This is a genomic window from Thalassospira sp. A3_1 (assembly GCF_017744215.1).
GTDB classification, from domain to species: Bacteria; Pseudomonadota; Alphaproteobacteria; order Rhodospirillales; family Thalassospiraceae; genus Thalassospira; species Thalassospira lucentensis_A.
The window spans coordinates 57672-113285 of record NZ_JAGHQQ010000006.1 but is presented as its reverse complement, the minus strand read 5'-3'; the positions used below and the strand labels follow the sequence as shown (position 1 = coordinate 113285).

Genomic DNA, 55614 nt, shown 5'->3' with positions numbered 1-55614 from the left:
AATTCGCCGCGCCCGCGCAGAATATCAAGGAAATCCGCATCGCTCAGAAGTTCAACATATTCCCCAAGCGACACCCGGCCAATCGCCGCAATATCCTGACGCAGACGCATCGCGGCCTGGCGGGTCATATAGGGGGTGTGGCTCAGTTCCTGCTCGATCAGGGCGATGACCTGCGGGCGATAACAATCTGCCATATTGCCGATTGCGGTAACAAACTCCTCGACCATGTCGAGGCGCTCGGACGGGCTAAGCTCGCTCAGATGGCGCCGCAGGCGGCGCGCCACATCCATGCGGACATCGCTGTCAAAATCAGGCTGGCCGTCCTGATCCTCGTCATCATCGACAAGATCGGCAGACATGCGCGCGGCATAATCGATGCCGCTTTGGGCTGCCTGATCATCAGAATCTTTTTTACGCGGGATTCGGGCTGCACGCGAATTTGCCTGCTCCGCCGCGCCAAACTCGTCTGGCGCGATGCTCCGGACCGTTTCCGCCAGATCACGAAGCTTGGCCGCCGACTTGTCGTCAAGCGCACCGTCATCCTTCGATTTCTGCCGATTGAACATCCAGTTCAGCATTATCGCAGCAATTCCCCTGATCCCCTGCCTTGCGGCATATCGGCGCCAACCCCTTGCAACACCGACGTTTTTTATCTGGCCTTGGATTGCTTATAGCAAAGCAATCCTCCCCAAACAACAATACAAGAGCCAAAAACCTTTTAAACTCATGGTCATGGCTCAATCCCCGCAAAACACGGAGATATATCCCATAACACTCTGACTATTACGGCAAACACTCAAAAAAGCATTAACAATACAGTCCACTATCCGGCGATATAACGGGCTTCCCGGTTTTATTCATGCATCGGCATAAAAAACGGGCGGCATATTGCCGCCCGTCCCGTTTTATCGCGCAATGGCCTGATCAGTTTTTCGATGTCAGCCACGCAATGCGCAGAATATTGGTAGCCCCCGGCGTACCGAATGGCACGCCAGCCGTAATCACCAGCGAATCACCGGTGCCCGCAAATTCCTCGCGCTTGGCGACTTCGCAGGCAATGCCGACCATTTCGGCAAAGTTGGTGGCATCACGGGTAAAGACCGCATGCACGCCCCAGCAAAGCGTCATGCGACGGGCTGTCTGAATTTTCGGTGTCAGACCAAGGATCGGAACTTCCGGCCGTTCACGCGCCGCACGAAGCGATGTCGATCCCGACGTGGTATAGGTCACCACCGCCTTGGCACCAATCGTACCGGCCACCTGACGGGCCGCCGCACTGATCGCGTCCGGTGCGTTATGTTCGGGGTCCGGACGGTTGGCATCGCGCAGACGATAATAAAGTTCGTCCTGTTCGACCCGGATCATGATCCGGTCCATGATGCTGACGGTTTCGATCGGATATTTGCCAACCGCACTTTCCGCCGAAAGCATTACCGCATCGGCACCATCATAAATGGCGGTTGCAACGTCGGATGCCTCGGCACGGGTCGGTGCCGGGTTGCTGACCATCGAGTCCAGCATCTGGGTCGCGACAATCACCGGCTTGCCGGCTTCGCGGCAGGCCTTGATGATGCGTTTCTGCAGGATCGGAACATCTTCCGGCGGGCATTCAACGCCAAGATCGCCACGTGCGACCATGATGATGTCCGAAAGGGCGACGATTTCGTCAAGATGTTCAATCGCCTGCGGCTTTTCCAGTTTGGAAACAATCGCCGCACGACCATTGATGATCTTGCGTGCTTCGGCAACGTCTTCGGGACGCTGGACGAAGGACAGTGCGACGAAATCAACACCCATCTCAAGACCGTAATCCAGATCGATGCGATCCTTATCAGTCAGGGGGGACATCGGCAACATCACGTCAGGCAGGTTAACGCCCTTGCGGTTCGAAAGCGGACCACCGGTAATCACCGTGCATTCGGCCGACTTGCTATCACATTTTTCCACCCGCATGCGCAGCTTGCCATCGTCAAGCAACAGGTTCGCACCAGGCTTGAGTGCTGCGAAAACTTCGGGATGGGGCAACGAAACGCGGTTTTTGTCACCCGGCTTTTTGTCCATGTCAAAATGGAAGGTGGCACCGGCTTCAAGTTCGATCTTCTCGTCGGCAAAAGTACCGCACCTGATCTTCGGGCCCTGCAAATCCATCAGCACGCCAATCGGACGGCCAAGCTTGGCCTCGACTTCGCGGATTGTTTCAAAACGCGCCTGATGCTCCGCATGCTCACCATGCGAGAAATTCAGCCGGAATACATCAACACCCGCCTTGACGATCTTTTCCAGAGTTTCCGGATGCGAGCTCGCTGGCCCCAGGGTTGCGATGATCTTCGCCTTACGTTGTCGGCGCATCGGCTATTACCTCTTGTTTTTCGGTTTCCATTGGGTCTCTCCGCTTCGGCCATAGCTTCCCGGCGAGGCGTCGAGACGTCCTGATTTTTTTCTGGGGGTAACCCCTTAATAGTCAATCAAGCCCTGTTTGAATAGGGACTTTTCGCCAAATGCCTTTACAAAAATGTGATTTTTCGCTGGACAATTACAAGCAGGCACTCCTTTAAAGAAGCAGTGCAGCATTTCAAAGCTGGCCGCCGGCCCTGCCCGGCAATCGCATTGGCACCCACGCGATAGAAACAGCGCGCAGACAGATCGGGGACCGGACAAATGAGCAAATGGCATCATCGTTTTCTGGGACTGGCATCCCATATTGCCGAATGGTCAAAGGACCGCAGCACCCAGGTCGGCGCCGTTGTCATCGGCCCCAAAAAGGAAATTCGCGCCGTCGGTTATAACGGTTTTCCGCGCGGCGTTGACGACAATATCGAAAGCCGCCATCAGCGCCCGGAAAAATACGCCTATACCGAACATGCCGAACGCAATGCGATTTATAATGCCAGCTACACCGGTACATCGCTTGACGGGTGCGCGCTTTATGTCACCCACTTCCCGTGCTGCGACTGCGCACGCGCCATCATTCAGGCGGGCATCGCCGAGGTCTTTGTCGATAAAAGCAAACTCACACCTGATTTTCTGGAACGCTGGCAACAGGACATGATCATCTCGACCGAAATGTTTGGCGAGGCAGGTGTCGCCGTTAAGGTCATTGACGAAGAAGGCACAACCGAACCCCTTCCCGATGCCGTTCCGGATCATTCGTGAACGCCCCCTTTTAATTTTGTCCGCTCGCCCAATATACGGTGATCCGTGGGATTACGAGCACGAGCAAAAAGAACGTAAACGTCGTTTGTTCAATACCTGCACAAGGTTAGGCGTCAGTATTTGTCAGATTTTACTGCTGATAAAACACCGCTTTGGCCTTGCCGCTAATCAGACAAAGGTATAAGCATTTAGTACCACGGTAGTACGATCATCACGCAAAAAAGGTCCTGACCGGAACAAGGACCGGGATCGTGACGACGCACAGGATAGAAGGCCGGATGAGCGCAAAGATCGATTTCAGTAAAATCAGTTTTCTGGTCGTCGACGGCGACAAGATTTCGGCCCAGGTAGTCTTCGATACCCTTTCGTATCTTGGTGCGACAGCCGTACAGCGTGTGCGATCCCCGAACGATGCGTTCGAGGTTCTCCGAACCCAGCAGATTGATATCATCGTTACGGAATGGCGCCTGCGCGGGATGGATGGTCTTGAATTCCTTGATGTTCTCAGGAATTCCGTCAATTCGCCCAACCGCTTTATTCCGGTAATCATGTTGACGGCACATTCGGAGCAACGATACGTCACAACTGCGCGTGATCTCGGCATTACGGAATTTCTTGCCAAACCGTTCAATGCCAAGGCACTTTACAGCAGACTGGTATCGGTCATTACCCGTCCGCGGCATTTCGTGAATACCGGCACCTATTTTGGTCCGGATCGCCGCCGCAGACAGGTCGCCTTCGATGGGCCCGACAGACGGAGCCCTGATGATTAATGACCCATTATGATTGGGGGACCGGAGCAATCGTGACGCCCGAAAAGAAAAAGAAAAAAGCCCAGATCATTCCGCCTCAGACGGATCTGAAGCGGCGTGCGGTCAATTTCGTCAAGGGCTTTGACATCAATCTGTCCCCTGAACAGCTCGAAGAACTCGAAAAAGTCGTTCAGCGCAGCACCGAGACTTTCGTTCGCGATATCGGCAAGGAACTTGCCGATTGCCGGAAACTCGTTGTCGAGGCTGTCAGCAACAATTCAAAGGCACCGGCCGCACTGGAAAACAGTGCCGACCTCGCCTATTCGGTCAAGGCACTTGGCGGCACGTTCCAGTATCCGCTGATGACGCAAATTGCAAAATCGCTTGAGATCTTTGTTGCGGACCGGACGACTGCCAACATGAAGCAGCTTCTGGTCATTCAGCTTCACATTGATTCTCTTTATGTCATTCTGGCAAGTCGCGTCACTGGGTTTGGCACCACCGTCGAACAGGCAACTGTCGCCGCCCTGACAAAGCTTGCCGAACGCTACGAATTGCCGCGCGAATAACCGGATTTTCGGGATGCGGTGACAGCCCGCCATCGGCAGCACATTTCAATTTCACTGCGCATCCCTGCCCCCGTTTATTACCGGGAAAATCATCTGCCTGGCCGCATTCCGGTCGTCGTCAATGGCGCGGTCGATATGCGCATCAATCCGTTCCAGCCGCTCGGTAATATCGGGCAGACGATCCATGATCCATTGCCGGACATCATCATTGTCCCCGGTCAATGCCGCATTCTGCCCGCTCCACAACAGCACCAGACTGCGCACGATCCGCAGATCGCACATCGCCATCTCGCCCGGACGGGTCGAATACGCCGCCTTTGATGGCTTCGTCGCAAGATGGGTCGCCAAACCGGCGTCTATGTCGTCAAGCACGGCAAGGATCGTATCGGTCATCAGGCCCCCGCGTCGGTTATCCACCATCAGGGCCCCCGCCCCGTTTTTGAATCATCCCAAACTTTTACATCTGCTTGCCCGCCTGTACTTTGATCAGCATCAAACAGGCCGCAACACAATCTGCCACCACCCAAGGGATACATTTTACACGACACAAAACGCGCCATGGTGTCGACATCCAAAAAAGTGTCGAACACGATCAAAAAAGGTCTTGCGCCCCCTCGGAGCTGCTGTTAGAAACCGCGCCACACACCGAGCGGGTGTAGCTCAGTTGGTTAGAGCGCCGGCCTGTCACGCCGGAGGCCGCGGGTTCAAGTCCCGTCACTCGCGCCACTTTCCTCCTGATGGAAAGTTCAAAAAAGACGCCACGGTTCGCCGTTGGCGTTTTTTTGTTTCTCATCCCCTTTTTCGTATTGAACTGACATGCCTACGAGCGACTTGGCGTTCATCGCTCATGCGCGACATGTTGCAAAAACAGGCAAGTCGATTTCCCAATCCTGTGCCGCGCGAAAACGGCATCTCCACCCCACCGCCCAAGCACTCCGGCACCCGGTTTTCAACGCATTTGCAAAGCCCCCTTTACCCTGACCAATCAGGGCTTCATTTTTTTGAAAAAAGCCCTTGCCAGACCGAACCACCCCTTATATAAACCGCGCCACACCAAGCGGGTGTAGCTCAGTTGGTTAGAGCGCCGGCCTGTCACGCCGGAGGCCGCGGGTTCAAGTCCCGTCACTCGCGCCACTCTTTTTAAAGAGTACGGAAAGTCGCTTTAACAGCGGCTTTTTTTTGTGCCTGAAATCTGGCACCTTCTCATCCCAAACTGCTCTCCGAGCCATCCCCGATCCAGTCGTCACAACCGACACGAGAACAGGCAAGATACCACATAATATCTTGCGTGCTTTTTAGGCATTCCTGACCGTCTGGTCATTGATTAATCGTATAATTTATGCTTCGCTCTGCAGGTTCTAGTCGAAGATCACGCAGGTCGCCCCACTTAGAATGGCCTGCTGACCCAACAAACAACAAAACGGGAGGCGCAAAATGCGCAGACTGATCGCAGGGCTGGTTCTGGGAACCGCACTGGCTACCACGCCAATGGCCGCACAGGCCGAAACACCGAAAAATGCACTCGTCATGGCGTTTGCCATCGACGATCTCATCACGCTTGATCCGGCCGGGATGTTCGAATTTTCCGCTCTGGAATATGCTGGCAACACATATGATCGTTTGATCGGCTTCGATAATGACGACGTCTCGAAAATTTACGGTGTCGTCGCCGAAAGCTGGGACGTCTCCGAAGACGGCCTGACCTTTACCTTCAAGATTCGCGACGGCATCAAATTCGCGTCGGGCAATGACCTGACCGCCGAAGACGCTGCCTTCTCGCTGCAACGTGTCGTCCTGCTTGATCAGTCCCCGGCCTTCATTCTTGGCCAGTTCGGTTTTACCGCCGATAACGTCAAGGACAGGATCCGCGCAACTGACGAAAACACGCTGGTCATGGAAGTCGATCAGCCCTACGCACCAAGCTTCGTGTTGTACTGCCTGACCGCAGGCGTCGGTGCCGTTGTCGACAAGAAAGTCGTTCTTGAACATGAAAAGGACGGCGACCTTGGCGCAGAATGGATGAAAACCAACTATGCCGGTTCTGGTCCGTTCGCCCTGAACAAATGGACCCCGGGTGAAAGCCTCAGCCTGACGGCAAACGAAGATTACTGGGACGGCGCACCGGCCATGAAGCGCGTCATCATTCGCAACGTCAAAGAAGCCGCATCCCAGCAGCTCCTGTTGCAGAAAGGCGATATCGATATCGCGCGTAACCTCGAAGCCGATCAGCTTGCCTCGGTCAAGGGTGACGAAAACATCAAACTGCTGTCCAAAGGCAAAGGCGCGCTCTGGTATCTTGGCCTGTCGCAGAAAAACGAATTCCTGTCCAAACCGGAAGTTCGCGAAGCACTGAAATATCTCGTCGACTATGAGGGGATCACCCAGACCATCATGGCGGGCCGCGCTCAGACCCATCAGGCATTCCTGCCCGAGGGTTTCCTTGGCGCCTACAACGAAAACCCCTACTCGCTTGACGTCGAAAAAGCCAAGTCGCTGCTTGCTGACGCAGGCCTTGCCGATGGCTTCAAGGTGACCATGGATACGCGTAACACCACGGCAGTGATGTCGATGGCACAGTCGATCCAGGCGACCTGGGCACAGGCAGGTATCAATCTGGAAATCATTCCGGGTGATAACAAACAGACCCTGACCAAATACCGCGCCCGTCAGCACGATATCTATATCGGTCGCTGGGGCCCGGATTATCAGGATCCGCACACCAACGCCTCCACCTTCGCCTGGAACCCGGACAATTCCGACGATGCATCGGCCAAGCCACTTGCATGGCGCAACTCCTGGAATCCGGGTGACATGACCGCCGAGGTCGATAAGGCCATTCTTGAACGTGATGGCGAAAAACGTGCTGCAATGTATGTGGACCTTCAGAAGAGGGTTCTCGAAAGCGGTCCGTTCGTGATCATGTTCCAGGAAACCGAAATCGCCGCGATGCGGGGCAATGTGAACAATCTCGTCCTCGGTCCGTCGTTCGATAACAACTATTATCGCTTTGTAACCAAGGACTAAGGAGACAACGGTCGAATGTTCGCCGTTACTCGAAAGGCATCGGACGGGCGCAAACGCGCCCGTCTCTTTTCCCGCACCGGCGCAAGCCTTGTGCGGATCGTCTTCTCGCTGCTGATCACATTTATCGGCCTGCTGCTGGTCACCTTCCTGATCGGGCGCGTTCTGCCCATTGACCCGGTTCTGGCCGCCGTTGGCGATCATGCTTCCGAACAGGTCTATCAGCGCGTCAAGGAAGAAATGGGCCTGAACCTGCCACTTTGGCAGCAGTTCTTTGTCTATATCAGCAATGTGGTTCAGGGTGATTTCGGAACGTCGGTCCTGACGTCAAACCCGGTCCTCGAAGACATCAAGCGCGTCTTCCCCGCCACACTGGAACTGGCCACCCTTGCCACCATTATTGGTGTTTTCCTTGGGGTTCCGGCCGGTGTTTTTGCCGCGATCAACAAGGGCAAATGGCCCGACCATATCGTGCGCATTATCGGGCTTGCAGGGTATTCAATGCCGATCTTCTGGCTGGGCCTGATGGGGCTTCTGGTATTTTACCTGAAACTCGACTGGGTTGCCGGCCCGGGCCGTCTGGATGCCTTCTATGTCGATTTCATTGAACCGACCACGGGGCTTATGCTGATCGATACCCTGATCGAAGGCGATATGGATCTGTTCTGGAACGCCGTTTCGCATATCATCCTGCCGGCCTCGATCCTCGCCTATTTCTCGCTGGCTTATATCGCGCGCATGACACGTTCCTTCATGCTCGAACAGCTCAGTCAGGAATACATCCTGACTGCGCGGGTCAAGGGTATCTCTGAAACCCGGATCATCTGGCGTCATGCCCTTGGCAACGTCATGGTGCCGCTGGTTACCGTGATTGCGCTGTCTTATGCCAACCTGCTCGAAGGATCGGTTCTGACCGAAATCATCTTTGCCTGGCCGGGACTGGGTCTTTACATCACCAATTCGCTGCTCAATGCCGATATGAATGCGGTTCTGGGCGGTACCGTCGTCGTGGGTGCGGTGTTCATCGGGGTCAATATGCTGTCCGATGTGCTCTATCGCCTGCTTGACCCGCGCGCACGGAGATAGGTCACCATGAATATCTCAAGCACCACTGCAAAACCCGGCCTGAAACAATGGCTGACATCCGATACCCCGCAATCGCGCTGGCAGGCAAAATGCGGTCGCGCATGGCTGGGCTGGCTTAAATTCACGGAAAACAGGCTCGCCATGATCGGCCTGTCGATCGTGCTGGCCCTGATCCTTGTCACCATCTTCGCTCCGCTTCTGGCCCCCTATGACCCGCTGGCAGCCGATCTTACCAACCGTATTCAGTCCCCCAGTGCCGAACACTGGTTTGGCACCGATCAATTGGGTCGTGATATCCTGTCGCGTCTGATTTACGGCGCGCAATACACCCTGATGATCGTGGCTCTTGTGGTGATTACCGCGGCCCCCGTCGGGCTTCTGGTCGGAACAGCCGCCGGGTTCTTTGGCGGCTGGATTGATGCGACATTGATGCGCATCACCGATATCTTTCTGGCCTTCCCGAAACTGATCCTGGCGCTGGCCTTTGTTTCCGCATTGGGACCAGGGATCGAAAATGCGGTTCTGGCCATAGCACTGACCGCATGGCCACCCTATGCCCGCATTGCGCGCGCCGAAACCATCACGGTCCGCAAATCCGACTATATCGAAGCCGCCCGTTTGCAGGGTGTCTCGAATATGGGTCTGATCCTCGGCCATATTACCCCGATGTGCATAAGCTCGCTTGTGGTGCGCGTCACCCTTGATATGGCAGGCATGATCCTGATTGCGGCGGGTCTTGGCTTCCTTGGCCTTGGCGCACAGCCGCCGATGCCTGAATGGGGGGCAATGGTGTCCGAAGGCCGCCAGTTCCTTCTGGAACAATGGTGGGTATCGACCGTACCGGGGCTCGCGATCTTTATCGTCAGCCTTGGATTCAACCTGCTGGGCGATGGCCTGCGCGATGTTCTTGACCCACGCGGAGGTGACTGATCATGACCACCGACACCCTTCTGTCTGTCAAAAACCTCGCCATTACCTTTTCGACCTCCAAGGGACCGGTCCATGCCGTGCGCGGTGTATCGTTCGATCTTGGGCGTGAACGGCTTGGGATTGTTGGCGAATCCGGCTCGGGCAAGTCCCAGACCGGGCGCGCCATTCTGGGCCTGACGGCGGCGAATGGCAAAATCACCGCCGATCAGATGCAATTCCATGATCTGGACCTGCGCAACCTGTCCAAACGCGAATGGCGCAAGGTCCGCGGTGCCCGAATCTCCATGATCATGCAGGACCCGAAATATTCACTAAACCCTGTGATGACCATTGGTGATCAGATCATCGAAGCCTACCGCGAACATCACAAGGTCAATGCGATTGAAGCCAAACGCCGTGCCCTTGATATGCTGGCCGCGGTTAAAATCCGCGATCCGGAACGCGTGTTCAATTCCTACCCGCACGAAGTCTCGGGCGGGATGGGCCAACGCGTCATGATCGCCATGATGCTGATCCCCGATCCGGAAATCCTGATTGCCGATGAACCGACATCAGCCCTTGATGTCACGGTACAGCTTCAGGTGATGGCGATCCTTGATGATCTGGTGCGCGAACGCGGCATGGCGCTGGTTTTCATCAGCCACGACCTGCATCTGGTCTCAAGCTTCTGCGACCGGGTTCTGGTCATGTATCAGGGCCATGTCGTCGAAGAAATCCGCGCATCCGAACTGGATCAGGCCAAACACCCCTATACGCAGGGCCTTCTGAACTGTCTGCCTAAAATGGATGGCAATCATGCCGAACTACCCGTCCTGACCCGCGAAGCCAGTTGGGCGGAGGCCTGAGATAAAAATGACTGCCATGATTGAAATCACCAAACTCAATGCCTGGTTTGATGACAACCACGTCCTCAAGGACATCGATATTTCGATCCGCGCCAACGGATCATTTGGTCTGGTGGGCGAGTCAGGATCGGGCAAATCAACCGTCCTTCGCACCATCACCGGCCTTGTTGATGACTGGGAAGGCAACATCCTTGTGAATAACAAGGAACTGACCAAAAAGCGCGACAAAACCTTTTACCGTCTGGCGCAAATGGTCTTTCAGGACCCGTTCGGATCGCTTCATCCGCGCCACACGATTGACCGCATCCTGACCGAACCGGTCAATATCCACAAACTCGGCAATTCGGATGCCCGCGTGGTCGAGGCGCTAAAACAGGTCGGGCTCGATAATTCCTTCCGCTTCCGCTACCCCCATCAGCTTTCCGGCGGGCAGCGCCAGCGTGTCGCGATTGCCCGTGCGCTTATTCTCGAACCGAAAATTCTGCTGCTCGATGAACCGACCTCGGCTCTTGATGTCTCGATCCAGGCCGAAGTGCTGAACCTGCTAACCCGATTGCGCAATGATCTGGGCCTTACCTATATCATGGTCAGTCACGATCTCGCCGTGGTCGCCCATATGTGCGACGATATCGCGATCATGAACCACGGCCGTATCGTCGAACGCGCCACCGCGGGCCAGCTTGCCGACGGCAAACTGGAAAACCCCTATTCGCAGCAGCTTTTCAAGGCCGCCGGGGGATATGACCGCGCCGTCATCGACAGTTTCGTGGATTGGGACTGAACACCGGCCCCGCACGCGCCAGAAGAACCACGCGCCAGAAGAACAAGGGACATCATGAACGTCACCACCGCCCCGCATACCCCCGCCACCCCGTCACGCCATCGCCCCGCCTTCACGTGGGATGCGCATGCCTGTCTGCCGCTCGATCCCAAAACACCGATCAGCCTGCTTGATAACTATGTCGCGGGCGATGTTGACTATGTCTGTGTCAATGTCGGCATGGATATGAATTCCGTTGCCCATATCCTGCGCGTGATTGCCGCCTTCCGGGCCAAAATCGCCGCCCACCCTGACAAATACATGCAGATCGAATGCTTTGATGATCTGGCAATCGCCAAATCAAAGGGCTTGCTGGGGGTTGGTTTCGACCTCGAAGGCTCGGTCATGTTGCAGGACATGCCCGAAATGGTCCCGGTCTTTGCCAAACTGGGCGTAAAGCAGATCCACTTTGCCTACAACCGCAACAATTCGGTGGCCGGTGGCTGTCATGATGACGATATCCCGCTGACCGCGCTGGGTCATGCCATGGTCCGGGCTGTTAATAACGGCGGCATGATCATGGATTGCTCGCACACCGGTCGTCAAAGCAGCCTTGATATCATGAAGGCATCGACCAAACCGGTCGTCTTCAGCCACGCCAACCCCAAGGTGCTTGGCGGGCATGAACGCTGCATCGATGATGAACAGATCAAGGCCTGTGCCGATACCGGCGGGGTGATCGGCATTTGCGGCTTCCAGCGCTTCATCAAATCACCCAACGCCCCCGAAGTCCCCGACATGATCCGCCATATCGACTATGCGGTAAAACTGGTCGGCGTGGACCATGTTGGCATCGGCCTTGATACGATGCCCAGTGTCGCGGGCACCAACGACTTTCCCGATGGTGTTGACCGCGCCTATTACTGGCCCGCCGAACGCGGCTATGGCCCCAATGCAGGCGGTGCCGCCGTATTCGATCCGAAAAAGCTCCCCGCCCTTGCCGACGCCCTGATCGCCGGGGGCTACAAACCCGACGACGTCGACAAGATCATGGGTGAAAACTTTATCCGCGTGGCAAAGGAATGCTGGACGGCCTGACCCGCCCAGCCCATTGCCCTGCCCCGTTGCCTTGTCGTTTTCTATACGGCAAATGTTTGCGTCGGCCAGGTTGCTAATGGTAGGATAAAGTAGGATCAAAAGACGAAAGATCACCTTATGATCAAAAAAAGCATCACGGTCACCGAAACGCAGGAAGCCTGGATTCAGGCGCAGCTTTCGACCGGTCAATACGCATCCGACAGCGAGGTCGTGCGCGAAGCATTGCGTGAAAAACAGATGCGCATGGCAGAAATCGAACGCATCCGCAATGCCTTGAACGCCGCCGAGGAAAGCGGTTTTTCCTCAATGGATAAAGAAGATATACGCGCGAGCGTCAAGGCGGACATGAAGCTCAAATGACCGCGTATCGTCTTAGCAAACTTGCAGAAGACGATATCAGACGCTTGTATCGATACAGCATTGAAACTTTCGGGCAGCAACACGCAGACATTTATTTTGACGCCCTGTTTGAACAGTTCGACAAAATCGCGCGGTCGCCCGCCATTTATCAGGCTGTCGATGATATCCACCCCGGATATCGTCGCTGTGTTTTTGCAGCACACACCATTTATTACCGTATGGACGGCAATATCCCTTTGATTATGCGCATTCTGGGTCGTGAAAACCCAGATTTATCGGCGGTATAACGACGCCCCATTTCCACGCGTCATTCCCGCGAAAGCGGGAATCCAGACTTGACGCAACGACGGTTTCCGGCTCGGCACCTCGCACCGTCCGGAAACCCTAATTTGCCTCTTTAAACCGCAACCTCATCCTTGCGCACCGGGCGCGGACGGCCTTCGGCGTCAATCGCGACAAAGGTAAAGGTTGCCTCTGTCACCTTGATGCGCGGCGGCTGGTTTTTGCGCAGCACCCAGCTTTCAAGATGCAGCACCATCGATGTATTGCCAATCCGTTCGATATCGCCATACACGCACACCACATCGCCGACATAGACCGGGCGATGGAATGTCATACCGTCAACCGCGACCGTGGCAACGCGTCCCTCGGCGATCTGGCTTGCCATCACCCCGCCCGCGATATCCATCTGCGACATCAGCCAGCCGCCGAAAATATCGCCGCTCGGGTTGGTGTCGGCGGGCATGGCAAGGGTTCGGGTGCACATGTCGCCGCGCGGCATGGTGTTGTCGGTACCATGTGTGGTCTCACTCTCATTTGCCATCGGGCTTACTCCTGTCTGGGCGCGCCATTCACGCGGGCCGATATTTTTATTGGACCTGACGGTCTCGGTTTTCGCGACAAGTCTGGCACCGTTTTCTGCGCTGCCACAACGAAATTATGATCTCTGGCAAGACCACTGCTTGCATTCACGCCCAAAAAACATTTTTATGGGTCGCATCTGAAAACATATGATACTCGTTAAGCCTAAAGGCATCCAACCCCGTAAAATCAATCAACAGATATGCGTCGTTGGACCTTGTTTTAACATAATAAAGAAGTTGCGTTCCGGGGCATGACCGACCTTTTCGAAGATTCAAACCAATCGACCACAAACGCCTATTCCGCCAAGGATATCGAAGTTCTCGAAGGCCTGGAGCCTGTGCGCCGCCGTCCCGGTATGTATATCGGAGGCACGGACGATGCCGCACTGCATCACCTGGTTGCCGAAATCCTCGATAACTCGATGGACGAGGCCGTCGCCGGCCATGCCGACTGGATCGAGCTGGAACTCAGAACCGACAACACCGTCATGGTGCGCGATAACGGGCGTGGTATTCCGACCGATCCGCATCCGAAATTCCCCGATAAATCAGCCCTTGAAGTCATCCTGACCACGCTTCATTCCGGCGGCAAGTTTTCGGGCAAGGCCTATGAAACATCCGGCGGTCTGCATGGTGTGGGTATGTCTGTGGTGAACGCGTTGACCGACAAATTCCGGGTCGAAGTCGCACGTGATCGCAAACTGGTGTTTCAGGAATATTCCAAAGGCACCCCGCTCGGTCCGCTTCAGGACGGCGGTGCGGTCAATAACCGCCGCGGCACCACGGTCATCTTCCGCCCCGATCCCGAAATTTTCGGCAACCGGGCAAAGCTGAAACCCGCCACGATCTTCCGTATGGCGCGCTCCAAGGCCTATCTGTTCAAGGGTGTTGAAATCCGCTGGTCGGTCGATCCGGAATTGCTGACAAGTGACGATCCGACCCCGCAGCAGGAAGTCCTGAAATTCCCCAACGGGATTCTCGATTACCTGAACATGACCATCGAAGGGCGTGATCTGATCACCGAACGTCCGTTCGCAGGCGAAGCCAAGTTTTCCGAAAGTGCCGGTCGCGTTGAATGGGCTATTGCATGGCCGGATGGCGGCGAAGGCTACTTCCATTCCTATTGTAACACCGTCCCGACCCCGCTTGGCGGCACGCACGAAGCCGGTTTCCGCTATGCCCTGACCAAGGCGATCAAGACCTATGGCGACATGGTCGGTCAGAAAAAGGCCGCGGCCATCACCGCCGAAGACGTCTTTGGCGGCGGTTGTATCATGCTCTCGGTCTTTATTCCCGATCCGCAGTTCCAGGGCCAGACCAAGGAAAAGCTTGGCACCGCATCGGCCACCAAGCTGGTTGAAACCGCGGTTCGCGACCATTTCGATCACTGGCTGACCGGTGATACCGAAAATGCCAAGCGCCTGCTTGAACGCATCATCCTGCGCGCCGAAGAACGTCAGCGCCGCAAGGAAAAGAAAGAAACCAAACGCCAGTCGGCAACCCGTCGCCTGCGCCTTCCGGGCAAGCTTGCCGATTGCTCACGTTCCATCGCCGCCGGAACCGAAATCTTCCTTGTCGAAGGTGACTCGGCAGGTGGTTCCGCCAAACAGGCACGTGACCGTGAAACACAGGCCGTTCTGCCGCTGCGCGGTAAAATCCTTAACGTGGCGTCCGCGACCCGTGAAAAGATGATGGCCAACCAGGAAATCAAGGACATGATCGAAGCCTTTGGCTGCGGTTCCGGTTCCGATTTCCGGCTTTCCGACCTGCGCTATGAACGCATCATCATCATGACCGATGCGGACGTCGATGGCGCGCATATCGCATCGCTTCTGATGACCTTCTTCTATCAGGAAATGGCTGGCCTGATTGAAAACGGCAATCTGTATCTTGCCATGCCGCCGCTTTACCGCCTGACACAGGGCGGCAAATCCATCTATGCGATGGATGATGCGGAAAAAGAGGTTCTGCTCGATACCGAATTCAAGAACCGCGGCAAGGTCGAGATTTCCCGATTTAAGGGTCTGGGTGAAATGCCGCCCCCGCAGCTTCGCGAAACCACAATGGCGCCGAAAAAGCGCACCTTGCTGCGCGTCTGCCTGCCCGATGCGGCCGAACCCGATGCCCGTGGCCAGACCAAGGATCTGGTCAACCGCCTGATGGGCAAAAAGCCGGAGCTCCGCTTCCAGTTCATTCAGGAACATGCCCGCTTTGTCGAGGATATCGACGTCTGATCGGATTAAAATTCTTCATCATCAAACCCGGTGTCCTGCACCGGGTTTTTTGTCCCTGACAGCCTGACAAACAAAGCGGACACATAATGATGACCCACAATTATGCCGCCATCCTCCAGGATATTTCGGACGCGATCCACCAGACCGATTTTGCCGATGCCCGCAAGGTCGACTATATCCCCGCCCTTGCCAGTGTCCCGGATGATCACTTTGCCATGGTTCTGCGCACCGCAGGCGGAAACGAACTTGCCATTGGCGAGGCCGACCTGCCCTTTTCCATCCAAAGCATTTCCAAGGTCTTCGCCCTTGTGCTGGCCCAGCGCGCGCACGGCGATGACTTATGGAAAGCCGTCCGGCGCGAACCATCCGGCTCCGCCTTCAATTCCCTGATCCAGCTTGAACAGGAACACGGCATCCCGCGCAATCCTTTCATCAATGCTGGGGCGATCCGTGTTGCTGATCTGATCGCATCACGCTACGCCAATCCGGACCGTTCGGTGGCCGAATTCCTTGGCCAGCTTTGCGGCAATCCCGGCATTCGCGTTGATAACGATGTCTATCTGTCCGAGGATCAGCACGGTGATCGCAACCGTGCCATTGCCTATCTGATGAAAAGCTTCGGCAAACTTGATAACCCGGTCGAGGACGTCGTGCGCGCCTATTTCAAGCAATGCTCGGTCGCGATGACCGCCCGTGAAATGGCGCGTGCTGCCTTCTTCCTTGCCAACAAGGGTGTCGGCATTGATGGCCGTACCGTGATCGCACCCGGGGAAACCAGCCGCATCAATGCGCTGATGCTGACATGTGGCATGTATGACGGGGTCGGTGATTTTGCCTTTACCGTCGGCATTCCGGCCAAAAGCGGGGTTGGCGGTGGCATCATCGGCGTCATTCCCGGCGAATTTTCCGTCTGTGTCTGGTCGCCACGTCTTGACGCACGGGGTAATTCCGCGGCCGGTATCAGGGCGCTTGAAATGCTGATCCGCGCCATCGGACGATCCGTTTTCTAAGCCGGACAACAGGCCGACGCCCAGCCCTAAAGGAGGTCGTCTAGAATCGATAGTGCAACCGCACACACCCTCGATCAAGCGCCTGCGCACTGATCAGCGTCGGGCTGGTGCGAAATCCCGTCATTGGGAAAAGCTGTCTTCCACCGCCAAGCATTTCGGGCATGACGTAAATTTCGATTTCGTCCAGCGCCCCGCGTTCCAGAAATGCCATCTGCAGTTGCCCACCACCCAACATCCAGATATCCCCGTCATCAAGCGCACGAAGCTCCTTGATCAAGGCATCGACATCACTGCGCACTTCAATTTCCGCAACAGGATTCTCAATCGGACGCGATGTCACAACAATCACTCGTTGCATACCGTATGCCCAGTCTGATGGCTGTCGGGCAATGAAATCATAAGTCCTCCGCCCCATCACAACGGTACGAATGCGCTTGAGAAACTTGTTATAATCATGATCACCAAGTTCCATGCCGTCATATGCAAAAAGCCAATCAAGGTTGTCATCCTGATCCGCAATCATTCCGTCCAGACTGCTGGCGATATATCCAAGAATTCTAGCCACGATGAATTCTCCATTGATTTATAAATAAACATACATTTATAAATATTTATGGCAAGAAGCAAGACGATTCCCGATGATCAGGTGCTCGACACCCTTTTTGAAACCCTGCTGGAAACCGGCCCGGCCGGGCTGACTTTTGCACGAGCGGCAAAATCATGCGGCCTGTCCCCGGCAACACTGGTACAGCGATATGGCAATCGTGATGCACTGGTTTTGGCTATTCTGCTACGCGCATGGGACCAGCTCGATACTGAAACCTCCACTGCGGATATGCAGGAACCACTAACACCAGACGGCGCCATCGCCCTTTTGATGCGCCTGATGCCGCCCGAAACGGCAGAACGCGATACCACTGACGGCCTTCTTTTGCTGCGTGAAGATATCCGCAATCCGATACTGCGCGAACGCGGGGCCGCATGGGGACACCGCCTTGCCGAAATACTTGGCCGCCGCCTGTCGGACAACCAAGAAGAAGGCAAACAGCTTGGCTGGCAAATGGCAAGCATCTGGCAAGGTGCCCATACATGGTGGGCATTTACGCGTGATCAGTCGGCCGATCACGCCATCCGGACGGCCTTGCGAGAATGGGTAACACGAGTCATCAAATAACAAATCTCAAAACCCGACATGTTGGCCGGGTTTTGAGATTGATGTCTGGCTGTTTATCACTTCCGCAACCACGGCACATAGCGCGCCAGAACCTCATCATGGCGGATAAAGTGATGCCAAATGGCGGCAATCACATGCAACACGACCAATGACACCAGAACCGGGACGAAAAATTCGTGAATTTCCTCGCCCCCTTCATGAAGCCATTCGATCCGCCCCAGATCGGGTAATGAAAACAATCCGGCGACCGAAAAACTGCGCCCCGATGTCATCACCGCCAAAAGCCCGGTGACCGGCATCGCAATCATCACCAGATACAGCAAACCATGCGCGATGCGTGCCATCATTTTCACGATACGGGGATCATCGCCCACCGCCACCGGGGATTGGCGCAAGATCGCCCAAATGCGCGGCAGGAAAAGAACCAGCACCGAAAGCCCCAGCAGGGCATGATATCCCATGATGGCACCCCGTTCAGAGCGCGGGAAATCTTCCATGACCTGACCAATGACAAAGGCACCGATGATCAGAAGCACCATGATCCAATGCAGTACCGGAACCGACCAGTGCGGCCATCGCGAAATTTGCCTTTCAGAGATAACAGACATAATTGTACCCTCATGACGGAATATGACGAAACTGATCCCGTCCAAACTTTAGGTGCAAAGTTTCGCAAGGGTTTGTCGCATCTGTATCAATTTGTCGCAGACCGGAATTTTATCGCCCCACACCCGTAAGGAGACCCCATGAGCCCCCTTTCCAACGCTTCGAAACAATTGTCTCCGCGCGCCATTTTGCGCGTGCTTGCGGGCCGCGTTATGGGAAGTGCCTTGTTGCTGGCGGGGTGCAGCAACATGACCGTGGTTGAATATCCGAACTATCATGTTGCCGAAGTCGAAAGCTTCAAAACCTATGGCGCGCCAAGCCGGATCATGATGGTCGAAGTTCATGACAGGGAAAACCTTGTCACCCCGGAAACATGGGCATCTGCACTGTCCAATCACGGTTATCCGCCACGTCTTGATTTCATTACCGATGCCGGTGATCTCGCCCCGAATCAGACCCTGCGCGATGGCTATCGCGTCGTCGTTGCCGTCAGCCCATCGCAAACAACCATGGGCGAAAAAATGTGTACCTCGCCCGAGACTACCGATTATCCCGCAGACACAACCCGTATCCCGGTCCGAATCGCATTCTGTGCGGGTGACAGCCCGATCTCGGAACTCCGCGCGCACTTCATAAAAGATGAATTCAAACAACATCTTATCGAAAACGGGGATACAATTATCTACCAACTGTTTCCCCGCTATATCCGTGATGACGATGACCATCGATGCGGCATGAGGCGCGCGGACTGCTAAACCAAAAATAGCAATTGGTATAAATCCCGCCGGATCACACTTGCTCTTGCTCTCCATTCCGGGCAACCTGTCTTCAACTACCCACAAGGGTAGGCATCAGGCATGAAAATAAATGCCGATAAAAACAGGGAAGACTACTCGAATGGGGAATGACCGTTGCCAGAAATGGCACGTAATGGCGGATTGCGCGCGCCCATCTGGTTGCCTTTGGCACTGGCTGGCGACCCTGAAATGAAAAACAGGGTAAACTTGAAGTCTTCTGTCCTGTCTGTGTGGCCTTTGATCCTGCCATATCTGCGTGGCATGGTTTGCACCGGATTTATCATGATCATGGCATGCGCCGCGGGGCCGGGTTCGGCGGCGATGGCCAATGACAATCATCCCGATCCCGTCAATGCTTATGACCTGAGCCTGACCATCCTTGCCGATCAGGAAGCCTTCCCGCAAAGCTATCAGGTCAATGGCCATGCCAGTGGTGCGCTTTATGACCTGCTGCATGATTTCAGCAAACTTCAACAGATCGACATGACCTTCCAGAATTTGCCGCTGAAACGCGCACTCGAAGACAGTCATAATAACCCGGCCGGGTTCATCGGCATTCCCGGAGACACCAAAACCGGTGCCTTCATCTTGTCGGATGGCATCAGCACCACAAGCCTGCATGCGATCACCCTCAAACAACGTGATCTGGTGATCAAACGCCCGGCCGACCTTGACGGCCTGCAGGTCTCCATGGCGCGCGGCCTGCAACTGCATGGTCAACTGGCACGCCATCGCGACGAGGGACGCTTTGACGTCATCTGGTTCAACTCGATCCGTCAATCGATTGCCCTGCTGCTTGCCGGACGGGTTGATGTCGCACTGATCTATTGCGGCTACGCGCAAAGGGCATCGCTAAAGCAGGTTACCCATTTGACCGATGATGAAATTGCCGCATTGTCGATCCACCGCACGCCGCTGATGAATACGATCAATCGCCTTGCATTGCCGGCAAGCCCCGTCAACGCACGCCTGATACGACGCTTTAACAGCTACCTCGCCAGACAGCGCAGCAACGGCGCACTTGAAAAGCTCTATGCGCAGTATCTGACCGATGAAAATACCATCGAAATGGTTCTAAGCGATACGCTTGCTCCGTCCGACACCAGGATATCAACACCCTAGGTAACAAGTTCGCATAAGGCATCGGCAAAGATGTCGGGTTGCTCAAGCGGGACATAATGCCCTGCCCCGGCAACATCAATCATCGTCGCACCGGCAATACGCGCCGCCATTTCATGATGCGATGCCGGGCTGATCACCCGATCAGCCTCCCCGACCATCACGGTGCAGGGCATATCAAGTTCCGATAACAGCGCCATGCTGTCCGGGCGGTTGGCAACTGCCGTAATCTGGCGCCTGAACACATCAACGCCAAAATCCTCTGCCATATCCGAAAACAGGCTGATCAGTTCCGCATCATGGCGATGATCGGGATGGAGCATGTCATCAAGCATCGCGTCATTCACCCCCTGAAACGGCAGGCTCCGACCGGAAATCCGTGCGAGTAACAAGCGACGCCTGCGCATCGCCGGGTCATCTTTCGTCGCCCGCGTATTCACCAGCATCAGATGCGAAACGCGCCTGCGCGCCATGCGCAGGATTTCAAACGCGACATACCCGCCCATCGACATCCCCACCAGCGCAAACCGGTCTGGCGCCTGATCAAGAACGGATCGCGCCATCGCCTGCACATCGTCCTGCGTATCAAGCGGGGGAATGATCGGCATGATTGCCGGGCATGGTATCAATCTTTTGCGCGCGGCCAACCGGTCAAGAACCGGCTGCCACATCCGCTGATCGGCCAGCATCCCCGACAGAAAGACGACCGGAATGACCGGTTTGGGCTCCGCCGTCATTTGATCAGCGCGCTCAGTTCCTTGAATTCCGGGGTCCCCGCCACGCGCAGCCATTCAAACATAACGCTTTCCCGCGTCACGATTTTCGCCCCGGCATCGCGCATCCGTTCCAGCCCGAAAATCTTGTCATGGATGCTGCGCGATGTCACCGCATCGGCGACCACATAAACCTCGCGCCCGCGATCAATCAGTTCCATCACGGTCTGAAGCACGCACACATGGGTTTCCATCCCGGCAATGACGATCTGATCACGCCCCGGTGTTTCTTCGATCTTTTCCATGAAGCCGTCGGCCGGCACACTTGAAAAACTGACCTTGGAAACAACATTGCCGCCATCGGCGGTATCGGATGCCTTCATCATCAGATCAAGGATCGCGGGGGCCGTATGGCCAAGCCCCTTGGGATATTGTTCGGTGACAATGACAGGAACATTCAAACGGTTGGCGCATTTGACAAGAAAGCAGCAATTCTCGACAGTCTGGTCAGGGTCCTGACAGGCCGGATAGAGCTTTTCCTGAACATCGATAATCACCAGACTTGCACGTGATGCGTCCATCAACACCGTTTTTCTCCCTGTTTCATTATGTATTTCACCAGATTACGCTTCCGGTCTGTGGCAAACAAGCCTCTCGCACAGGGTTAAATTGCCTCTTTAACCCTTTTTTGAGGCGTTTTTCTTGACTTAATTAAGGCTTCGCTTTACGACGCAAGCTGCTTTATCGCAGCGATAATCACATCATAACGCATTCTATTGCGGGAAAACGAACCATATGAATTTCGCCGATCTCGGTCTGAGCGAAGATATCCTCAAAGCCGTCGCAGACGCCGGCTATGATACCCCGACCCCCATTCAGAGCCAGGCCATTCCGTCCGTCCTGATGGCACGTGACATTCTGGGCTGTGCACAGACAGGTACGGGCAAGACAGCCAGCTTTACCCTGCCGATGCTCGATATTCTGCATCATGGCCGTGCGCGCATGCGGATGCCCCGTTCGATCATTCTCGAACCGACCCGCGAACTCGCGACCCAGGTAGCAGCAAACTTCGACACCTACGGCAAATACATGTCGTTGTCCAAGGCGCTGATCATCGGCGGGGAATCCTTCGTCGAACAGCAGAAAATCCTTGAAAAGGGTGCCGACGTCATCATCGCGACCCCGGGTCGCCTGATCGATACCTTTGAACGCGGCAAACTGCTTCTGTCGGACTGCAAACTGCTGGTGATCGACGAAGCCGACCGCATGCTTGATATGGGCTTCATTCCCGACATTGAAAAAATCGTCAATATGCTGCCCAAGCAGCGCCAGACGCTTTTCTTCTCGGCGACCATGCCCAAGGAAATCCGTCGCCTTGCCGACAAATTCCTGTCCAACCCCAAGGAAATTACCGTTTCCCCGCCCTCGACCATGGCGACCACGGTGGAACATAAACTCCTTGTCATGGATGAAATGGACAAACGCGAAGCCCTTCGCAAACTTGTCCGTCAGGAAAACGTCAAGAACGCCTTCGTGTTCTGCAACCGCAAAAAAGACGTCGATATCCTGTTCAAATCGCTGACCAAGCACGGCTTCAATGCCGGTCGCATGCATGGCGATCTGGTCCAGAGCGAACGCACCGAAACGCTTGATAAATTCAAGTCGGGCGAAATCACCCTGCTGATCTGCTCGGACGTGGCCGCACGTGGTATCGACGTTGCCGATGTCTCGCACGTCTTTAACTTCGACGTGCCCTTCAACGCCGAGGATTACGTCCATCGTACCGGCCGTACCGGTCGTGCCGGCCGCGCAGGCAAGGCCTTCATGCTGGCCGTGCCCGAAGACGGCAAACTTGTTGCCGCGATCAACAAATCCATCAACATGGACATTCCGCTGACCGAGCTTGAAGGCATCGAAACCCTTGAACTTGACTTCACCGGCAAAAAACGCCGCACGAAGAAAAGCCGCAAGGCACCGGTGCGTGACGCCTCCCCGCGCAATGATCGTCCGGCACGCAACAGCAACCGTGACGACCGCGCTGAACGCGACGCCAAAGCCGCTGCCCCTGCCCGTAACGAGCCAAAGCAGGATGCACCGGCACAGCCGCCACGCGAAAATGCGCCACAGCGCGATACAAAGCCGCGCAATGATCGTTCCAGCCGCCCGGCCTATCAGGACCGTGATCGCAATGCAGGACGTTCATCGTCGCGTCGTGATCGGGATGATCGTTATGACCGTGACGACAAACCGGTGATCGGTCTTGGCGATCACGTTCCGGCCTTCCTGCTGACCCCGGTTCCGGCATCAAGCCTCGGCAAGCCACGCGCCGACGAGGTCGAAAAGAAGGCACCGGCCAAGAAATCACCGGCAAAAGCCACGCGCGCCAAACCAGCCCGCACCAGAACGTCCCGGGCCGCCGCCAAGAAAGAAGCCCCGGCACCCGAGGCAAAGGACGAAACGGTCGCACCTTCTGCACCAGTGGCAACTCCGGCTCCGGTAACGGAAGACGCCCCGGCCAAGGAAGAAAAGCCAAAGGCCGCCCGTCGTCCGCGCAAAAAGGCTGCTCCGAAAAAAACCGCCGCGAAGAAGGCTGAAAATGCCGACGCCGCGCAAAGCGATCCCGTGACCAGCGAAAGCTGATTCTGGGAAACCTTCCGGGTTCTGAAAATCAAAAAGGCCGTCAGAGAAATCTGACGGCCTTTTTGGTGAATATGATGATCGACGCAGGCGGTTAAACCGCGCGGAACAAGCCGGTCGAACTCGGCTTTTCCGGGCGGCGCTTGCGCATCAGTTTCAGCATGGTCTCAATCGAAATCGACAGCAGCGTCGCATGGGTGATTTCCTCGATCTCGTCCATCACCAATGACAATGCCGCACCGGCATTGGTTTCCTGCACAATGCCGCTTGTCGGGCCTGCCCCGACCTCTTCAAACAGCCTGACAACATCCAGAAGCGTCGTGCGCTTGGCATTGCCACAGAAACGATAACCGCCACCGGCCCCGCGGACCGATTCAACCAGCCCCGCCCGACCCAGATCGCGCAGGACCTTTGCCAGATGGTTGGTCGAAATATTGTATCTCTCGGCGATTTCGGATGCCGAAAGCTGCCGGTCGGTATCCTCGGCCAGTTCCAGCACGGCATATAATGCGAACAGGGTCGCCTTCTGCAAAGACATCATGGCGTTACACCCCTTCGTCCATATCGGTTTCAAGCTGGATAAAGGGTCCGGCCATCATGCCCTGTGCGCGGAAGAACGACATAAGGTCGGTCGCATCGCGCGGGATCATGGTGCGGATCTTGGTCACACCGGCCTTGCGGAAACAGCGGCAGATTTCCGTGTAAAGAATGCTGCCGATCCCGCCCATGCGCAAATTCGGCTCGACGCTGACGGTACCGACCCAGCCACACGGGACCGAGTTGAATTCCCACGACCGGACTTCACCGAAAATGCAGCCCAGAAGCGTATCGCCTTCTTCAGCAATCAGGAAAAACCGGGAATCCTTCCGGTTGCCATAACGGGTGAACAGATCATCCCAGTAATCGGGCTTGCGAAGGCCCGTTGTGCGATCATCAAGATCGACAACATTGGCAAGGTCATCTTTGACTGCCGGACGAATATTGATTTTATGCTCGCCAATCGTGACCAGGTTATATCCCGGTGTATCTTGCGCAGCGTCCACCTCGTAATGCCTTTCTTGTCCTGCAGGTTGGCAAAACCCCAACCCCCCAGCTCCTGACAGGAGAATACCCATAGTAAAAATACGTAAATTGGTACGATTATACTACACTGTCATTACCACGCGCGGCAACGATAAGTTCCGCCGCAGGTGCGAACAAAGCAAAGCAATGCAAGGATTTGAACCACATAACCCCGATATTTGTTCTGTGCAAGTCCTAACGTTTTCGGCACTGCAAACCAGACTATCCTGACATGCCCCGCAACCGGGAATTTCGCTTTCCTCTGGTCCGACTTCAAAATCACAATCTGTTACCGTAAAAACATCGCGCACGGATCACGCAAAGATTGACAGGAACGCGAAGTCATGGCTTATCGCGCAGCATGATTTTTGCGCTGGCGGGTAATTTATGCAAAGCCCGCAATGCTGCAAAATCAACCCGGATCACAATAATATCTATCGAGTACAAGGAGTGGGGCACGCCATGGCGCGCAACGGTTTCGACGCAATTGATCGCAAAATTCTTCGCGAGATTCAGGAAGACGGGCGTATCTCGATGGTCGAACTGGCCGACAAGGTCGGTCTTTCCGTCTCTCCCTGCCTGCGTCGCCTGCGCAAGCTCGAAGAAAGCGGCGTGATCCGTAAATATGTCGCCCTGCTGGCCCCGTCACATCTGCGTCTGGGGGTGAATGTTTTTGTCACCGTGTCCCTGACCCAGCATGACGAACCGTCGCTGCGCCGTTTTGAAACCGCCGTGCAGTCCCACCCGGAAATCGTTGACTGCTACGCCATGGTCGGCAATCAGGATTACATGATGCGCATCGTCGTGCAGGACCCGGCCGCCTATCAGCGTTTCCTGTCCGAAGTCATGATGAAGCTGCCCGGTGTCGCCAATATCAAATCAAGCTTCACCCTGCACGAAGTCAAAAACAGCACCACCCTGCCCGTACCCGAGGCATAAGGCACCCCATATTCCGGTGCATATGAAGGAACTCCGCCCTAAACCGTGGCCCCCCGGCGATCGGGAATGATCGTCGGAAACAGCACCGCAAGCGTCACCCCACGCAGCAGGAAAAACGCGTTAAACGACGCCCACAGCAGATGGTTGCTGTCCACCACCACCGCCCCCCACGCCATCCCGGCATAGATCGCAACGGACAAAAGCATCATGTTGCGCCAGTGCTTGGTCTGCATCGCGCCCAGAAATACCCCGTCAAACTGAAAACCAAGCACCCCGGTAATCGGCAATATCACCGCCCACAGCAAATAGCTGTATGACGCCGCGCGGACTTCCGGGATCGACGTCAGGCCATCAATGATCCACGGCCCGGCAAGGCCAAAGATCGCCGCCATCACCACCGCCGATGCAATCGCCCAGATCGTTGTCTTGCGCACCGCCCACAGGAACTGTTTGCGCCGTTCCGCCCCATAGGCCTGCCCGACAAGCGTTTCCGCCGCATGGGCAAACCCGTCCAGCGCGAATGACCCGAACATCAGGAAATTCTGCAAAACCGCGTTGGCTGCCAGCGTCACCTCGCCAAAGCGGGCGGAAAAACTGGTAAACAGGGCAAAGGCCGATGTCAGCGCCATGGTGCGCACAAAGATGTCACCATTGATCTTCATCAGGCGCGCCAGTTGGGTGCGATCAAAAATACCGATCCCGCGCCACGTCCCGCCAAGCCGTTTGAGATGCGGTTGCATCAGGAACCAGCCCAGCATCACACCGGAATAATCGGCAATCACGGTTGCCCCGGCAACCCCTTTGACGTCCCAGCCAAAGCCCTGCACAAACAGGATATCCAGAACCATGTTCAGGCTGTTTAACACCACCTGGAAAATAAACACCGCGCGCGCGTCGCGCATCGCCAGTAACCAGCCCAGCATGCAGTATTGCATCAATGTCGCGGGCGATGCCCAGATGCGCACATGGAAATAATCCCGTGCTGCCGCCTCGACCGCCGCGGTCGGCCGGATCAAGGCCATTGCAAGCTCGATGATCGGCCATTGCAGCACCATGACCGCAAGCCCCGCCGTCACCGCAATCAGGGCCGCCCTGGCAAAAACCGTCCTTACCCCGTTCGGATCACGCCGCCCATAGGCCTGTGCCGCAAGCCCGGTGGTCGCCATGCGTAAAAAGCCAAAACTCCAGAACACATAGGAAAAAATCAGCGCCCCGACCGCGACCGCGCCGATGTAATGCGGACTGTCCAGATGGCCGACCACTGCGGTATCAACCGCCCCCAGCAACGGAACGGTGGCATTGGACAGGATAATCGGCAGGGTCAACGCCAGAACGCGTCGATCCCCCTTGCCGACCCAGCGGCGCGTACGGCTCACACGGGAACTCGTCGGGGAACTCATCGGGGCCTCGGAAAATCTTCTTCGGATGGGGCGAATTCCGGATCATCCGGAGGACTTCTTGTGACACAGTTTGCACAGGTGCAAAAGGCACCTTTGGAACCGTTATGCATCAAAGAATCCACATTGTGGAATACCATCCACCCCTCATTCACCCTTTAGGCGATTTTTCCTGATCTGCCCGACCTCCTCAAAACCCGCCAGGCATGCAAATTCATGTCATGATTTTTTCACAATTTCCGACAAATGACTGTGAAATCGCAATAAATTTGTGACAGGAATTTCGACCATTTGGTCATGATTGCTGCCCAAAATACTATCCCAATGAATAGTTCGCCGTCGCAAAATCATGCTTTATTGACAGAAATCCTGATCAATTCTGGCTATACCGGGCCAATCATCCACAAAGTTATCCACAGGCCATATTACAGACCATATCACAACGTGGATCATGGCCCTCTTCCGTCATTTACCTGCCCGATACATCACCCGCCGGGTATTTGTCCGACCAATCTCCCCTTTGGCCCCATACAATGCGGGGCAAACCGATCCTTTACCGCTTCATCGGGGAACAGTGTCGCGATCAAATTGCTGCCACTGAAAACTGCCAGATATAAAAAGACTGGCCGTTGCGACGCAGCATTGCTAATCAGGGACAAAGACAAACGAAGGGATCTGACATGACCGCCGAAACCGCATTGAACGGACCGATGCTGCCGGCCGCATCGGGAACGACCAAAAGCATCGTGATCCTGCTGCATGGCTATGGCGCCGATGGCAATGACCTGATCGGGCTGGCACCACATTTTGCCCGTGCCCTGCCCGACACCGCGTTTTATTCGCCCAATGCCCCGTTCCCGTGTGAAATGTCGCCGTTTGGGCGGCAATGGTTCAGCCTGGCCGAATATGATCCGGAATTTCTCCGTCGTCAGCCCGAAACCATGTCGGGCGCGCTGCGCGCCATGGCCGAGGGGGCAGCGAAAAACTCCGCCTATATCGACCGCTTCATCGATACCCTTCTGGCCGAACATGACCTTTCGGCAGACAAACTTGCCCTGATCGGCTTCTCGCAGGGCACGATGATGTCGCTGCAAACCGCACCGCGTCGCGATCCGGCTCTGGCCGGTGTCGTCGGTTTCTCGGGCGCGCTTCTGGGCGACGAAGCATTTGCAAGCGCGATCAAAACCAGACCGCCGGTTCTGCTGGTTCATGGCACCGCCGATCCGGTCGTCCCGATAGAGGCATCGCGCCTGGCACTTGATACGCTGACCGCCAACGGCTTTGAGGCCGAACTGCACGAACGTCCCGGCCTTCAGCATGGCATCGACGAGGAAGGCATTCTTCTGGCGATGAAATTCCTGCAATCGCATCTTGGCTGAAAACGCCCGGAAATTCCGACACACCGCCCGACACCTGCCCTCACATCGAAGGCAGGTGTTTTCGTATATGATGTTACAGGATTTTTTCTGCACCTTATTGAAAGACCAACAGCCCACCCCAAAGTATAGTAAATCTGTCTGGACAGCGGCAGAAAGCCCGACAATCATATTGTCGGGGCATCTATACATTCGGTGTGGGTCGGGAGAAATCATTACATGCTGCAGAAAATCAAAATCGGCTACAAGATCGCCGGTTTGTCCATCGTGGCCCTGCTCGGCCTGATCGTCATTTCATCCTTCGAACTTATGGGTTTGCGCACCACCCTGCTTGAAGACCGCAAGGAGAAAATCCGCGCCATCACCGAATATGCGGTGTCGCAGGCCAACGATTTTCAAAAGCAGGTCAAGGCGGGCGAACTTGATCAACAAGCCGCAATCGACGCATTCTACAAGGTCGTTTCCGCCGGCAAATATGACGGCGATATCGGTTACTTCTTTGCCCTGACCAAGGACAATATCATGGTCATGCACGGTGCCAACCCGGCACTGGTCGGCAAGGATTTCACCTCTGTCCAGGACCCGAACGGCGCTTACTTCATTCGTGATCTGGTGGCAGCCGGCAGCAACCCGAATGGCGGTTTTTCATCCTATCACTGGCCCAAACCCGGCGAGCCAAAGGAACTGACATTTGAAAAAATCTCCTTTGCGCATCCCCTGCCATGGGGGGCCATTCTTGGCACCGGCGTCTATATCGATGATGTTGAGGTCGCCTTCTGGGATTCCGCGATCTGGTTCATCACGTTAAGTTTGGCGATCATTGCCCTTCTGATGCTGACCGGTTTCTGGATCGGACGCGATATCACCAATGGCCTGCGCAAGCTTTCCGAACGCATGACCTACATTGCCAATGGCGATCTCGACGGTCATATCGAAGGTCAGGACCGTGGGGACGAAGTCGGCGACATGGCGCGCACCGTTGTGGCCTTCCGCGAACAGGCCCGCGAAAACCTGCAATTGCAGCAACGCCAGAAACAGATGGAAACCGAAGCCGAACAGAAACGCCGCAAGGACGTTCTGGAAATGGCAAGCAGTCTGGAAAATCGGGTCAAGGGCCTGATCCAGTCGATCTCGGCCTCGATCTCGGACATGAAAAAGGCGACGGCAAACATGCAGTCCGCCACCGAAATGAACAGCAAGCTGTCCGGTGCCGTTGCAACCGCCACCGCCCAGACATCGGGCAACGTTCAAACCGTCTCGGCCGCGACCGAGGAACTGACCGCATCGTCCGATGAAATCGCCCAGCAGATCGCGCGTTCGGCCGACATTGCCAATCAGGCCAATGACGAAGCCACCCGCACCAATGAAACCGTCACCGGCCTTGCCGACGCTGCCCAGAAAATCGGCGATGTCGCCAAACTGATCGGTGACATTGCCGAACAGACCAACCTTCTGGCCCTGAACGCCACCATCGAAGCCGCCCGCGCAGGCGATGCCGGCAAGGGCTTTGCGGTTGTCGCAAGCGAGGTCAAAAACCTTGCCAACCAGACCGCCAAGGCGACCGAGGAAATCAACCAGCAGATCACCTCGGTCCAGAATGAAACCGGCGAGGCGGTTGAGGCCATCCGCCGCATTTCCGAGACCATCGCCAAGGTCGCCGACAGTTCAACCGCGATTGCCGCTGCGGTCGAGGAACAGCACGCTGCCATCGGCGAAATCGCACGTAACGTCGAAGAAGCCGCCAACGGCACCCGCGAAGTGTCCGAGCGGATCGAAACTGTCAATGACAATGCGGGCAAGGTTTCATCAGGCACGACCCAGCTTGCCCAGACCGCCGAGAAACTCGTCGCCGAAGCCGTGTCGCTTGATCAGGCCGTCGAAAGCTTCCTTGCCGATCTGCGCAAAAACGCAGCCGCCTGATACGACTGCTGCGCCAAAATGAGAACAGCCGCCCGGTTGGGCGGCTGTTTTTTGTTCATCGGACTATCGGACTATCGGACTATCGCGCTATCGGCATCATGACCGGGTCGCATCAATATCAATGCGGATGGTCACATCATCACCGACCTGGCTGGTGTCGCTCCACTGGCCCTGCCCGACGCCGAAATCCGTCCGCTTGATCGTCACCGTCCCCTCGGCTTCCGCCTCGTTGCCCTCGATCTCAAGCGTAAAGGGCAGAACGACTTCCTTGGTCACATCCCGGATCGTCAGATCAGCCGTCGCCTCATACTGGCCCGGCGCGATTTCGCGGAAGGATTTGGTTTCAAACTTTGCAGTCGGCCACTGCGCGACATCAAACCAGTCTGCTGAAATGATCTGGCTGTCGCGATCGGCATTTTCGGTATTAACTGATGCAATATCAATCAGGACGCTGACTTTCGACCCGGCAAGATCATCCGGCGAAAATACGATATCGGCGGTGAATTTATTGAACTCGCCCTCGAAATCCGCACCAAGCTGGGTGCCAGCAAATTCGATATCGCTGTCATCGGTTTTGACCTGCCACTGATCGGCGGCAAAGGCCGGGGTGCAAATGGCCATCACCGGTACAATCGCCGAAGCGCGCAGAATGTTTTTAAACAAAGACGTCATGATCAATTTCCTTTCCCCGTCCCCGGAAGCATCCGGCGGAGCGTCGCATCGCGATTGATGAAATGATGTTTGAATGCCGCTGCCACATGCAGCCCGACAAGACCGACAATCACCCAGGACAATATCCAGTGGGTAAAGCGAAGCTGTTCATAAAGCACCTTGTCCGGCCCGACCAGATCGGGAAGCGTGAACAGGCCAAAGACACTGACCGAAAAATTCGCCGCCGACGACATCAGCCATCCACTAAGCGGCATGGCCAGCATCACGGCATAAAGCGCGAAATGCGCCAGTTTCGCCGCCTGACGTTCCCATGCCTTTTCACCCAGTCCTGCCGGTGTCTGTTCGGCCAGACGCCAGATAATGCGCAAAATCGCCAGGAAAAGGATGGTAACACCAATCGATTTATGGCGTGAAATCCACGCCAGCTTTTCCAGCCCCAGCGGCAAAAGATCCATATACCAGCCAATCGCAAACATCGTGGCAAACAGGATCGCCATCAGCCAGTGAAAGCTCTTGGTCACCGGACCAAAGCCCGTTTGCGTACTGCGAAGCGCCATATGTGATCCTCTCAGGACAAAAAACACCAAACCGGCAGGACAATCACATGCCGCCGCCGGTTTGTCAGTATCGTTATTTCTGCTGCAGGAACTCGGTCGAAATCTGCAGTTCGACTTCGTCGCTGACAGCCGGCACCAGATAGTTCATGCCGTATTCCGAACGGGTCACGGTGCCGGTCGCGCCGAAACCAAGAACATGATCGCCGGTCATCGGGTGATCGCCTTCACCGGTCAGGGTCACGTCCAGAACCAGTGGCTTGGTCTGGCCCAGAAGGGTCAGGTCGCCGGTGATGGTGGCGGTCTTATCGCCGGTCATCTCGATCGAGGTGCTTTTGAACGTTGCGGTCGGGTTCTGTTCAACATTCAGGAAGTCGGCGGTTTTCATATGGTTGTCGAGGCCCTCGACACCGGTATCGACCTTGCTGAGGTCAATCGTAATGATCGCCGACGATGCCGCCGGGTTTTCACGATCAAGCGTCAGTTCGCCGCTCGTGCCGCCAAAACGGCCCTGGAAGTTGGAAAAACCAAGATGGTTGACGATGAAGATCACGCTGGTATGGGTCGGATCAAGCTTATAGCTCTCTGCCGCCTGTGCCGAAACGGCAGCCCCCGAAAGACCCGCTGCAATCGCCAGAACGAAACCGGCCTTCTTGATTGACGTAAACATTATGCACATCCCTTGTTTAAAAATCGTTCGACGCGAATTGCCGCATCGCAACAAAACTGGAAAAAGGATGACAGCACATGCCCCTGGCCTCAAGCCGGACAGCCCGCAACACTCATTTTCCCCAGAGGAAACAATAAACGCCGTTTGCGCCTTATTTTATCCAAAATGAGAACGCACTGATATCAGAACCAAAATCGATATACTTTCCGACAAAATCCCCGGTTTACCGGGCACAGGCGCATCTTTCCCATTGCGAATCCCCTGCATGACGTAACGTCAAATCATCTGATGTCCCACCGTCACAAATCATTCCCCAAAACAATTGTGGCCGACGCACTGTGCATCGGCCAGCATTTGGAAACAATCTTGTGCGGGAATATCATTCTGCGGGGGCGGGTTGCCCCTGTTCGACGGCCCCTGATCCCTGATCATTCGGATCAATGCATTCCTTGACCCAAACGTCATAAACCGGATGCTCAAGCCCCGAAAGACCCGGTGTTGACGCAAACATCCAGCCCGAAAACAGTTCGGCAACGGTGTTTTCGGCATCTTCACGCTGGTCGGAAATTTCAAGGAAACCGGCACTTTCCGGGCGCTCTTCCGGCGGGGTGCGATAGCAGGCATCAACCCGGATCGTAAGGGTGCCGAATTTCGCCGTCTGGCCCACCGGCACCTCAAAGGTCGAAATGCGGGCGGTGATTTTATCCAGCCCCTGAAGCTGGGCGATCTCGGCCGGGCGATAATCCAGCGCAAAGGCAGACGTCAAAGCAGCCACAGAAACAACCGCGGCAACCGCAGCGCCAAACACTATCTTGGTTTTCATGAATAATCAGTCCTGATCGTCTGGCTTGCCATAAGGATTGTGCAGCTCTTCAACAACGCTGCGCATCACCTGGCGGAACTGTTCCTCGTCGCAACCCATCAGCAACGCGTCTTCCATTGCTTCCTGCATCATTTCGCGCAGTTCGCCGAAATTCTCGTTCAGAACCTTGATCTTCTCCACGCACGAAAGCGGCGCCCCTTCGGGGTCCTGCCATGTGGGAAAATTCCTGTTCATGCTATCGGACTTGCTCATCAAGCGGCTCCGCTGCCTTTCGATCTGATCAGGATATCGGTGTCGATATCACGTTACGCAAGCTCTCAAAGATACTTCGCGGCAAACTGACCGGTAAAACCGGCAAAATCATGGCCGGTTTCATACCCGCCATTTCGGCCCGGTCACCAGACTCGCGACCCGGATCAATGCCTATTCGGGGCTGTCCGAAGAACTGCCACCAGAATTACCACCAGAACCACCGCCGGACGAATAAATCACCTGCCCGATCAGTTCTTCGAGGTTGACCGACCCTTGCGTGTATTCAATCTCGCCGCCCGGGGCCAGCATATCGATATCCCCGCCCGGCTCCAGCGATACGAATTTACCGCCCAGCAATCCGTCGGATGCGATTTTGGCCGAACTGTCCGCAGGCAGTTCCACATCGGAACGCACCGTCATCTTGACCACCGCCATATAGGTCTTCGGGTTCAGTTCCTGTGCCGTGACCGAGCCAACCTTGACACCCGAAATCCGCACATCATTGCCCACCGTCAGGCCATCAATGCGGTTGAAGCTTGCCGAAAGTTCGTATCCGTCAACAGACTCGATGCCCGCCCGGGAATAGGAATAGGACGCAAAGCCTACCGCCACGGCGATTACGGCTGCCCCTGTAAGGCTCTCGATCAGTCTGTTGCTCATGGACCTTATCCGTCTCTGCTATCTTGTTGATCTGCATATTGTCGCGTGCGGGCCGAAAAAACAACCGGCTCGGGCACTTCGGTGCAAAAACGCGGTAGAAACACAACCGGGCGCCAACATATTGTCGCGCCCGGTTGCAGAATATAACGATTCCCGATCAGCCTTCCGGCGACCATGCCTGATAGTCGCCAGTCGCCTTGGCGCGCTGGCCGCCACTATATTCATGGCCTTTCGGGCGATAGGCATGCTTGGTCCCGGTCAGGTTCGGCAGGTGATCTTTCTGCCACTCGTAACGGTCTTCGGCCTTTTCCGACAGCGGCGCATCAATCGTGTAATGCAGCCATGCATGCCATTCAGCCGGAACCTTGGAACCCTCGGTAATACCTTTATAAATCACCCAGCGCTTCGCACGGCGACCATTGGCGGCTTTCTTTTCGGTGTAATAGACATTTCCAAAACGGTCTTCGCCGACGCGTTTGCCATACAGCGCGGTAAAAATGCGGGTCCCGACGGTGGCCATGTGTGGTCTCTCTCCAGATCTGGTTCTTCCGCCTTTGGCGGCGCGCAGACAAAAGGCCCGTATTTGCAAAGCGGTGTTTGCTGGCGGGCCCTGATTTTGCGGCCTGTGTCCGGCGGTCAATAAGGACCTTATATGTCGTGATGTTGCTGCAAAGTCAATGTTTCAGACAGGTACAGATACCGCATTTCCCGCACAGGCCCCCGCAAAGCCGGGGCAGACACACAATATGGGGTATGACTCCGCGAAAACACCGCCAAAACAACCCACAACCACTTGTGTATGCCCGACTCATTGCAACACAATCGTCACGCGGTCTTGTCCACCTGTTTATCCACAGCATTCCAAGGTTATCGGTCCTGCATATACCCTGCCCGGCTTGAAAATTCGCGCCGGATAAAAACAATGATTTTCATATAAATATCAAAATGTTATCAGACATCCTCGTGCTAGAAACATCTCCGAAACGGCATTGCCTGTGCTTGGCGCTGGATTTCAAATGCAAACGGCGTTAGCTTTGTTTTGCGTTGTGGGGGTCATCTCGTCCCGGCACAAGATGTAGTCCGAGTCTTATGGACTTGTGATGGCCGCACCATCGCCAGAAGCGCAGTATTCCGCGGGCTTGCGGGGCGTTTAAACAATCTTAACGAGATTTTCCAAACATCAGATATGCGCGACATCGATTGAACCACTACATCTAGTGATAAAAATCGCTGTCAACCACAAAGTTTGGTGGACTACCCCGAAATTTTGGCCTTATAGTCTTGGCCACGGACCGGATGGTTCCAAGGGGGGACCACCACCACAGATTACAGATTTCCGTTCGCCCAAACATGGCCATTTTATAAAGGCCAGGGGGCAGCGTATGAGCGTTGAGCAAACTATATAATGTTCAGGCCGTGTTGGTGCTTATGCGCACGACATCAAGTCTGACCAAAACGGAGCAGACCATGCGGATCAGCAGAAAGTTCACCCAGGAAGGTGTCAGCCCATACGCCGACATCGATTTTCGTAAGTCGTCCTGCGTTATCAAAAACCCCGACGGCTCGGTTGTTTTTGAAATGAAAGATATCGACGTCCCGTCCTCCTGGTCGCAGGTGGCAAGCGACGTCCTTGCGCAGAAATACTTCCGAAAGGCGGGTGTTCCGGTCGCGCTGAAACCGGTCAAGGAAAAGGACGTTCCGTCCTGGCTCTGGCGTCAGGCACCTGACAAGTCCAAGCTCGAAAAAATGCCGAAAGAAGGCCGCTACACCAGCGAAACCAGCGCCACCCAGGTCTTTGACCGTCTGGCTGGCACCTGGACCTATTGGGGCTGGAAAGGCGGCTATTTCGATGCCGAATCCGATGCGCAGGCTTTCTTCGATGAAATGCGCTATCAGCTTTCCCACCAGATGGGTGCGCCGAACTCGCCGCAATGGTTCAATACCGGTCTGCATTGGGCCTACGGCATTGATGGCCCGGCACAGGGTCACTCCTATGTTGATTTCAAAACCGGCGAACTGACCAAATCGGCCAGTGCGTACGAACATCCGCAGCCCCATGCCTGCTTCATCCAGTCGGTTTCCGATGACCTCGTGAACGAGGGCGGCATCATGGATCTCTGGACCCGCGAAGCACGCCTGTTCAAATTCGGCTCCGGCACCGGTTCGAACTTCTCGAACGTGCGCGGCGAAGGCGAAACGCTTTCGGGTGGCGGCCGTTCTTCCGGCCTCATGAGCTTCCTTAAAATCGGTGACCGCGCTGCGGGCGCGATCAAGTCGGGCGGCACCACGCGCCGTGCGGCCAAAATGGTCGTGGTGGATATCAACCACCCGGACATCGAAAACTATATCGACTGGAAAGTCATCGAAGAACAGAAAGTCGCGGCCCTCGTCGCCGGCTCGAAACTGGCCGAAAAGCACCTGACCGAGGTTCTGGCTGCCTGCACCAACTGGGACGGTGCCGCCGATTCCGAGGATCGCTTCCTGCCGCGTGCCAACCCGCAGCTCAAAGAAGCCGTGCTGGCCGCCCGTGCCGTGATGATCCCCGATAGCTATATCAACAAGATCATCGAATTCGCCCGTCAGGGCTTCACCGAAATCAGCTTCAAGACCTACGACACCGATTGGGACTCCGAGGCATACCTGACCGTTTCGGGTCAGAACTCGAACAACTCGGTTCGCGTCTCGAACGACTTCCTTCAGGCTGTTCTTGATAACGGTGACTGGGAACTGATCCGCCGTACCGATGGCAAGGTTTCCAAAACCCTTGCCGCCCGCGAATTGTGGGACAAGGTCGGCGAAGCCGCATGGGCCTGTGCCGATCCGGGCATCCAGTACGACACCACGATCAACGAATGGCACACCTGCCCGAATTCGGGTCGCATCAATGCGTCCAACCCGTGCTCGGAATATATGTTCCTTGACGATACGGCCTGTAACCTCGCCTCGCTGAACCTGATGAACTTCCGTTCGGATGATGGTGGCGTTGATGTCGCGGCATATGAACATGCCGTGCGTCTCTGGACCGTCGTTCTGGAAATCTCGGTTCTGATGGCACAGTTCCCGTCGGATCGTATCGCCGAACTGTCCTATCGTTACCGCACGCTTGGCCTTGGCTATGCCAACATTGGCGGCCTGCTCATGAGCATGGGCATCCCCTATGACAGCGACGAAGGCCGTGCGATTGGCGCGTCGCTCACCGCAATCATGTGTGGCGTTTCCTATGCGACCTCGGCCGAAATGGCGTCCGAACTCGGTGCCTTCCCGGGCTATGCCGATAACGCCAAGGAAATGCTGCGTGTCATGCGCAACCATCGTCGTGCCGCACATGGCGAACAGGAAGGCTACGAAGGTCTTTCGATCAATCCGGTGCCGCTGGTTGCCGCCGATTCTCCTTATGCCGAACTTCCGGTTGCCGCCCGCGCCGCATGGGACAAGGCACTGGAACTGGGCGAAAAGCACGGTTACCGCAACGCACAGACCACCGTTATCGCGCCGACCGGCACGATTGGTCTGGTCATGGATTGCGACACCACCGGGATCGAGCCGGACTTCGCCCTTGTGAAGTTCAAAAAGCTTGCTGGCGGCGGTTACTTCAAAATCATCAACCGCACCGTTCCGGTTGCACTGGCAACGCTTGGCTATACCGAACGCCAGATCCGCGACATTGAAAAATACGCGGTCGGTCATGGCACCCTGGTGGGTTCGCCCTCCATCACCCATGACGATCTCAAGGCCAAGGGCTTTGATGATGACGCGATTTCGAAAATCGAAGGCGCACTTGCCAACGCATTCGACATCAAATTCGTCTTCAACAAATACACCTTTGGCGAAGAATACTGCGTCAAGCAGCTTGGCCTTGATGCCAAGGCACTCAACAGCATGGACTTTGACATGCTGGCCGCCCTTGGCTTCGACAAAAAGCAGATCGAACTGGCAAACACCTATGTTTGCGGCGCGATGACGCTGGAACAGGCCCCGCACCTACGTGACGAAGACCTTCCGGTATTCGATTGCGCCAACCCGTGTGGCCGCATCGGCAAACGTTACCTGTCGGCTGAAAGCCACATCCGCATGATGGCCGCGGCACAGCCGTTCATCTCGGGTGCGATTTCGAAAACCATCAACATGCCGAACAATGCCTCGATCCAGGATTGCAAGGACGCCTATATGCTGTCTTGGCGTCTCTGCCTCAAGGCAAACGCGCTCTATCGTGATGGCTCGAAGCTCAGCCAGCCGCTGAATGCCGCCCTCGTCGAAGAAGACGATTACGCCGATCAGCCGACCGCAACCAAGGCGGCCGCTGTTTCCGAACAGATCGTCGAAAAAATCATCGAACGCGTCATTCGTGGCGACCGTCGTTCCCTGCCGTCGCGCCGCAAGGGTTACACCCAGAAGGCCACCGTCGGCGGACACAAGGTCTATCTGCGCACCGGTGAATATGAAGACGGCAAACTTGGCGAAATCTTCATCGACATGCACAAGGAAGGCGCTGCTTTCCGCTCGCTGATGAACAACTTCGCCATCGCGGTTTCCATCGGCCTTCAGTATGGCGTGCCGCTTGAAGAATATGTCGAAGCCTTCACCTTCACCCGCTTCGAACCATCGGGCATGGTTTCCGGGAACGACGCCATCAAAATGGCAACCTCGATCCTTGATTACATGTTCCGCGAACTGGCGATTTCCTATCTGGGTCGTAACGACCTCGCCCATGTCCAGCCGTCCGACGTTCTGCCGGACGCCGTTGGCAAGGGTGTCGCCGAAGGCGACCTTGGCGAGGAAGCCAAGGCCGAAGACCGCGCGATTGAAACCATCCGCAAGGTCGCATCCAGCGGCTTCGTCCGTCGCAACCTTTACGTTGTTGACGGTGGTGCGCCGGTTGAAGAACGCGTGATCATGAAGGCCACCGGCACCGATCATGCCCACTCGCATGATCATGGCCACAGCCATCAGGCGGAAACCGCCAGCATCGCAACCACCGCTGCCCCGACCAGCAGCGAAACCGCGATCCTGAACGCCAGCGAAGAAGTCATGTCGGCAACGGATGCCAAACTCGACCGCATCCGCGAAGCCCGCATGAAAGGCTACGAAGGTGACGGATGCCCTGAATGCGGCAACTTCACCCTTGTGCGCAACGGCACCTGCCTTAAATGCGACTCTTGCGGCAGCACCACGGGCTGCTCGTAAGAGCCCCGACACGACCGCAAAACCGACTTAACAAAAACCGGCCGGGATTGATTTCCCGGCCGGTTTTGTTTTTCCCGTTTTCTTTGGAACCTACCGCATCCGCCCCAAAAGACTGCGCCCCAGCAAAACCGCGACACAGGCAATGCCGGCAATCAGAATGCCGATACTGCCCCAGCCAAACTGCTCGGCCATGGATCCCGCAATCGCCGGGCCAACCATCAGTCCGATATTATTGCCCTGCATGGCAAAACCGATGGTCACCGCGACAAGCGCGCTTCGCGGTGCGGATCGCCCGGCGGCATCAAAAACCACAACCGGGATGAACCCGCCGACGAATGAAAAGATCAAGGCCGCAGGGAACGGCATCAGAACCGAAATCCCGTCGATCAGGATACCGGCACTGCAAACCGTCATGACCGCAAATGCCGTCATCAGGATACGCTGCGCCTGATATCCCCGCGCCAGCATCACACCGCAAACGATGTTCCCTGCCGCCCCGGCCAAAACAATCACCGCGCCCAGGACACCCGAAAGTTCCGGCCCGATCTGCATGCCTTTGGACAAAAGCATCGGCAAAAATCCGAACACGGCAAAATAACACGCCGTATAGGCGGCAAAGATGCCGCCCAATATCCACGGCGCGCCCGACCGCAACGCCCAGCCAAGGTCATCGCCAATTGCACGATGATCAAAATCATCCCTCAGATCAGCATCGGGAATGGCGCGCATATACCCGCGCAACAAAACGGCATATCCCGCCAGAAGCACCGCATTGCCAAGCCACAATCCGCGCCACCCGATCAGCCCCAGCACCGGGGCCGCCAGCATGACAAGACAGATGCCAACCGGCATGAAAGTCGCCCAAAGCGCCATGGCTTTTTCGCGCCCGCCATGGCGCGTGGCCGCTGCGATCAATGTCGGGGCGGCAACAATCAGCAACAGAAAACCGATGCCCTCAAGAACCCTTGATGCAAGGATGATAGCGAAAACAGGGCTCACCCCGCCAATCGCCGATCCGACCGCCTGCATCAGAAGCCCCGACAACGCCATGCCCTTTGCGCCAAACCGCCCGACAAGCAGGCCAAGCGGTGCCGCCGCCAGCGCACCGACAAGCGCAAAGGCCGATAACAGCCAGGACGCACTCGCCAGCCCGACGCCAAGGTCATCCTGCAAGGCCGTCATGACAACCGGCACCTTGCCGACCTGGAATGCCGATACGATGCCCGCACCGACAATCACCGGCACAACGAAACGGCCAATTGCCACCGTTCGCTGCCGGTCACCGACCATGTTCATCATGCACTTCGGGCTTTAAGCAGATGCCGCCCTTCGGAAAGCGCAATTGCGGTCCGGGCCACATGCTCCCCCTGGAACCGGGCGCCGTCCAGTTCGTTTTCCGACGGGCTTCGATCCCCGCCCTGTCCGTCATCGGCAATGGTCGATGCCCCGTATGGCGAACAGCCGGTAACTTCATCCATCCGCCCCTGCCCCTTGAAGGTATAAGGCAGTCCGACAATCACCATGCCGAAATGCAATAACGGGATATGGGTCGATAAAATCGTTGTTTCCTGCCCGCCATGCTGGCTGCCGGTCGATGTAAAGACACTGCCAACCTTGCCGACAAGCTTGTCCTGCGCCCAGATCCCGCCCGCCTGATCCAGGAAGTTTTTCATCTGGCTTGCCATATTGCCAAACCGGGTCGGCGTGCCAAAAATGATCGCGTCATAATCGGCCAGATCGGAAACCGTCGCGACTGGCGCTGCCTGATCCAGCTTGTATCCGGCACTTTCCGCCACGGCATCCGGCACGATTTCGGGCACGCGTTTGATATCCACAATCGCCCCGGTTTTGCGCGCGCCCTCGGCAACCGCATTGGCCATGATTTCCATATGGCCATAGGACGAATAATAAAGCACCAGAACCCTTGTCATGACCGGTCTCTTTCAAATTGTTGCGACAGGGTTCCCTGCATCGCACAGCCATCCATTCGAAATAAGTGGCAAAAGAACGATCAAAATGTTCTAAAATATCGATCATGCTGGATGGATTGACCCTTGATCAGATGCGCGTTTTGATCGCTGTTGCCGAAACCGGAAGCTTCCGGGCTGCGGCAAAGCGGCTTGGCCGCGTGCAATCAGCGATCAGCCACGCCATCGGCAATCTTGAAACCGAACTGGGGATTTGTCTTTTTGACCGATCCGGGCACCGCCCCACCCTGACAGTCGAAGGCCAGGCCCTGCTTGCGGATGCCCGTGCGGTTCTTCTGAAAACCGATGCGCTGCGCGCCCGCGCGCGCGGCATGGAACAGGGTGTGGAACTCGAACTGCGCATCGTGGTCGATACGCTGTTTCCCCTGCCCGAAATCGGTGCGGCCCTTCTGGCGATGCGAAATGCCTTCCCCACCGTTTCGGTCAATCTCTCGGTCCTGCCGCTTGGCGGTCCGGTTTCTGCCCTTGATCAGAAGAAATGCGATCTCGCCATTACGGTCGGCGAGGAATTCCGCAACCCGCATATCGAAGCCGAGGCCGTCGGCACAACCGCAATGATTGCCGTGGTTGCCGCAACACATCCCCTGGCACAGGTCATCCGGGGCGACACCCTTTTGCCCAAAACCGCCCTGGCCGAACATCTGCAAATCGTCATCGAAGACCCGACCCCGCTTTCAGACGGAACCGATATCGGCGTTTTATCGCCCGGCACCTGGCGTGTCGGCAGTCTGGATGTCAAACACAGCCTTATTCTGTCCGGGCTTGGCTGGGGCCGCATGCCGTTCTGGCGAATATCGCAGGACCTCGAAGACGGCCGTCTGATCCGCGTGCCCGCCGCCTCCTTCGGAAAGGACGGCGAAACGCTACTGCACTGCTATCTCCTCCATCGCACCGATCAGACAATGGGCCCCGCCGCCCGCCTGCTGCGCCGGGAAATACTGGCACGAACACAATCCAATCTTTGAATTCCTTGGGCTTCCCCCTAATCTGTGCCGATAAATCAGTTATCGCCCCGATTAACGGAGTATCCCGTGTCCGCCGCCATCACGCCACCGATCACTGCCAACACCGCCCTCATCGTCCTTGATGTGCAAAAGGCCATCGACGATCCGAAATGGGCGTCAAAAAACAATCCCGGCTATGTCGATAAAATCGTCGATCTGCTGGCGGGTTTTCGGGCAGCAGGCCTTCCGGTGATCCATATCCGCCATGACGAACCCAATCCCGCCTCGACCTATCACACCGATGGTCCGGGCAACGCGATCAAACCCGAAGTCGCCCCGCTGCCCGGCGAACCGGTCATTGCCAAAAACGTCAATTGCGCCTTCATCGCCACCGATCTTGAAAAATACCTGCACGATCATGGCATTACGCGTCTGATCTTTACCGGTGTCGTGATCCACAATTCGATGGATGCCTCGATCCGGGTCGCCCACTGTCTGGGCTTTGACGTCATCCTGCCGCTCGACGCTACCACCGCGATTGACGTCACCGACGCCAAGGGTATCCGTCACGATGCGCAAACCGTGTTTGACCTGTTTGCCGCGGTTCTGGGATCGGAATATTGCACGCTTTCGACCAGTGCCGATATCATGGCCCGACTGCCAAATTCAGGCGCCTGATCATTTCCTGACTTTAATTATTCATGTTTTGGAACAACTTCGCCAAAGCCGCGTTGTGATCTCTGTTACACACGTCCCGCTTTCGGGACACGAGCAAACGCAAACAAGAATAACAGGAGCCCCCATGCCTATCAGTCGTATCGCAGGAATCGTCATCTGTATCATCGGCATCGCGCTTTTGGTTGTTGGCTTTAACGCGTCTGAAAGTGCGGCCGATCAGTTGTCCGAAACCTTCCTTGGCCGTTATACCGACGAAACCGTCTGGTATCTGATTGGTGGTGCTGCGGCTGCCATTGGTGGCTTTGTCATGATGATGTTCGGCGCCAAGGCCCGCTAATCCTTCCTGATCCGGGCGTTGCCATTGTTTCCCCAAACCGCACTTTCACGTGCAATGGCAACACACTGTTGACGAACGGTGACTGGTCAGGTGGCCCAAACAGGCACATATTCGCAATTCATGTTTTGTGAATGTCGAGGTGCCCCACCATGACCAGCCCCGTTGCCAACCGCATTTCCAGCCCCGTTTCTGCCGCCCCGGATGGCAATCTCGCGCCGGTCTTCATCTCGCACGGATCACCGATGCTGGTTGCGCGCCAAAGCACCCCGGCCTTTGATTTCTTTGCCCGCGATCTTGGTGATCTGTTCGATGGCGCACGCGCCATCCTGATCGTCTCGGCCCATTGGCAGACCGCGACGCCGACCATCTCGACCGCGGCCCGCCCGGAAACCATCCACGATTTTTACGGCTTCCCCAAACCGCTTTATGACCTGCATTACGATGTCGCGGGTGATCCCGCACTGGCATCCGAAATCGCCGGTCTGATCGGGGCAGAAACCGATGCCGCGCGCGGCCTTGATCACGGCGCATGGATGCCTTTGATCATTGCGCGCCCCGGCGGCGATATCCCGGTGTTTCAGCTCTCCATGCTGGGTCATGGCAGCCCGGCGGATCATTATGAGTTGGGTAAAAAGCTGCGCGGTTTGCGTGATCTGGGTGTTCTGGTGGTTGGCAGCGGGGCGATGACCCATAATCTGCGCGCCCTTGACCGTAACGAGGGTCCGATTGATCCGTGGGCGCAGGAATTCACGAGCTGGATGCTGGGCAAACTGGGCAGTCACGATATCGATGCCCTGCTTGATTACCGCGCACAGGCCCCCTATGCCGCGATGGCCCACCCCGAAGACGATCACCTGATGCCGTTTTATGTTGCCCTTGGGGCTGCGGTGGGGGCGGCGGGTGATGATTTCGTGCCCGAAACCCTGCATGACAGTTTTGAATTCGGCAACCTTGCCATGACGGCACTTCGCTTTGACGATCCCCAAAGCATCCAGCAAACGGCCTGAACGAACATATTCAGACCAGAACAAGAAGGCCGGGAGACGTCATCTCCCGGCCTTTTGTCTAGAACATCAGGCGAATGCCCGTGACGATATAGGTTGCCTCATAATCCTCGCCGTCATGTTTGGCAAAATCGGCGGTATCCCCAAACTTTCGTTCATAGGCCACACCGACATAGGGTACGATTGCGCGATCAATCAGGTCATAGCTCAGCCGCAAGCCGATCTCGGCACTGGAAATCCCCTTGCCGATCTCGATCTCGCGATCTTCCGAGAACGCCGAATTGATCTCGAACGATGGTGTGAGGATCAAACGGTTGGTCAGAAGCCCTTCATATTCGACATCAAGCCTTGCTGAACCATCGCCCGTCTCGCTGACAAACAGATCAGCATCGACTTCAAACCATTGCGGGGCAAGTCCGACAATACCGACCGTTCCATACCAGCGATCCGCACCATCAGGGATATCAACACGCACGCCTCCCTTGGCATCGAAAAAGTCGCTGATCGGTGTTTGCAGCACAAACCGGTTTTCAAGTTTCTCGTAACTGTCGGCATCAAGGTCACGTTCGCCCTCCCCCTGCCAGCGCAGCTTGAGTTCGTCCGTGCCGACAAAGGCATCCGCATCCCAGACAAGGCGCTTTTCGCTTTCGTCACCGACACGGTATTCAAACTGTTCGGCCTGAAACCCGTAATAAATACTGGCATCCATCGCCATACCGGCACGCGCGAACGGGCCGAGTGCCAATGCGACACCGCCGCCGATCATCATCAGATCACGTTTTTTCATGATGGATCAATTCCCGTTGCCAAGCTGTGTGACTGTCGGGCCGCCTTCAACCACGACCTTGCGAAACATGCCGGTTGCCATATGGAAACTCAAATGACAATGAAATGCCCATTCGCCCGGTTCATCGACCTCGGTTTCGGAATAAACCGTGGTGCCCGGATTGATGCTGATCGTATGTTTGACCGGGTTCCATTTACCCTGCCCCGTATCAAGGATCGACCACATGCCATGAAGATGCATCGGATGGGTCATCATGGTTTCATTGACGAATTTGAACCGGACCCGTTCCCCGTATTTAAGCCGGATAGGCTCGGCATCCTCGTATTTTACGCCATTGATCGACCAGCTATAGCGTTCCATATTCCCGGTCAGGCGTAATTCTATCTCGCGCGTGGCCGGGCGTTCTGCATAAAGCGGTTTCTGCGCTTTCAGATCGCTATAGGACAGGAACTTGCCGCCATTGGCCGCCGCCGGGATCAGGCCACTGCCGGGCGCATAGAACGGATCGGCCTTGTCGGTCATGCCCATGGCGGAATGATCTATACCGGCCATATTGGAATGGTCCATGCCCGGCATCGAACCTTGCGATCCGCTGTCGGTGGACGCAGCACCATGATCCATACCGGCCATATCACCGTGGCCCATATCCCCATGCGCCATGCCCATATCGGCCATGGTCAGCATCGGTGATTCAGTCCGCAATTCCGGCATCGTGGCCCGCATTCCTTCGCGCGGGGCCAGGGTGGCAAGGGCATAGCCAGACCGCCCCATGGATTCCGCCAAAATCGGATAGGCCCTGTCATCCTTTGGCTGAACAATCACATCATAGGTTTCGGCAACCGCAATGCGAAACTCATCAACCTTGACGGGCTGCACGTTATTGCCATCGGCCTGCACCACGGTCATTTCAAGCCCCGGAATGCGGACATCGAAATAGGTCATCGCCGATGCATTGATGAAACGAAGCCGCACCCGTTCTTCGGGATTGAACAATCCGGTCCAGTTCTGATCGGGTGACATGCCATTGATCAGGCCGACAAAGCCCTGAACATCCTCGATATCGGTCCGCATCATCCGCATGGAACCCCAGTCACCGCGTTCCGAAAGCGTTGCGCCCAACCCGTTCTTGCCAACATCATCGATAAAATCGCCAAGGGTGCGCTGTTTGCGGTTGTAATAGTCCGGCATCATTTTCAGATTGCGCAGAATGCGATCACCGGAATGGGGATGCTTGTCTTTCAGAACCACGACATATTCGCGGTCGAATTTGAACGGCTCGCGCTTTTCCGGCTCGATAATGATCGAACCATAGGCCCCATCCGGCTCCTGAAAACCGGAATGGCTGTGGAACCAGTAAGTCCCGCTTTGTTTGACCGGAATGCGATAGGTGAATGTTTCACCCGGTTCGATCCCCGGGAAACTGATGCCTGGCACCCCGTCCATCTGATAGGGCAGGATCAGGCCATGCCAATGGATCGAGGTAGCCTCTTTCAGATTGTTGGTGACGTTGATCACCGCTTCCTCGCCCTCCCTGAAGCGCAAGGTCGGTCCGGGGGATGCCCCGTTATAGCCAATACCCGTTGTCTTGGTATCGCCTGTATCGATGGTGACATAATCGACCGTCAGGTCATAGGTCGCCGCCTGGCTTCCCGTCGACAGGGCAGCCATCGCCAGCGCCCCGGCAAGGACGCCTTTGATATAGTTGATTTTCATTTTATGGATTCCCAAAAACTTGCGGAAACGCCAGAGGCCTCAGGGACGGCAAGGCACGGCCCCCCGCCTCTGGCACTTCAGACCAATCGGCTTATGACTTCAGACGGACTTTGCCCATCATGCCGCTTTCATAGTGGCCGGGCACATTGCAGGCGAATTCAAGCTCTGCATCCGCCGGGAAGGTCCAGATGATCTCGGCTGTTTTTCCGGGTTCAAGAAGGACGCTGTTGGGATCGTCATGTTCCATGGTCATGCCATTGCCCATATCCATCTTCATTTTATCCGCATGGATCTTGTCCACATCAAGCGCGCCATGCTCCATCATCATCATCATTTCTTTCTGATGGCTGGCATGCATGGCGGCCGTGCCGATATTGAACTCGTGAACAAACTCACCCTTGTTTTCGATCTGGAACAGGATGGTTTCACCGGCGCTGACCTCAATGGTTTCCATATCAAAGAAATTGTCTTCCATGACGACCTTGATGGTGCGGGTAACGTCGGCAGCTTTGCCCGGCGTGCCGATTTCGGCGGCAACCGAACCATGGCCCTGACCGTGGCCCGGGCTTGCAAATGCGGCCAAAGGTGCCGTCATCAGCGCACCGATAACAGAGGTCGAAAGGGCAAGACGGGTAAGAAAATTCGATTTGACGTTGGGCATATCATGCTCCTGAAAATAATCGTCAGAATGATTGCCGTCGCCGCACAAACACGTATGCGAACTGCACTGATCCCCGAAACGGGCGAACAGACGACGGCATTTAAGACAAAGACGGGATTATTTTCAGGCGCGCGGCGGCTTGTAGCTGCCATCGGCCTCAATCGAAACGAACGAACGCTCCGTGATCCAGAATGCAGCTTGTGAAACCACAAGCGTGACCGATGCCGGACCGGCCAGCTCTTCGACAAACGGCCCGCAGACCGTCATACCGCAAATATCGGCATGGGATGACAACGGATCGTGGGAAATCGGCTGGGCCATCTTGTCCATATCGCTAACCATGCCATGATGGCCCTCACCGCCATGGCGGGAATGCGCCTGCACGTTCCCGCTGACCGACAGCAAAACTGTCAGGCTCATCAGGATCACAAGTGTGCAGGAAATGAAACGCATCATGGCTTCCGGTCAAAAGTTAACGCTCAAATCGTTATTCCCGGAGGCCAATAACGTCAAGCGGCAATATTGCGGCACGCAGCATATCCTTATATTTCAAAAGATTAGGCGCCCTTGTTATTGTTCACTCTGGTGATTACGATCATTTTCAGACATCAACCTCGCAAGACGGAATGCCCCATGCTTACGCAAGATCAGATCACGCTTGAAATCAGCACCACCGGACAGGGCCTTGTTGAAATCACCGATCAGGTCCAGTCATGGCTGCAGCAAACCGGCATCAAAACCGGTCAGATCACCATCTATTGCCGCCATACCTCCGCCAGCCTGACGATCCAGGAAAACGCCGATCCCGATGTGGTGCTTGATCTTGAAACCTTCTTTGCAAGACTGGTCGAGGAAAACCCCAGCCTCTATCGCCACACCGCCGAGGGGCCGGACGATATGCCCGCCCACATCCGGGCTGCGCTGACCGATGTATCACTGACCATCCCGGTCACAAACGGTCGGGCGGTTCTGGGTACGTGGCAGGGCATCTATCTGTTTGAACACCGTCACGCCCCGCACCGCCGCCAGATCACCCTGCATCTGATCGGGGAATAAGCCCGGCTTGCCGCCTTACGCCGCCATTTCCGGCCGACGCATCCAGATGCCGCGCACCTGCACCTCAAGCATCTCGCGAAGGGTTGCGCACATATCCTCGCAATCGAAATTCTGCGCGCTGACATGCTCGTGCACCGTAAACAGGAACAGCGCCATCATGGTTTTGTAAATCTGGTCGGGATCAAGGTTCGGATTGATTTCACCGTCAAGCTGCGCGTCCTCGACAAGGGCGCGGATCGCGGCAATCAACCCGCTAGTGCGCATCAGATCATGCACCGCCCCCTTGCGCGGGGAAAACACCATCTGCTGCAAAAGAACCTGCCACATGCCGGGCCTCAGCGCGATCTGGGCAAAGCGGTGCGATGCGATATGCATCAGCTTGTCCACAAAACACCATTCCGGGTCCATGGTATGAAGCGCCTGCGCAATCGTTGCCGCCATCTGCTCGCCCACACAGCTGATCAGCAATTGTTCCTTGGTCTCGAAATGGCTGAAAATTGTGCCCTCGGCCACACCGGCCCGCTCGGCAATCATCCGGGTCGATGTCTTGTCAAACCCGGTCTCGCAAAAGCATTGCCGCGCGGCTTCAAGGATGTTTTCACGTGTCTGCTCGCGCTTGGCCGCCCGACTGTTCACACCGGTCTGCATAAGACATCCCTTATTTAATTGAGCACACTCACTGAGTAAACTCAATTAACCCTGATACCAACTGCTGTCAATTGCCTGCTGTGCAGACTGCTGCCCTAACGCGCCTCTGCCGCGCGGAGCCTGCGACTGTTCCGCAGCCCCAGATAACTGTGTATCGCCAGTGTCGCGATCACGATTGACCCGCAAATCAATGTCGTGCTGCTTGGCACCTCGTCAACCACCAGCCACACCAGAAGCGATCCGAAAATCGCCTCGTTCAGCATGATCAGGCCCGCCTCGGCCGCCGGGATTTTCTTGGCCCCGGCGGTAATGAACAGAAACGACAGCGGCAACACCACACAGCCCAGCAGGATCAGCCAAAGCGGATCAAGCGGCTCAAGCGCCATCGGGCTGGCGCTTGGCACCATGATCAGGGTCGCCAGAAACGCGCCCACCATCATCGCACGCACCGCATCAATATGAATGCGCGTACCCACCACGTTGAAATAACACGCCATGCAGATCGCAGTCCCAAGGGCCAGAATATCGCCAAGCGTATTGGCCCCGCCAAACCCCGCCCCGACAATCGCCGCAAGCGAGACAAACACCACAAGTGACGCAATCCATGTCCGCATCGCCAGAACGCGCTTGAACACAAACACCGCAATCAGAGCCGATAACAACGGCGTTGCCGCAATGATCACCAATGTATTGGCTGCATCGGTATTGCGGATCGACAGGATGAAACACGCACTCGTCCCGCCATAAAACAGCCCCGCCAGCATTTCATCACGGGTCGGCATCATCGCATGGCGCAATGACTGGCGGCGGCGCATCCCGCGCCAGAACGCGATCAGGGCAAGTGTGGATCCAAGGATCAGCAACCGCCAGAACGCGGTCGTCATGTCATCGGCCTTGACCAGCCTGACCAGAAGCGCATCCGGGCTGATGATCAGAACCCCGATCAGCACCAGCCACGCACCGTGCAAATCGGCAATTTTAAACCGTCCTGATCCCATTTCGTCCGCGTCCCCTGATTGTTTTATGCCACCCGTTTCGGGCTTGGCTTTCTTGTGCGATGGATTGCGATCCATGACAAATCCAAATTTCTCATCAATCGATCAGCATTGCTTATGGAAGGTCGCCGCCGCACGCCATCTCATGTCACGCCGCGCCACGCCATTTCACACAAAAGAAATGGTTTTGTTTGCGCGCCAACGCCGATAAGTTGGAACCGTTTTCGCCACACCAAATCACGAGGATCAAATCCATGGCCGGAAAAATCGACGCCCGCCTTGCCGAACTCGGCATCACCCTGCCCCAGGCAAATGCCCCGGTTGCCAATTACGTGCCCTATGTCCGTTCCGGCAATCTTGTGCATGTCTCCGGTCAGATCACCATGGAAAACGGCGAACTGAAATTCATCGGCAAACTTGGCCGCGACTATCAGGTCGAAGACGGCCAGAAAGCCGCACGCCTCTGTGCGCTCAACCTGATCGCACAGGTCCGCGCCGCGATTGGCGATCTTGATAACGTCAAACGCGTCGTCAAACTGAACGCGTTTGTCAATTCCGACCCCGCCTTCACCGATCAGCCCAAGGTCGTCAATGGCGCCTCCGACACCATGGTCGAAGTTTTCGGCGATGCTGGCAAACACGCCCGCTCTGCGGTTGGCGTTGCGTCCCTGCCGCTCGGCGTTGCGGTCGAAATCGACGGTATCTTCGAAGTCGCGTAACGCCACTGATCCATCCGCCAAACCACAACCGTCATTCCCGCGCAGGCGGGAATCCATATCCCACGCTGCTTTGTGGGTCGTGGCTTCGGACCAAAATTAAGCCGGGCACATGCCCGGCTTTTTCGTTACTCGACAGTTTTTGCCAACTGTTCAATCACGGTTCCCCAGCCGTCAAAGAAGCCCATTTCCTGATGCTTCAGGGAATCTTCGGTATTTCGGTGCAGCACATGCGCCCGGTACCGTGTCCCGCTGCCTTCTGGCGTGAAGGTTATGATCGCGGTCAATGCCAGCCACGGCTCGATGGGGCGCCATCCCTCGCGCAGGACCGTCGTCCAGACAAGCCGGCTCTCGGGAACCGCTTCCAGAAAACAGCCTTCGACATGGGGCTGAAAATCTTCGCCGCCCTGGCGCATCTGTGTCTCGAACCCGCCCCCGGCCCGCAGGTTCAGCTTGATCACCCTGCATTCCATCGGGGCCGGTATCCACCATTTTTCAAGATGCTCCGGCGTGCTCCATGCTTTCCAGACGGCTGCTGGCGATGCCTTGATGAAACGCTCGACCGTCAGTTCGGACTGATTAACTGCCATCTTCGGATCTCCCGATCATTTGGATTTCGACATAATCGGCAAGGCGATCGGCCTGCGCCTGCCAATGTTTCCGCTGTTCTGAAAGCCATGCTTCGGCCGCGGCCAGTCTCTCGGCATTGATCCGGCACGTGCGCACACGCCCGACTTTTTCCGAACGGATCAGGCCATCACTTTCCAGAACATGCAGATGCTTCATGAAAGACGGCAAACCCATGTCAAAGGGTTCCGCCAGTTCCTTGACCGATGCCGGTCCTTGCGTCAGTCGGCTCAGCACCGCCCTGCGTGTCGGATCGGCAAGCGCATGAAAGGCCGCATCAAGGGATGATTGATAGTTTTCCATTTGGCGAACTATAATCAACAGTTCTCCTTTTGGCAAACTATTTTTCCCTAAAAATTCCCGCTTGACCTTACCCTTACTTGAGGTTCTATGAACGAACGCATCACGAATTCAGGAGAATGGCGATGCGTGTTTTTATTCTGGGTGGAAGCGGCCTGATCGGGGCGGCAATCGTGCGCAATCTGGTTTCGGCCGGGCATCATGTTTTTGCCCTGGCACGAAGCGAAAACAGTGCCGCCAATCTTGCCGTCATGGGCGCATGGCCGATCCGGGGCGATATCCACAATCCCGGCCCGTGGTGCGATAAACTGCCCGTCGTCGATGCCGTCATTCATGCCGCATGTGATTTTTCGGCTGATATGGGCGGGGTTGATGCCGGGATGCTGATCGAACTGCTCCGCACCCTGCATCGCCAGTCCGGGCCAAAGGCCCCCGCCCTGCCGCGCTTCATCTATACCGGCGGAAGCTGGCTTTACCCGTCAAGCAAATCGGGCGATCACATCCATGATGAAGCCACACCCTTTGCCCCGGTTGCCGGCTTTGAATGGATGGTGCCCGGCCTGACCAAAATCCTGTCCGATCCGGCCCTGCATGGCATGGTGATCCATCCGGCCACGGTTTACCGCACCGATCCGCCATCTCGCACGCGCCCGACCTTGCCGGGCGGCGCACTTCACGACATGGCACGCATGGCGCGCGATGAAAACCGCGTCCGGATTGTCGGGGATGGTTCGGTCATCTGGCCGCTGATCCATGCCGATGATCTCGCCGATCTGTACCGGCTGGTGCTTGAAAATGGCGAACGCGGCCAAAGCTATATCGGGGTTGGCATCGAAGGTATCGCGACCGGCGATCTTGCCCGCCAGATCGCCCGGACCTTTGGCCGGACTGATTGCGGGGTCGTGCATATCAGCCCCGATGACATCGCGCGCGAATATGGCGAATGGGCGCGGGGCCTGGCCCATAGCCACCGCATGACCAGCCAGAAGGCCATCCGTGACCTCGGCTGGCAACCGCGCCACACCGATATCACGCGCGATCTTCAAAGCTGTGTCGAGGTAACGGCACCCCTGCCCGTCGCCTCATGATGTGCAATCCTAATGCTTGCCGCCCACCGCATTAAGCCCGATCACACCACCGATGATCATCAAAAGGAACACCGCCTTGAACGCGCTCATCGGTTCCTTGAAAAACATCACGCCAATCACGGCGACCGCCGCCGTGCCAAGGCCCGACCACACCGCATAGGCGGTGCTGACCGGCAGGGTGCGAAGGGTGAGCGACAGCACCCAGAAACTGACGCCATAAAGCGACAGGGTCAGAACCGCAAACCGCCAGTCAGTAAACCCGTTCGACAGTTTAAGCGACACCGTCCCGACCACTTCAAGGCAGATCGCACCCAACAGATAAACCCATGCCAGCATAACCAACCCTTTCACGGTCAAAGATTTTGTGCGCCCAAAATGGCCAAAACCGCCGTGCGGGGCAAGCCATCCGTCGCGATAATTTTCGTCCTGCCCCGATCTGCATCAAACCACCCGCCAAAGCCATTGCGTATAATCTCACCTCAAGGCACATTGCGGGCGCATTGCAGCCCGACCACCAACATGCGACACTGCGCCCGGATTTGAAGCCCGAATAAAGCAGGGATAAAGACATGATCGAAACCGATATTCTGATTGCAGGCGGCGGCATCGCCGGCATGAGTGCGGCGGCCCGCTTTGCCGCCGACGGGCACAGGATCATGATCGTCGATCCCGCCCCCGCCGACATTGGCGAAGGAACCGATCTGCGCACCACCGCCTTCCTGCAACCGGGCATCGAAACCCTTAAAAAGGCCGGCGTCTGGGACGCGATCAAACCCACGGGTGCCGAACTTCGCGTCATGCGCATCGTCGATGCCGGGGGCAATGAAATGACCCCGCGCGAAACCGCCGATTTTGACGGTGCTGAAACCACGCAGGGTTTCTTTGGCTGGAACGTGTCGAACAAGGCCGCCCGTGTTTCGCTGATGGCGAAACTTGAAACGCTCCCCAATGTCGATTTCCGCTTTTCCACCACCGTCACCGGCTTTACCGGCACTGCCCGCTATGGCGAGGCAACATTATCCGGCGGCGAAACCGTGCGCGCCAAGCTGGTCGTGGCGGCGGACGGCCGCAATTCATCGCTTCGCGAATTCGCCGGGATCAAGCATCGCCGCTGGGCCTATGATCAAAGTGCGCTGGTCTTTGTCGTCACCCACGACAAACCGCATGACAATATCTCGACCGAAATCCACCGCACCGGCGGTCCGCTGACCTTGGTTCCCATGCCCGATCTTGATGGCAAGCCCTGCTCGTCCGTCGTCTGGATGACACCGGCCGACCGCGCCCGACAGCTTTACAACATGGATGACGCGACCCTTTCGGCTGAAATCACCCACGACACCATGTCGATGTTCGGCCCGCTTACGGTCGCAAGCCCGCGCGCGATCTGGCCGATGATCTCGCAGGTCCCGTCGCGCCTGATTTCGGCCCGCTTGGCCCTGGTGGCCGAAGCCGCCCACGTCGTCCCACCGATTGGCGCACAGGGGCTTAATATGAGCCTGCATGACATCGAAACCCTGGCCGACCTGATGGCAAAGGCCAAGCTCAAGGGCGACGATATCGGGGCCACCACGTTGCTCAAATCCTACGAACGCAAACAGCTTCCCAAAACGCTGGCACGGGTTGGCGGCATTGATCTGCTTAACCGCGCATCGATGTTCGAACCCAGAACGCTCCGCGATCTGCGCTATGCGGGCCTCACCGCAATCAACCGCATCGGCCCGCTTCGCAAACTCGCCATCAAGGTCGGGGTGGGGAAATAATCCCCCACTCCCCCGCCGTCACTCCCGCGAAGGCGGGAATCCAGTCCTCCGCGCCACATCCGCATAGAGGCAGAAAGAAGCGCAAAAACTGCCGCCAAACAGGTCAAACAATCAGCTTCCCATCCGGTCCGAAAAACGGATGCGGTCCGTCATACCGGTCAAGATAGGCCAGATGCGTCATCAGGCTGTGCTGCGCAGCATCCCACACATGCAAATGCATCGCGGGCGGCTCCATGACAAAGGCCGATGGTCCATCGGCGCGTAAATCAAACGCCACCTGATGGGCGACCGATGGCCCGATCATCAACGGCACCCCGGCCCAGATCGTATGGATCGGACGATGCACATGACCACAGAAAATCGCCTTGATCCGGTCACGATGCACCGAAACGATTGCCGCGAGTTCTTCCGCCCCCTCGCCCAGATTTTGCGCATCCATATGGGCAATACCGGTCCGGATCGGCGGATGATGCATGAAAATCGCGCAATCGCGCCCCGTTCCGTCCAGAAGCACATCGCGCAGCCAGTCAAGCTGTGCCTTCCCCAGAACGCCACCCGGCTTGCCCTCGTCAAGCGTATCAAGCGCGATCAGGCGCAACGGAAAATCATCGACAACATAATTGACGAATGCCGTCGTCCCTTTGACCGGGGTTGCATCAGGGAAGGCCGCGCGAAGCGGCCCGCGCCGGTCATGGTTCCCCGGCACCATGAAATAGGGGATCGTCAGCTTTTCAAGGATTTCCGCCACCAGCGCATATTCTTGCTGGTCGCCAAGGTCCCCGATATCGCCGGTAAACAGCACCACATCCGGGCGCGGCACCATCGCCATCACATGGGCAACCGCCTTTTCAAGCGCGCCTGCGGTATCCACCTTGCGATAGGCAAGCCTGCGGCCCGCCCCGATATGCAGGTCGGTCAATTGTGCAATCAGCATTTTCTTTGATTTCTTTCTTTTGCTTTTATGAATGGGCCGCAACAGCGGGGAAAACCGTCAGCCGGTCGGCATTGACCCGGCAATGCACATCCGCCCCGGCTTCAATGACGTCATCGGCATGGGTATCGATTGTCACCGCCTG

General features: G+C 56.3%; 61 protein-coding genes and 2 tRNA genes (2 of these 63 running past the window's edge). 31 read left to right on the top strand and 32 right to left on the bottom strand.

The annotated features are described in order from the left end of the window. Window positions 1-578, bottom strand: the start of a protein-coding gene (locus J7395_RS19915) for a DUF2336 domain-containing protein (protein WP_062951787.1). Its footprint begins 886 nt before the window's first position; 578 of the gene's 1464 nt are visible here — the first part of the coding sequence; its start codon is at window positions 576-578; its stop codon lies off the left edge, out of view. A gap of 346 nt (window positions 579-924) precedes the next feature. After that, complete coding sequence (pyk, locus tag J7395_RS19910) at window positions 925-2349, bottom strand: pyruvate kinase (RefSeq protein WP_209223383.1); 1425 nt, start codon at window positions 2347-2349, stop codon at window positions 925-927. Between the two features lie 309 nt (window positions 2350-2658). On the opposite strand from pyk, the gene J7395_RS19905 reads away from it, so the two are divergent. The 3 genes from J7395_RS19905 (at window position 2659) to J7395_RS19895 (ending at window position 4474) form a co-directional block, all read left to right on the top strand. Then, complete coding sequence (locus tag J7395_RS19905) at window positions 2659-3153, top strand: dCMP deaminase family protein (RefSeq protein WP_062951785.1); 495 nt, start codon at window positions 2659-2661, stop codon at window positions 3151-3153. Between the two features lie 278 nt (window positions 3154-3431). Next, window positions 3432-3926 (top strand): response regulator, encoded by a 495-nt coding sequence (locus J7395_RS19900; RefSeq protein ID WP_007091654.1) that lies wholly within the window; start codon window positions 3432-3434, stop codon window positions 3924-3926. After that, entirely contained in the window at window positions 3926-4474 is a 549-nt protein-coding gene (locus tag J7395_RS19895) for a hypothetical protein (RefSeq protein WP_062951784.1), read from the top strand. Before J7395_RS19900 ends, J7395_RS19895 begins: the two co-directional genes overlap by 1 nt. 51 nt (window positions 4475-4525) lie before the next feature. On the opposite strand, the gene J7395_RS19890 is transcribed toward J7395_RS19895, so the two are convergent. After that, window positions 4526-4867, bottom strand: a complete 342-nt coding sequence (locus tag J7395_RS19890; RefSeq protein WP_209223381.1) for a hypothetical protein — start codon at window positions 4865-4867, stop codon at window positions 4526-4528. Window positions 4868-5123: 256 nt separating this feature from the next. Between J7395_RS19890 and J7395_RS19885 the strand changes: the two genes are divergently transcribed. The 10 genes from J7395_RS19885 to J7395_RS19840 all read left to right on the top strand — a co-directional run bounded on the left by J7395_RS19885 (window position 5124) and on the right by J7395_RS19840 (window position 12861). Beyond that, window positions 5124-5200: transfer RNA gene (locus J7395_RS19885), tRNA-Asp, on the top strand. A 331-nt stretch (window positions 5201-5531) separates the two neighbouring features. After that, window positions 5532-5608, top strand: a tRNA-Asp gene (locus J7395_RS19880). Between the two features lie 300 nt (window positions 5609-5908). Further along, window positions 5909-7498, top strand: coding sequence for an ABC transporter substrate-binding protein (locus J7395_RS19875; RefSeq protein ID WP_209223379.1), 1590 nt, complete (start codon window positions 5909-5911; stop codon window positions 7496-7498). A gap of 15 nt (window positions 7499-7513) precedes the next feature. Continuing rightward, window positions 7514-8581, top strand: coding sequence for an ABC transporter permease (locus J7395_RS19870; RefSeq protein ID WP_082824745.1), 1068 nt, complete (start codon window positions 7514-7516; stop codon window positions 8579-8581). A 6-nt stretch (window positions 8582-8587) separates the two neighbouring features. Further along, on the top strand, window positions 8588-9511 hold the full coding sequence (nikC, locus tag J7395_RS19865; RefSeq protein WP_062951781.1) for a nickel transporter permease: 924 nt from the start codon (window positions 8588-8590) through the stop codon (window positions 9509-9511). A gap of 2 nt (window positions 9512-9513) precedes the next feature. After that, window positions 9514-10356, top strand: a complete 843-nt coding sequence (locus tag J7395_RS19860; protein WP_209223377.1) for an ABC transporter ATP-binding protein — start codon at window positions 9514-9516, stop codon at window positions 10354-10356. Window positions 10357-10372: 16 nt separating this feature from the next. Then, a complete protein-coding gene (locus J7395_RS19855; protein WP_209223479.1) occupies window positions 10373-11137 on the top strand; it encodes an ABC transporter ATP-binding protein in 765 nt (254 codons plus the stop codon). Window positions 11138-11191: 54 nt separating this feature from the next. Further along, entirely contained in the window at window positions 11192-12214 is a 1023-nt protein-coding gene (locus J7395_RS19850; RefSeq protein ID WP_209223375.1) for a membrane dipeptidase, read from the top strand. A 117-nt stretch (window positions 12215-12331) separates the two neighbouring features. Continuing rightward, a complete protein-coding gene (locus tag J7395_RS19845; protein WP_097050508.1) occupies window positions 12332-12574 on the top strand; it encodes a type II toxin-antitoxin system ParD family antitoxin in 243 nt (80 codons plus the stop codon). After that, window positions 12571-12861, top strand: coding sequence for a type II toxin-antitoxin system RelE/ParE family toxin (locus tag J7395_RS19840; protein ID WP_209223373.1), 291 nt, complete (start codon window positions 12571-12573; stop codon window positions 12859-12861). Before J7395_RS19845 ends, J7395_RS19840 begins: the two co-directional genes overlap by 4 nt. A 110-nt stretch (window positions 12862-12971) precedes the next feature. On the opposite strand, the gene J7395_RS19835 is transcribed toward J7395_RS19840, so the two are convergent. Continuing rightward, on the bottom strand, window positions 12972-13397 hold the full coding sequence (locus J7395_RS19835) for an acyl-CoA thioesterase (RefSeq protein ID WP_062951777.1): 426 nt from the start codon (window positions 13395-13397) through the stop codon (window positions 12972-12974). A 291-nt stretch (window positions 13398-13688) separates the two neighbouring features. Here J7395_RS19835 and parE point away from each other — a divergent pair, with 291 nt between their 5' ends. Together parE and J7395_RS19825 are read left to right on the top strand one after the other, a co-directional pair. Next, window positions 13689-15671, top strand: a complete 1983-nt coding sequence (gene parE / locus J7395_RS19830) for a DNA topoisomerase IV subunit B (protein WP_114110469.1) — start codon at window positions 13689-13691, stop codon at window positions 15669-15671. An 86-nt stretch (window positions 15672-15757) separates the two neighbouring features. Continuing rightward, window positions 15758-16681 carry a glutaminase gene (locus tag J7395_RS19825; RefSeq protein WP_247742316.1) on the top strand — a complete coding sequence of 308 codons (924 nt, stop codon included), beginning with the start codon at window positions 15758-15760 and terminating at the stop codon, window positions 16679-16681. Between the two features lie 40 nt (window positions 16682-16721). Here J7395_RS19825 and J7395_RS19820 read toward each other — a convergent pair whose 3' ends face one another. Further along, a complete protein-coding gene (locus J7395_RS19820) occupies window positions 16722-17246 on the bottom strand; it encodes a dihydrofolate reductase family protein (RefSeq protein ID WP_209223371.1) in 525 nt (174 codons plus the stop codon). An 81-nt stretch (window positions 17247-17327) separates the two neighbouring features. Here J7395_RS19820 and J7395_RS19815 point away from each other — a divergent pair, with 81 nt between their 5' ends. Then, window positions 17328-17855: a TetR family transcriptional regulator gene (locus tag J7395_RS19815; protein ID WP_209223369.1), complete on the top strand. Its 528-nt coding sequence runs from the start codon at window positions 17328-17330 to the stop codon at window positions 17853-17855. Window positions 17856-17911: 56 nt separating this feature from the next. Here J7395_RS19815 and J7395_RS19810 read toward each other — a convergent pair whose 3' ends face one another. Next, on the bottom strand, window positions 17912-18463 hold the full coding sequence (locus J7395_RS19810; protein ID WP_209223367.1) for a cytochrome b: 552 nt from the start codon (window positions 18461-18463) through the stop codon (window positions 17912-17914). 138 nt (window positions 18464-18601) lie between these two features. Here J7395_RS19810 and J7395_RS19805 point away from each other — a divergent pair, with 138 nt between their 5' ends. Next, entirely contained in the window at window positions 18602-19216 is a 615-nt protein-coding gene (locus tag J7395_RS19805; RefSeq protein WP_209223365.1) for a hypothetical protein, read from the top strand. Window positions 19217-19350: 134 nt separating this feature from the next. On the opposite strand, the gene J7395_RS19800 is transcribed toward J7395_RS19805, so the two are convergent. Beyond that, window positions 19351-19521, bottom strand: a complete 171-nt coding sequence (locus J7395_RS19800) for a hypothetical protein (protein ID WP_209223363.1) — start codon at window positions 19519-19521, stop codon at window positions 19351-19353. Window positions 19522-19540: 19 nt separating this feature from the next. Between J7395_RS19800 and J7395_RS19795 the strand changes: the two genes are divergently transcribed. Further along, complete coding sequence (locus J7395_RS19795; RefSeq protein WP_209223361.1) at window positions 19541-20380, top strand: transporter substrate-binding domain-containing protein; 840 nt, start codon at window positions 19541-19543, stop codon at window positions 20378-20380. Here the strand turns inward: J7395_RS19795 and J7395_RS19790 are convergent. Both J7395_RS19790 and J7395_RS19785 read right to left on the bottom strand, forming a co-directional pair. After that, entirely contained in the window at window positions 20377-21114 is a 738-nt protein-coding gene (locus J7395_RS19790) for an alpha/beta hydrolase (protein ID WP_209223359.1), read from the bottom strand. The genes J7395_RS19795 and J7395_RS19790 overlap by 4 nt on opposite strands. Further along, on the bottom strand, window positions 21111-21671 hold the full coding sequence (locus J7395_RS19785) for a hydrolase (protein ID WP_209223357.1): 561 nt from the start codon (window positions 21669-21671) through the stop codon (window positions 21111-21113). The genes J7395_RS19790 and J7395_RS19785 overlap by 4 nt, the downstream gene beginning before the upstream one ends. Window positions 21672-21885: 214 nt before the next feature. Here J7395_RS19785 and J7395_RS19780 point away from each other — a divergent pair, with 214 nt between their 5' ends. After that, on the top strand, window positions 21886-23730 hold the full coding sequence (locus J7395_RS19780) for a DEAD/DEAH box helicase (RefSeq protein WP_209223355.1): 1845 nt from the start codon (window positions 21886-21888) through the stop codon (window positions 23728-23730). 91 nt (window positions 23731-23821) lie between these two features. Here the strand turns inward: J7395_RS19780 and J7395_RS19775 are convergent, their stop codons facing one another. Then, window positions 23822-24268, bottom strand: coding sequence for an Rrf2 family transcriptional regulator (locus J7395_RS19775; RefSeq protein ID WP_062951766.1), 447 nt, complete (start codon window positions 24266-24268; stop codon window positions 23822-23824). 4 nt (window positions 24269-24272) lie between these two features. Beyond that, the gene (locus J7395_RS19770) at window positions 24273-24770 is read right to left on the bottom strand and encodes a GNAT family N-acetyltransferase (protein ID WP_209223353.1); all 498 of its coding nucleotides are present in this window, start codon (window positions 24768-24770) and stop codon (window positions 24273-24275) included. Between the two features lie 481 nt (window positions 24771-25251). Between J7395_RS19770 and J7395_RS19765 the strand changes: the two genes are divergently transcribed. Beyond that, a complete protein-coding gene (locus J7395_RS19765; protein WP_062951764.1) occupies window positions 25252-25728 on the top strand; it encodes an Lrp/AsnC family transcriptional regulator in 477 nt (158 codons plus the stop codon). A 38-nt stretch (window positions 25729-25766) separates the two neighbouring features. On the opposite strand, the gene J7395_RS19760 is transcribed toward J7395_RS19765, so the two are convergent. Continuing rightward, on the bottom strand, window positions 25767-27104 hold the full coding sequence (locus J7395_RS19760; RefSeq protein WP_209223351.1) for an MATE family efflux transporter: 1338 nt from the start codon (window positions 27102-27104) through the stop codon (window positions 25767-25769). Between the two features lie 701 nt (window positions 27105-27805). Between J7395_RS19760 and J7395_RS19755 the strand changes: the two genes are divergently transcribed. After that, on the top strand, window positions 27806-28504 hold the full coding sequence (locus J7395_RS19755; RefSeq protein WP_209223349.1) for an alpha/beta fold hydrolase: 699 nt from the start codon (window positions 27806-27808) through the stop codon (window positions 28502-28504). Window positions 28505-28720: 216 nt separating this feature from the next. Further along, window positions 28721-30421 (top strand): methyl-accepting chemotaxis protein, encoded by a 1701-nt coding sequence (locus J7395_RS19750; protein ID WP_209223347.1) that lies wholly within the window; start codon window positions 28721-28723, stop codon window positions 30419-30421. A gap of 96 nt (window positions 30422-30517) precedes the next feature. Here the strand turns inward: J7395_RS19750 and J7395_RS19745 are convergent, their stop codons facing one another. From J7395_RS19745 to J7395_RS19715, 7 genes are all read right to left on the bottom strand, one after another. Further along, window positions 30518-31093, bottom strand: a complete 576-nt coding sequence (locus J7395_RS19745; protein ID WP_209223345.1) for a YceI family protein — start codon at window positions 31091-31093, stop codon at window positions 30518-30520. A gap of 2 nt (window positions 31094-31095) precedes the next feature. Next, window positions 31096-31650 (bottom strand): cytochrome b, encoded by a 555-nt coding sequence (locus J7395_RS19740; protein ID WP_062951760.1) that lies wholly within the window; start codon window positions 31648-31650, stop codon window positions 31096-31098. 73 nt (window positions 31651-31723) lie between these two features. Then, window positions 31724-32317 (bottom strand): YceI family protein, encoded by a 594-nt coding sequence (locus J7395_RS19735; RefSeq protein WP_062958221.1) that lies wholly within the window; start codon window positions 32315-32317, stop codon window positions 31724-31726. Between the two features lie 379 nt (window positions 32318-32696). Further along, on the bottom strand, window positions 32697-33140 hold the full coding sequence (locus tag J7395_RS19730; RefSeq protein WP_062958220.1) for a DUF2155 domain-containing protein: 444 nt from the start codon (window positions 33138-33140) through the stop codon (window positions 32697-32699). 6 nt (window positions 33141-33146) lie between these two features. Further along, window positions 33147-33392, bottom strand: a complete 246-nt coding sequence (locus J7395_RS19725; protein WP_114116183.1) for a hypothetical protein — start codon at window positions 33390-33392, stop codon at window positions 33147-33149. A gap of 171 nt (window positions 33393-33563) precedes the next feature. Further along, complete coding sequence (mlaD, locus tag J7395_RS19720) at window positions 33564-34052, bottom strand: outer membrane lipid asymmetry maintenance protein MlaD (RefSeq protein ID WP_209223342.1); 489 nt, start codon at window positions 34050-34052, stop codon at window positions 33564-33566. Window positions 34053-34209: 157 nt separating this feature from the next. Continuing rightward, entirely contained in the window at window positions 34210-34572 is a 363-nt protein-coding gene (locus tag J7395_RS19715; RefSeq protein WP_062951755.1) for an NADH:ubiquinone oxidoreductase subunit NDUFA12, read from the bottom strand. Window positions 34573-35519: 947 nt separating this feature from the next. Between J7395_RS19715 and J7395_RS19710 the strand changes: the two genes are divergently transcribed. Beyond that, entirely contained in the window at window positions 35520-39236 is a 3717-nt protein-coding gene (locus J7395_RS19710) for a vitamin B12-dependent ribonucleotide reductase (protein WP_209223340.1), read from the top strand. Window positions 39237-39326: 90 nt separating this feature from the next. Here J7395_RS19710 and J7395_RS19705 read toward each other — a convergent pair whose 3' ends face one another. Together J7395_RS19705 and wrbA are read right to left on the bottom strand one after the other, a co-directional pair. Beyond that, on the bottom strand, window positions 39327-40535 hold the full coding sequence (locus J7395_RS19705; RefSeq protein WP_209223338.1) for an MFS transporter: 1209 nt from the start codon (window positions 40533-40535) through the stop codon (window positions 39327-39329). Beyond that, on the bottom strand, window positions 40532-41167 hold the full coding sequence (wrbA, locus tag J7395_RS19700) for an NAD(P)H:quinone oxidoreductase (protein WP_209223336.1): 636 nt from the start codon (window positions 41165-41167) through the stop codon (window positions 40532-40534). Before wrbA ends, J7395_RS19705 begins: the two co-directional genes overlap by 4 nt. A gap of 104 nt (window positions 41168-41271) precedes the next feature. Between wrbA and J7395_RS19695 the strand changes: the two genes are divergently transcribed. From J7395_RS19695 to J7395_RS19680, 4 genes are all read left to right on the top strand, one after another. Next, entirely contained in the window at window positions 41272-42189 is a 918-nt protein-coding gene (locus J7395_RS19695; protein ID WP_209223334.1) for a LysR family transcriptional regulator, read from the top strand. Between the two features lie 66 nt (window positions 42190-42255). Beyond that, window positions 42256-42846 (top strand): cysteine hydrolase family protein, encoded by a 591-nt coding sequence (locus J7395_RS19690; RefSeq protein WP_348541249.1) that lies wholly within the window; start codon window positions 42256-42258, stop codon window positions 42844-42846. Window positions 42847-42970: 124 nt separating this feature from the next. Next, window positions 42971-43183: a DUF3185 family protein gene (locus J7395_RS19685; protein WP_062951751.1), complete on the top strand. Its 213-nt coding sequence runs from the start codon at window positions 42971-42973 to the stop codon at window positions 43181-43183. Window positions 43184-43332: 149 nt separating this feature from the next. Further along, entirely contained in the window at window positions 43333-44190 is an 858-nt protein-coding gene (locus J7395_RS19680; protein ID WP_209223332.1) for a class III extradiol ring-cleavage dioxygenase, read from the top strand. Between the two features lie 58 nt (window positions 44191-44248). On the opposite strand, the gene J7395_RS19675 is transcribed toward J7395_RS19680, so the two are convergent. The 4 genes from J7395_RS19675 to J7395_RS19660 form a co-directional block, all read right to left on the bottom strand. Then, entirely contained in the window at window positions 44249-44974 is a 726-nt protein-coding gene (locus tag J7395_RS19675; RefSeq protein ID WP_209223330.1) for a copper resistance protein B, read from the bottom strand. A 6-nt stretch (window positions 44975-44980) separates the two neighbouring features. Then, complete coding sequence (locus J7395_RS19670; protein ID WP_209223328.1) at window positions 44981-46687, bottom strand: copper resistance system multicopper oxidase; 1707 nt, start codon at window positions 46685-46687, stop codon at window positions 44981-44983. Between the two features lie 91 nt (window positions 46688-46778). Then, window positions 46779-47348, bottom strand: coding sequence for a plastocyanin/azurin family copper-binding protein (locus J7395_RS19665; protein WP_209223326.1), 570 nt, complete (start codon window positions 47346-47348; stop codon window positions 46779-46781). Between the two features lie 123 nt (window positions 47349-47471). Beyond that, the gene (locus J7395_RS19660) at window positions 47472-47804 is read right to left on the bottom strand and encodes a hypothetical protein (protein ID WP_209223324.1); all 333 of its coding nucleotides are present in this window, start codon (window positions 47802-47804) and stop codon (window positions 47472-47474) included. A gap of 177 nt (window positions 47805-47981) precedes the next feature. On the opposite strand from J7395_RS19660, the gene J7395_RS19655 reads away from it, so the two are divergent. Beyond that, window positions 47982-48404 (top strand): secondary thiamine-phosphate synthase enzyme YjbQ, encoded by a 423-nt coding sequence (locus J7395_RS19655; RefSeq protein WP_209223322.1) that lies wholly within the window; start codon window positions 47982-47984, stop codon window positions 48402-48404. 15 nt (window positions 48405-48419) lie between these two features. Here the strand turns inward: J7395_RS19655 and J7395_RS19650 are convergent, their stop codons facing one another. Beyond that, the gene (locus J7395_RS19650; RefSeq protein ID WP_062958214.1) at window positions 48420-49052 is read right to left on the bottom strand and encodes a TetR/AcrR family transcriptional regulator; all 633 of its coding nucleotides are present in this window, start codon (window positions 49050-49052) and stop codon (window positions 48420-48422) included. 95 nt (window positions 49053-49147) lie between these two features. Then, the gene (locus J7395_RS19645; RefSeq protein WP_247742312.1) at window positions 49148-50125 is read right to left on the bottom strand and encodes a DMT family transporter; all 978 of its coding nucleotides are present in this window, start codon (window positions 50123-50125) and stop codon (window positions 49148-49150) included. A gap of 176 nt (window positions 50126-50301) precedes the next feature. On the opposite strand from J7395_RS19645, the gene J7395_RS19640 reads away from it, so the two are divergent. After that, entirely contained in the window at window positions 50302-50766 is a 465-nt protein-coding gene (locus J7395_RS19640) for a RidA family protein (protein ID WP_037987824.1), read from the top strand. A 125-nt stretch (window positions 50767-50891) separates the two neighbouring features. Here J7395_RS19640 and J7395_RS19635 read toward each other — a convergent pair whose 3' ends face one another. Both J7395_RS19635 and J7395_RS19630 read right to left on the bottom strand, forming a co-directional pair. Then, entirely contained in the window at window positions 50892-51353 is a 462-nt protein-coding gene (locus tag J7395_RS19635) for an SRPBCC family protein (protein ID WP_209223320.1), read from the bottom strand. Continuing rightward, window positions 51343-51711 (bottom strand): metalloregulator ArsR/SmtB family transcription factor, encoded by a 369-nt coding sequence (locus tag J7395_RS19630; RefSeq protein WP_247742311.1) that lies wholly within the window; start codon window positions 51709-51711, stop codon window positions 51343-51345. The genes J7395_RS19635 and J7395_RS19630 overlap by 11 nt, the downstream gene beginning before the upstream one ends. A 104-nt stretch (window positions 51712-51815) precedes the next feature. Between J7395_RS19630 and J7395_RS19625 the strand changes: the two genes are divergently transcribed. Beyond that, a complete protein-coding gene (locus tag J7395_RS19625) occupies window positions 51816-52778 on the top strand; it encodes an NAD-dependent epimerase/dehydratase family protein (protein ID WP_209223318.1) in 963 nt (320 codons plus the stop codon). A 9-nt stretch (window positions 52779-52787) separates the two neighbouring features. Here the strand turns inward: J7395_RS19625 and J7395_RS19620 are convergent, their stop codons facing one another. Further along, on the bottom strand, window positions 52788-53114 hold the full coding sequence (locus J7395_RS19620; protein WP_007091819.1) for a multidrug efflux SMR transporter: 327 nt from the start codon (window positions 53112-53114) through the stop codon (window positions 52788-52790). A 233-nt stretch (window positions 53115-53347) separates the two neighbouring features. On the opposite strand from J7395_RS19620, the gene J7395_RS19615 reads away from it, so the two are divergent. Further along, window positions 53348-54538: an FAD-dependent oxidoreductase gene (locus J7395_RS19615; protein WP_209223316.1), complete on the top strand. Its 1191-nt coding sequence runs from the start codon at window positions 53348-53350 to the stop codon at window positions 54536-54538. A gap of 103 nt (window positions 54539-54641) precedes the next feature. Here J7395_RS19615 and J7395_RS19610 read toward each other — a convergent pair whose 3' ends face one another. After that, entirely contained in the window at window positions 54642-55472 is an 831-nt protein-coding gene (locus J7395_RS19610) for a phosphodiesterase (protein ID WP_209223314.1), read from the bottom strand. Between the two features lie 25 nt (window positions 55473-55497). Next, window positions 55498-55614, bottom strand: the final stretch of a protein-coding gene (locus J7395_RS19605; RefSeq protein WP_209223312.1) for an ABC transporter ATP-binding protein. The gene runs 960 nt beyond the window's last position; the window shows 117 of its 1077 coding nt (coding positions 961-1077); its start codon lies off the right edge, out of view; it ends in the stop codon at window positions 55498-55500.

Coding starts and splice junctions, on each gene's coding strand:
- pyk (WP_209223383.1), bottom strand. CDS start 2,349: ATGCGCCGACAACGTAAGGCGAAGATCATCGCAACCCTGGGGCCAGCG.
- J7395_RS19905 (WP_062951785.1), top strand. CDS start 2,659: ATGAGCAAATGGCATCATCGTTTTCTGGGACTGGCATCCCATATTGCC.
- J7395_RS19900 (WP_007091654.1), top strand. CDS start 3,432: ATGAGCGCAAAGATCGATTTCAGTAAAATCAGTTTTCTGGTCGTCGAC.
- J7395_RS19895 (WP_062951784.1), top strand. CDS start 3,926: ATGACCCATTATGATTGGGGGACCGGAGCAATCGTGACGCCCGAAAAG.
- J7395_RS19890 (WP_209223381.1), bottom strand. CDS start 4,867: ATGACCGATACGATCCTTGCCGTGCTTGACGACATAGACGCCGGTTTG.
- J7395_RS19875 (WP_209223379.1), top strand. CDS start 5,909: ATGCGCAGACTGATCGCAGGGCTGGTTCTGGGAACCGCACTGGCTACC.
- J7395_RS19870 (WP_082824745.1), top strand. CDS start 7,514: ATGTTCGCCGTTACTCGAAAGGCATCGGACGGGCGCAAACGCGCCCGT.
- nikC (WP_062951781.1), top strand. CDS start 8,588: ATGAATATCTCAAGCACCACTGCAAAACCCGGCCTGAAACAATGGCTG.
- J7395_RS19860 (WP_209223377.1), top strand. CDS start 9,514: ATGACCACCGACACCCTTCTGTCTGTCAAAAACCTCGCCATTACCTTT.
- J7395_RS19855 (WP_209223479.1), top strand. CDS start 10,373: ATGATTGAAATCACCAAACTCAATGCCTGGTTTGATGACAACCACGTC.
- J7395_RS19850 (WP_209223375.1), top strand. CDS start 11,192: ATGAACGTCACCACCGCCCCGCATACCCCCGCCACCCCGTCACGCCAT.
- J7395_RS19845 (WP_097050508.1), top strand. CDS start 12,332: ATGATCAAAAAAAGCATCACGGTCACCGAAACGCAGGAAGCCTGGATT.
- J7395_RS19840 (WP_209223373.1), top strand. CDS start 12,571: ATGACCGCGTATCGTCTTAGCAAACTTGCAGAAGACGATATCAGACGC.
- J7395_RS19835 (WP_062951777.1), bottom strand. CDS start 13,397: ATGGCAAATGAGAGTGAGACCACACATGGTACCGACAACACCATGCCG.
- parE (WP_114110469.1), top strand. CDS start 13,689: ATGACCGACCTTTTCGAAGATTCAAACCAATCGACCACAAACGCCTAT.
- J7395_RS19825 (WP_247742316.1), top strand. CDS start 15,758: ATGATGACCCACAATTATGCCGCCATCCTCCAGGATATTTCGGACGCG.
- J7395_RS19810 (WP_209223367.1), bottom strand. CDS start 18,463: ATGTCTGTTATCTCTGAAAGGCAAATTTCGCGATGGCCGCACTGGTCG.
- J7395_RS19805 (WP_209223365.1), top strand. CDS start 18,602: ATGAGCCCCCTTTCCAACGCTTCGAAACAATTGTCTCCGCGCGCCATT.
- J7395_RS19800 (WP_209223363.1), bottom strand. CDS start 19,521: ATGCCACGCAGATATGGCAGGATCAAAGGCCACACAGACAGGACAGAA.
- J7395_RS19795 (WP_209223361.1), top strand. CDS start 19,541: ATGATCATGGCATGCGCCGCGGGGCCGGGTTCGGCGGCGATGGCCAAT.
- J7395_RS19790 (WP_209223359.1), bottom strand. CDS start 21,114: ATGACGGCGGAGCCCAAACCGGTCATTCCGGTCGTCTTTCTGTCGGGG.
- J7395_RS19785 (WP_209223357.1), bottom strand. CDS start 21,671: ATGGACGCATCACGTGCAAGTCTGGTGATTATCGATGTTCAGGAAAAG.
- J7395_RS19780 (WP_209223355.1), top strand. CDS start 21,886: ATGAATTTCGCCGATCTCGGTCTGAGCGAAGATATCCTCAAAGCCGTC.
- J7395_RS19775 (WP_062951766.1), bottom strand. CDS start 24,268: ATGATGTCTTTGCAGAAGGCGACCCTGTTCGCATTATATGCCGTGCTG.
- J7395_RS19765 (WP_062951764.1), top strand. CDS start 25,252: ATGGCGCGCAACGGTTTCGACGCAATTGATCGCAAAATTCTTCGCGAG.
- J7395_RS19755 (WP_209223349.1), top strand. CDS start 27,806: ATGACCGCCGAAACCGCATTGAACGGACCGATGCTGCCGGCCGCATCG.
- J7395_RS19750 (WP_209223347.1), top strand. CDS start 28,721: ATGCTGCAGAAAATCAAAATCGGCTACAAGATCGCCGGTTTGTCCATC.
- J7395_RS19745 (WP_209223345.1), bottom strand. CDS start 31,093: ATGACGTCTTTGTTTAAAAACATTCTGCGCGCTTCGGCGATTGTACCG.
- J7395_RS19740 (WP_062951760.1), bottom strand. CDS start 31,650: ATGGCGCTTCGCAGTACGCAAACGGGCTTTGGTCCGGTGACCAAGAGC.
- J7395_RS19735 (WP_062958221.1), bottom strand. CDS start 32,317: ATGTTTACGTCAATCAAGAAGGCCGGTTTCGTTCTGGCGATTGCAGCG.
- J7395_RS19730 (WP_062958220.1), bottom strand. CDS start 33,140: ATGAAAACCAAGATAGTGTTTGGCGCTGCGGTTGCCGCGGTTGTTTCT.
- J7395_RS19725 (WP_114116183.1), bottom strand. CDS start 33,392: ATGAGCAAGTCCGATAGCATGAACAGGAATTTTCCCACATGGCAGGAC.
- mlaD (WP_209223342.1), bottom strand. CDS start 34,052: ATGAGCAACAGACTGATCGAGAGCCTTACAGGGGCAGCCGTAATCGCC.
- J7395_RS19715 (WP_062951755.1), bottom strand. CDS start 34,572: ATGGCCACCGTCGGGACCCGCATTTTTACCGCGCTGTATGGCAAACGC.
- J7395_RS19710 (WP_209223340.1), top strand. CDS start 35,520: ATGCGGATCAGCAGAAAGTTCACCCAGGAAGGTGTCAGCCCATACGCC.
- J7395_RS19705 (WP_209223338.1), bottom strand. CDS start 40,535: ATGATGAACATGGTCGGTGACCGGCAGCGAACGGTGGCAATTGGCCGT.
- wrbA (WP_209223336.1), bottom strand. CDS start 41,167: ATGACAAGGGTTCTGGTGCTTTATTATTCGTCCTATGGCCATATGGAA.
- J7395_RS19695 (WP_209223334.1), top strand. CDS start 41,272: ATGCTGGATGGATTGACCCTTGATCAGATGCGCGTTTTGATCGCTGTT.
- J7395_RS19685 (WP_062951751.1), top strand. CDS start 42,971: ATGCCTATCAGTCGTATCGCAGGAATCGTCATCTGTATCATCGGCATC.
- J7395_RS19680 (WP_209223332.1), top strand. CDS start 43,333: ATGACCAGCCCCGTTGCCAACCGCATTTCCAGCCCCGTTTCTGCCGCC.
- J7395_RS19675 (WP_209223330.1), bottom strand. CDS start 44,974: ATGAAAAAACGTGATCTGATGATGATCGGCGGCGGTGTCGCATTGGCA.
- J7395_RS19670 (WP_209223328.1), bottom strand. CDS start 46,687: ATGAAAATCAACTATATCAAAGGCGTCCTTGCCGGGGCGCTGGCGATG.
- J7395_RS19665 (WP_209223326.1), bottom strand. CDS start 47,348: ATGCCCAACGTCAAATCGAATTTTCTTACCCGTCTTGCCCTTTCGACC.
- J7395_RS19660 (WP_209223324.1), bottom strand. CDS start 47,804: ATGATGCGTTTCATTTCCTGCACACTTGTGATCCTGATGAGCCTGACA.
- J7395_RS19655 (WP_209223322.1), top strand. CDS start 47,982: ATGCTTACGCAAGATCAGATCACGCTTGAAATCAGCACCACCGGACAG.
- J7395_RS19650 (WP_062958214.1), bottom strand. CDS start 49,052: ATGCAGACCGGTGTGAACAGTCGGGCGGCCAAGCGCGAGCAGACACGT.
- J7395_RS19645 (WP_247742312.1), bottom strand. CDS start 50,125: ATGGATCGCAATCCATCGCACAAGAAAGCCAAGCCCGAAACGGGTGGC.
- J7395_RS19640 (WP_037987824.1), top strand. CDS start 50,302: ATGGCCGGAAAAATCGACGCCCGCCTTGCCGAACTCGGCATCACCCTG.
- J7395_RS19635 (WP_209223320.1), bottom strand. CDS start 51,353: ATGGCAGTTAATCAGTCCGAACTGACGGTCGAGCGTTTCATCAAGGCA.
- J7395_RS19625 (WP_209223318.1), top strand. CDS start 51,816: ATGCGTGTTTTTATTCTGGGTGGAAGCGGCCTGATCGGGGCGGCAATC.
- J7395_RS19620 (WP_007091819.1), bottom strand. CDS start 53,114: ATGCTGGCATGGGTTTATCTGTTGGGTGCGATCTGCCTTGAAGTGGTC.
- J7395_RS19615 (WP_209223316.1), top strand. CDS start 53,348: ATGATCGAAACCGATATTCTGATTGCAGGCGGCGGCATCGCCGGCATG.
- J7395_RS19610 (WP_209223314.1), bottom strand. CDS start 55,472: ATGCTGATTGCACAATTGACCGACCTGCATATCGGGGCGGGCCGCAGG.